Genomic DNA, 57,671 nt, shown 5'->3' on the forward strand with positions numbered 1-57,671 from the left:
ATAAATCATAATATTTATATTTAGTAAATATTTTATTTTTAATAAAACTAAAACTCATTTACTTAACCTCTAATTGATTTTTTAATATATCAAAATTATCTTCACCTAAAATATTCATTAGTGATTCATTATGATTTGATAAAATGCTTGAAACTTTTAACTTCATAAAATTTTTTTCAAGTTCTTTTTTTGTGAAATTAAAAGTTTTTTCTTGTCATCAATCTTTTTAATTTTCTCATTTATACTATTTATCTTTTCTTCGATTTTAGTTAATTTATTCATTTTTATTTTTCCCAAGTAAAATTCTGCTCGTAATTTATTCTCCAAAAAATTCGCATCTGGGTCAACGTCAATAAAAAATTCAATATCTGTAAATGAACGCCCAATTTTTTTTGGTTCATATGAAATATTGAGATCGCTCTTATTATTAATTTCATTGACAGATTTATCTATAACAAAACGTTTTAGATCGGACCACGTCAAAAATTTATCATTAATACAGAGTAGAAATCTCAATTCATTTAAACTGATAATTCTTCTCTTTACTGTTTTAAATTGAATTAATAACTCTGTAAATACCCCAAACTTAGTACAAGATTCAAGTAGAAAATCATACTGCTTGTTTTAGTGTTTTATACTCAATCGGCGTCATATTATTTAGTGCTTCATGTGGTCTTTCGGTGTTATACACTGTTAGCCATTCTTCAGTTATCTTTCTTACTTGTTCTAGATTATTAAATAGATATAAATCTAATACTTCTGTGCGATAGGTGCGATTAAATCGTTCAATGTACCCGTTTTGATATGGGCTACCGGGCGCTATATAATCAATGGCTATATCATGTGATTTAGCCCAGTTTATAAAGGTTTTTCCTGTAAATTCTGGCCCATTATCGACGCGTATTTTTAATGGATAGCCATGATATTCAGCCAGTTTATCTAAGTAACGGGTAACTGTCCCTGCCGGTAAGCTTACTGCAATATCAATACCTAACGCCTCACGATTAAAGTCATCGATGACATTGAATGTCCTAAAGCGACGTTGATTACAGCTACTATCACTCATAAAATCCATTGACCAACATTCACCTTGTTTATTAGGAACCAATAGCTTTTCTGGTGTTCGTTGGGGGATACGTTTTTTACGTTTAGCTCTAATATTAAGTTTTAACTCACAATACACCCGATAAACACGCTTATGATTCCATTTATAGCCGAGCTTTCTGATGCGATTAAAACATTTGGGAAAGCCCCAGCGTAAATGCCGGTCTGTGATAGCATTCAACACCGAAACAATCACCGAATCATCCAGTAACTTAGGTTGATAATAGTAAGCACAACGGCTTAAGCCAACAATGGCACAACTCATAGCAATAGTAATAGAATGATTTTGTTGTAGTTGCTGTGCCCACGTTTTACGTGCCCCAGTTGGCACTAAAGCTTTTTTATGATTTCTTCCTGAAGTTGGGATTTTAAACTCAGTTCAGCAAACATCTGCTTAAGCTTACGGTTTTCAGCCTCAAGCTCCTTTAAACGTTTAATATCAGAGGTTTCCATACCACCGTATTTATCACGCCATTTATAGAAAGTTGAATTTGCCATGCCATATTTACGGCAGAGTTCCTTGACAGGAATACCTGCTTCAGCTTCTTTTAAAATAGCGACGATTTGATGTTCAGTCATTTTTTTCATAATTAAATCCCCTTTACTTTTATCATAGAGAATTTTCTACTTTTGTGCTGTACTATTTTAGGGGATAGTTACAAGTTGATTTAAAAAACCTTGTCATTTTCTATGTTAGTTTTACACTCAGTATGAAGTATTTAAATCTAAAATAATCACCTGTTTTAAAATTAAAAAATCATATTGGCATATAAAATTAACATTTTAGCCGGCCTGTTATTTATCTTTGTAAATTTTCATTTATGCGTATTGCAATTACTGCTTAAGTCGTAAATATTATTGATTATTATATAAGGGAAAAAAGCTTCCCAACTTCTACTATTGTCGGGAAAACATTAATGTTTATGTCAAAGTGCACTTATATTTAAAATGGCAATGACAAATTAATTATTAAAAATAACCTTAAATAGTGTGATTGATGAAATTAAAAAATAGCTACCACTAATTGCTATCCCATAAGGTAAGGTAACGCCACCTTCTGGTTTTTTTAGATGCTTATATATAATTGCGATGATCGCCATAGGTAGCCCAAAGAGTGTGATTATCATCAAAAAAGACAAAACGCTGCCTGATGGAATAGAGATTAAAAGTACAGTAATTAATTTTATATCCCCTGCACCAACTAATCGACAATAAAACATAAAAAGCCCACAGACTAAAAATATACCCGATGCACTATAGTTTAGTTGACCATCTCCAAAAATAAAATTCAAAATAGTAAGGATGAATATTATGCCAACAATATAATTTGAAATTGTTCGGCGTGTTAAATCAGTATAACAAGAAACTAATAAGCATCCCCAGATTACTAAAATAATAATATCATTAATTAATTCTTGACTAATCATTATTTCCCTTGCCCCGGAATATAATCTTCACCATAAACTTTTTTCATTGCATCTACAACAAACTCCATTTTAAATGCAGGCTCCCAATCTCTTTTTTTACTGGTTTTCGGATCAAATTTACGTCCACCACCATACCCTACTCCAAAGACCTGTCCTTCATCATTCCAATAAAATAGATGCTGTCTACCGCCATCAAGTTTAACAAATTTACCTTCATTGTTTCTAAGTGTTGCCTCCTTGCCATACAAGATATTTCTATAAGCACCACCAATAATACCCCATGTTAGTAGCTTTTCACCTTCATCTTTTTTCTCTCTAGTGATGGCAACACAACCACGGAATCGGCAATAAAGCGAGCTAATATTTTGTGTGATCAAAGTAGGGGTTGCAATTGTTTTGCCTCTCCTCTCACCTTCTCTTTTCTCGTTTTCTTTCTCTATTTCTTCTGGCGTTAGCTCTTTACCATAATGTACTTCGTCTTCTTCCCCTCCTTCGATGTCCTCTTCCTCATCAAATTCTGAGTGATCATCATCGACTATTCCCTCTTCATCTCCTGTTGTTATTGTACCTGTAAGGCCTAAACGACTTTTTCTTCCCATACCGTAAACTCTACCCGTTGAAGTTAAAAAAGTAGTGAAATAATGCCCTCCAGTAATTTGCATAATATCTTTACCATTAATGCCATCTAGGTTGGTAATTTGTTTTGGCCTTAAGTTATAAACATGAAGTGTTTCATTAACGAAGCCAAATGAATCAAATGCTTCGTCTCCCCAACCAAAAACTTCTCCTTTTTCATTGATAGCATAAGCACTAAAAGTACCAGTCCCAATCTTCACCACTTTACTACCCTTAAAATATTGGCGAGGAATCTTGGCAATCTCAGCATTTGCGACTCGAATGTCTCTACCTGATTCACCTGAATAACTACGCCCCCAAGAATAAACATCTCCTTCTCTTGTCAACGCATAAGAAGAATATTTCCCGCAACTAATAGCAATAACATCTTTATTCTCCAAAATCAGAACAGGCTTATCTATGTAATACCCCATACCCTTACGATGACCAGCAGCTTCTCCATACGCATTTCTCCCCCAGCCCCAAACATTACCTCTGTCATCTAGTGCAATAATATGATATATGCCCGTAGCTAGCTGTGTAATAGAAAGACCTTTCTCAATAAATTCTTTTACTCTGGCGGGTTCAGCTTTAAAGGAAACATGCGATTTACCATTACCTTGTAATCCTCGACCTCTATATCCCCAAACCCAAACATCGCCATTTTCTAAGGTGACGCCGGTTTTAATTAAGTTAGTTCGAGTCGTTATATTAACATTTGTCGTAGTGCTGAATATCACAGCATCAGTACGTGTTTTTGCTACCAACGGAAAGCTTAAATAAGTTATAAACAATATCATAATTTTTATTGCTTTCATTTTGGATTACTCCTATTTTCCACTATTAAGCTATCATTTTCTGTTGAGAATAAAATTACCAGTCTCGACTTCAAGAATTTTAGATATAGCATCCAACAATGACTGATAATCTAGAGCGTCAAACAAAAACTGCTTATTACCATTCATACATTTAGTAAACCATTTACCATATACTTGTTTGTATTCAGTATCTGTTGTTAAATGTCTAGCATTAGGATCTAATTTTATATAATAAATACTAGCACTTTTAGCTGCTCTGGCAATATAATTGTTTTTTTGGTTTGCTACACTTGTTAACCCTTCTGTTATTTTCTGACAAACGTTATTCTCTAAAAATTCATCTCTAAGGACATCTGCTCCCGCATCATCTTTGCCATCTGTGATAATAATCATAATTTTATTGTTACTAGCACTACCTTTAGCTATCTCTGGTACTGCCCGTAACAAGGCCGTCATAGTATCCGTGCCTCCTCCTGGTTGCCAAGTCGCACTTTTAATCTGATTTAAAAGATTAATACTGTGATCGCTATCATCACTGAAAGGAATTAAATGAGGAGATAATTTGAAGTCTTTGATTTTTTCTGACGCTATTTTAAACCTTTTAGGATTTGACATCTTGACCATTTTTTCATTCATAATACCATTACTATATAAAGGTGACTGACACATTCCCTGAAATGGTGAAAAATCAGCAACAGTTGGCGAAATAAGACGATTAAATGTTATAGTATTAGCATCCATACCACTAAATAATGAATCAATAGTACCTTGCACATCAACTGTTTTAGTGTTGGCAAACGAATAATGTATATCAGGATAATTCCCCGAGAACATATAATCATATAGTTGAACTATTTTACCATATTGATTTTTAATAGTGTTTTTATTTTTACTAGCCAATGGATAATCAGGATTACTTTCACCACAAGCATATCGTGTAGACCCCATATGAATCTGTTCAGTATGATGGCGAATGCGACATAATCTGCCATTAAGTAATGCTTCATCATTATAAAGTCCTTTTGCTGGTCCAATTATTTGTGAGTAGTAACGATAGTTATAATAATCTAAATAATAAAAAACAGTGCTTTCAAAATATTTAAAATAGTCATAGTCTAAATACTCTTTAATTTGTTTATTTTGTTTCAACTTACTCCATTTTGAATACGCAACATTTTTATTCGCCCAAAAATTATAATCAATATTGTTGTAAGGTTGTTTCATCTTGTACATAACAGAACAAGCATAACCATCACCTCCAGCAAGATTACTCGTTTGGGTTGTAACAGGAACACCTATGTCGTAAGGAACTAAGGCAAAATGATAGTTTGGATCATTTTTATATTCATTAATAATACTTGCTATAGCGTCTTTCATATAGTCAAGACGCGTTTCAGATGCATTTCTAACTTGGTAATCATTACAAGACATGTCTCCGTATATACACGTAGATGAACCTGAAAAATCACTAATAAATACAATATCAAATGAATCAGAAACTTCATATTTTCTAGTATTACCATAGTTTCTAGTTTTATTTCCTATAAGCATTGGTTGATTTAATACATCATCCAACGCATCATTTTTACCTTTTTTATTACCAATGAGAGGATCAACCTTTTGTTTATAGGAAATATAATATTCTTTCCTATCTTCATTATATTCTATGTCAAGGTTAGCATCGTTAGCTAAATTACTACTAATTTTTTCATAGAGAAAGTAATTAATATAATTCAATGCCATTTTTTGATTTTGCTCAATTGCTGTATCGTCAATATTTTTATTATTTAAAGCAACTATGGCTAATGATGCTTCATTAGTTGCCTCAGAGATCCTTGCTCGATTACGCATTGCTTGGGTATAATTAATTGAGACAAGCATACAAACCAGTATAGTCGGAATCATAATCGCAAAAGCGACAACAACACTTCCAGCAGTGCACTTTAAAAAAGTTTTTTTATCATTGCTCTGTTTTAGTTTATTATTTTTCATATAATCCTCTCAGAAGCGTGTTGATTAGAGATAGTAAATAGGACAAGCTCTAGCGGCATCAGTAATACTGTTACAACGTGATAGCACTACAATATTACTACATAAATTGGGGAACGTATCATCTGCTTCTCTACTAGAATTGATCCATTTTAAATAAAAACTTTCCTCATTAACAACGCACATACTAACTCGATACAAAGGAATCCAACGACCTGCTAATCCAACTATTGGATCAGCTACTCTTGAAACATATGGAACTAGTTTTGAATAGTTATTTGAACTATTGTCGGTAATTCTAGGCAGACTATTAAAATAATTTGCAATACCCGCGTTATTACAACTACCAATAGGGCAAGATTGAGAACTTAAAGAATGTAATTGAGCATTACTTAGACTTTCTGGGTGATGAGTATTTTGTACGATAAATAAACCATCTACTCTTATAGAAACATCACGGCCACCTAACAATTTAGTTGCCAATAGACGCATTTCTTCCACTTGATTATCATCAAATAATTCATGAGTTTTAAAACAATACTTGGTACCGGGACTACACAATACAAGTTTGTTTTTTTTAATTGTGCCATTTATAATGGGGTAGAGAGATGATCTTTCGCGAAAAATTGATGCTACTGCATAATTTGCTCGTTCCAATCTATTTTGTAGCATGATCGTACTATATACATCATAGATAATAAATAATAAAACTGTAAACAAACAGAAACATGCTGCAAACTCAATGGAAATTATACCGTCTTTATTGTGAAAAAAATTACCAGAAGATTTCATTTGTTATTCCATTCCTTTAGTTACGAATTGTTTTGATAAAACTCACGGTACACAATTGTTTTCTTTTTCAAAGAGGAGTCAATTATACGACTAAATAGTTCGGAAAATATGGCATAGTAATGATACTCCAAATCAAATACTAATATGTGAGTATCATCGCTGAGGGTGTCATGACAATTATTATCAATTACCTCTCTTATTGTTTTACAATAAGTTACTGTTATTTCTAATTCTTGTGAATTCGTCAAATAGGGCCATGAAGGCATTTCACCTGTAGCGAAGTGATTTACTATTTCGTCATAATTGTCATTCTCGAAAATTGCAGCTCTATTTGTTATTTCTGTCGTCATTAAATCTAAAGCAGAACCAATAATCATAATCCGACTGAATTCAAGTACAAATACAAATAGCACAATTACAAAAGGAAAAACAATTGCAAATTCTATTGAAACATTTGCCCTCTTTTGACGAAAAAACAATTCCCAATATTTCAACATGATTTTTGCTCTTCTCTATTATTATATAAAGGATTAATCTTTCTTTTTCTTTAATATTGAAAAAGATGTTTTTGATTTACTTTTTTTGATTTTTTTATTACCAATAATAGCTGAAGCTATTTCTTTTATTTCACTGCTATTATGAGCTTTTTTAAATTTATCCATCCTTGGGATAAATTTACGAGTAAAATCAATACTTCGACCTAAAAATTCTTCAATATCATTATCTCGTAAAGCTGTTTTTTTATCATAAGGAAGATTATCATTTAGACACACTAAAAAGCGTTTATTTAGTAAATCTACATTTTGTGTGGTAGCGCGAGAAATTTCATCCAGCATTTTTTTAGCGACTTTAATTGAGAAAGGATCTCTATTTACTACAAGAAAAACAATATTTGAAAGTTTAATTATCTGTTCAAAATGCTTAAATGAAGATGATAACCCCATATTTTGATCAATAACAGCAATGTTGAATTGCCCAGAGTTCAAATCATCATATTCCCATGCCTTATCACTGGTTTCAATTTTTGCTTGTAAAGAAAGTTCAACATCAACTACTGAACCATCTTGGGGTATTGGCATTTCAAATAAAAAATCGGCATTCGGACTTGTCGTCGCGCCTTGAATATAAAGGATCGGATAATTAGTTAACGAACTGATATTTTTTAGTGTATGAATCGCTAATGATGATGTGCCTATTCCTCCTTTACAGCCTAAAAATGTAATAACACTACCGACTCTTTGGCTTGAACCTGGCGGAGTGACACTTCTTGAGTGTAAGATAGCTGGAATCTTCTCTAATTGGCTATTCTCTAATAAAAAATGGATACCCTTTTTTAACAAAAATTCAGAAAACTGAATTGAATCATGGCTACCAACAAGTATTGTTGATGCTTTAATTGGAATACAACGATTAACATTTTCTGATAATCGTTCGGCATCATTTTCATCTTTAATATCTAAAATAATTGCATCATACTTGTTCCAACGCGGTTCCTCTTTTAATTCGGACAAATCTAATGGAATAATCTCCATACCCAATACATTGTAAAGGAAAAGTACAGAACGAATATTCTCAACCAATTCACTTCTTTTACTTAAAATAGCAACCTGAAAACCCGATATACGCCCAACCACGAATTCTTGTGAAGGGTCTTTTGATATATCTTTATCTTTTTTATTACCAAATAATTGCATAAGAATTCCACTAACCTTTATTCAATAAAGCCCATGTCATTAATAAATTTTTCACTCTCATTAGATATTGGTGCTGTTTTGCGTCGTTGCTTATCCATATTATTCTTAATATTGAAAAAACTATTAATTACATCAGTTCTTTCTAAAATCGGTAACTCTACACTATCAAAACTATTATTAGATGTCACCAAATTAACAGTTGCAAATACAACCATTTCTGTCTTTTCGCGACCTGTTGTTGTGCTACGCGCTAACGCTCCTAAAATCGGTATCTCGCTAACAAAAGGAATACGAGATAATGTTTCTGAATCTTGTTCGTTAATTAATCCCGCAATAACAAAACTGTCTCCATCAGATAGGTCTATTGTTGAACTGGTTCTTCTAGTCGATAAAGTGGGAATATTATAGTTATTAAAAGCATACGCACCTGAAACTGAACTCACTTCATTATTAATAAATAATCTAATACGTTTATCGTTATTCACTTTGGTACTAATATTTAATTTAATTCCATACTCTTTATAAGTGACATTAGCATCACCGTCTTTATTTTTAGTTACGATGGGAATTTCACCACCAACTAAAAACGATGCACTTTCACCAGACAATACAGATAAATTAGGTTGCGCTAAAATCTTGGCTAAACGGTCATTTTTTATTGCACGAATCATTGTGGTAATATTATGGATATTAAATCCTTTTTTTAGACCTAATAGGGTAAATTCACCAATATTGTTCATATCACTTCCACCATTTACCATACTATCCAAAGTTAAACTTTGCCACTCAATACCCAACGAATCGGTAAATGTTTTGCTCACTTCAACAAAGGTCAATTTTACATTAACCTGATACTCTTCAATGACTCTGATATTATCAATAATATTGTTATAAACATAGTAATCCTGAAAAGTAAGATCCGCACTTTCTAATCCATCTGATGCAGTGGTCCGTATTCGCTCTGCACTTTGCCCAACAAGTGAACCCACAACCGCCATAATTTTACCTTTTGTCGTCGTATCTGGTGTAGTTCCATTTAATACATAAACAAACCGTCCACTTGGATCACCATTATCATAACGATCTATTGTCACGCTACTATTTGGAAAGTTTTGCGCTAATCTATGGGTAATTTGAGATAAAAGCGGATCAACATTAATGGTATCATTAATGATAATGTTATTGGCATCATCATAAACCAGCAAGCTAGTTCTACCATTTGATTTACCATATATAATTAATGATTTACCATCAACAACTTCATAATTTGCTACGCTATCTTGGCTAATGAAAACAGTACCAACATTTTCTGGCAAAACAATTGTTTTGGTTTGCCCAATCTGTAAATTATGGATATTAGCAAAAGTCAACGAGGAAAAGCCAATAGATAATAAGCAGACTAGCTGTTTAATTGTGTTTATAATTGGTTTAATTTTTATTAGCATTCTTAGTTACCTTTTAGCAAATTAATCTGTTTTTTCTTTGAAAAAATAGCTTTATCAGTTAATGGCCAATTTTTTTCTTTATCACTTAACAAACGTAATCCATCGTCAACACTTTTTTTATAATTGCTTGGGTACATTATAATTGTAGAATTTGTCATCAGTGTTCTTAATAACTTAATTTCTTGATTTGAAAGTTCTAATTGAATTTGACCTGTATCCTTTTTTTGAAATTTTGAATCAATTCCAACATCATCTATGTCAATATAGAGAACCTTTTTACCTACAATAATCGGTTTTATACGATTTTTAACGAAATCATCACTAGGCGAAACGAGCCTATCATCTTTAAGAACTTTATTATTAAAATTCGCTGTTTCAGCATCACTATAAAATATATAAAGATCAACAAGATCTCCACCCTTTAAATTTTTTACCAAATAAGAATCAATTTGTTCTAATCTGAATGGAAACATATAATTTCCTTCTTTTAGGGCTAACATTGCATAGTCAGATGAATTAGGTGAAGCAATCAAATGACGTTCTATAAAAGAATCTTTTGCAATATTGCTTTTAACAACATAGGAGTCTAGCTCTGTTGCATTGGTTATATATTCAGATTTCTGTTCGCTATCAATTTTGATTTCTATTGATTTAAAATAGTAATCATCTTTAGTCAAGATCGTCTTTTTACTAATATCATGTTTTGCAACAGCAATTGTTATGATCTCTGTTTTTGGTTCTTCCTGTTTTGGTTCTTCTTTAACTTCAACTTGCGGCTGAACTACTGGTTCAGCAACAGGTGGAGGAGATGATTTTGTAAACAGCAATGCTAGCCCCACAATTAACATCAATATGTATAGAATAATTATTTTTTTTTCTTTCATGCAAACTCCATATAATTTTATATTTATTGTTATTTTTTTTGCACTTATTTATTTTCTAAATAAAAATCAAAAGCAAAACAGTGGGCTTTACCGTTAGAATTAAGACCAGCATCAAAATCTTTTACTATTGATTTTTGTTTAGTTTTTATTTGCAGAATTAATGTTTTTTCGGCAGTTAAAGTACCTGTTACATTGGCAAAATCCCGATCACTACGGGATATTCGATTAATAATATAATTTATTCCTGCGGAAGGAAGCGTTATATCATAAAACGATAATTTGAACTCAGTTGGTGAAATTTTTTCAATCAAGTATTGCTTTTTACTTAATTGATTCTCTGTCTCGAAAGTGATTCGACTAAATTTTTCGTGTTCGCCTGATCGAACAGCTAAAATAGTTGACTGAGTCTTCGTCTGATTGACTTGATTATTTTGTTTAGAAGCTACTGAGCTAGTCTCCGCTCCTGAATTAGATACAGTAGCTTGCTGAGAGGCTATTTTAGGCTCAGCTTCCGTTTTTAATTTAGCCACGTTTGATAATTTTGCACTAATTTCTGACTTAGCAACAGTTTGTGAATTAGTCTTTTTTTCAGGTTTAACAACGGTCTCTGTTTTGGATATCTGCTTTAATGTTGTTTTTTCAGTCGTATACTGTTTTTGATTATCACTTTGCGCTGGTGTAATCTCGTTAAACTTAATAGCCTTAATCGGTTCAATTTGCTTTAGCTCTTGAATTAAAATTTCTGGATCATTAGATAACCTATGTCCTATACAAAATGATTTAGCTAATTGAAATTTATTTAATTTCACTAATGTATAAAGTAAGTTATGAAGAATAGTTTGGTCACGATATCCTTTTTTATATAAAATATTGAGATGCTTATAAGCTTCATTGTAGTCTTTATTCAAAATTGATAGCATTGCTAGATTATTCGTGACTTTGTTTTCATCATAAAAATTCTCTCTAGCCAGGTTAAACGCATAACGCGCAGCATCGTATTGTTTCTTTTTCAGCAGAACGATGCCTTTTATATTATATGCTTCACCATTTTTAGGATTAATTGCGATTGCTTTATCTAAGGACTCCAACGCAGTATCATTATTGCCCATTTTGGATTCAACATGACCATACAAAGAAAAAAGATTATCATTCTTACTTTTATTTAAGACGGGGGTTAGCGTTCTTTTTGCCGCTTCAAAATCGTTAGAAAGGTAGTAAACTTGAGCAAGTTTATACCTTGTATCTTCAGAATCAGAATGTTGTAAGCGCTGTTTATAAAGCTCAATTAAACCACCGTAATTTTTTGTTGTTTCATGAATATAAATTTTTTGTTGCTCATTTAAATCGTATCTTAATGTACTGTTTTGGCATCCAGCGGCAATAAACAACATTGAACATACTACAATAAATTTTGGTTTTATTAACCTTCTTGGTTTACAGTATATTGAAAAATAGTTCATTATCTCTACATCCCTATCTATTACTTAATGTTGATATAATACTCATGACAACAGGTCCTGTAATAACAACAAGAACAGGTGCTAAAAAAAACCCCATCATCGGTAATGTCATTTTGGCCGCAATAGCAGCGATTTTTTCTTCTATAGTTAATTTTTGCATCTCTCTGATTTCAGCTGATAACTCTAATAAAGTATCATAAATTGAGTTACCATAACTAATACTTCGTCTTAACGTAATACAAAACATTCTAACTTCTTTACAGGGTACTTCCCGCTGAATTAAATCAATAGAGAGTTCAATACCATTAACATCCATCATTAAACAAGCTCTTTCTAAAATAGCTGCCACATCTTTATTAATTGGTTTTACTTTGGTACTTAAATACCTAAAACCATTTTCAACTGTCATACCCGATTTAACCATAATAGCCATCATATCAATGATCAATGGTAAGTCTTGCGAAATTTTTCTGATTTTTTTAGCTGTTTGCCTTTTTACCAACTTATCAGGCACAATAATCACTGCAATAACGATGACAAGCAAAACAATTAATAGCACATTGGAATCAAGCACAATCAATGAAAGGATTTGGTTTATAAGATAAAAGAATGAAAATCCGATAATAACAGCATAAATCTTCCAACTATTTTGTTCTTGAAAGCGACGCAATAAACTTAAACCTAAGCTATTTTTGGCTGCAATTTTTTCAAAGGCTACATTTTTTTGGTTAACATGTTTCTTAGGTGCTTTCTTTTCTTGGTTCTCATTATTTAAAAGTAAACTGATTTTTTCTTTTCTTTGATACAATAAATATGAGCTGACCAACTCTCGACTACTGATATAAATTAAAATAATTGGGAATAATATATTTAGTAAAATAATCATAATTTAAATGACCTTGTTAATCATCCCCTTGATAATAATAAGACCAATAGCCACACTACCAATAATATAATACAAAATATAGTGGCCAACTGTTGTATCAACCAAATACTCATAATTTTTTTCTGAAACTAATTTAAGTACAAAAATAAAACAAAACGGCATACAACCTAATATGGTCATCGTCATTCGTAATTCTGCGGTCTTACCATCTCTAGTTTTAGTTAAAATTCGATTGCTAGTTAACATTTTTGCTAACCGACTGAGGACTTCTTTTAATTCCCCACCACTATCAAGGTTAACCATTACCGTTAAAATAAAAAAATAATATTCTGGAAAGGGAAGTCGTTGATAGGAGTTTAATAAGACCCCCTCAATGTTATCCCCAATTTCTATTCGGCTATCAATTTCTTTCATTATTTTACCAATAATTCCATCGATTGAGTTTCCACACGTTTTAAAGCTTGTTGTTATTGCACCACCCGATGATACGACACCTGAAATAACATTTAATGCTTCAGGAAATACTTCATAAAATTCTTTCGTCAATTTCTTTTTTTTAATAAAAATAGTTACAAAAACTGTGACAATAGCACTGACGGGAATTATGATATAGTTGTCATAATGAATATACTTTTGATTTAATATAATGCCTGCAGCCGTTCCTGACAGGATATAAATAAACAACCGTGTTTTCGATTGTCCCATTATAAGTAGATTGTGATAGTATCTAATCATTACTTTAAAATCGAAGCTAATCCGCTCCCAAAAAGATTGTTGTCGTTGAGATAGTTGACTTTCAATCAAACTCGATAATGAAGCTTTTTTAAGTTCAACATTATAAAAAACCTGTAATCGCTCACTACGGCGACGCAATGTCCACATATTTATAATTGCAATAAGAATAAGTGCAATTGAAAGAATGAAAATCATACTTTGATCCCCACTGCATTTAACATTAGCTTTTCTAATACGTCTGACATTTCATAATATTGTGCACTTTCATAAAGTGCAGATCGTTTAACCAGTCCATTACAGACAAATTCACCTTGAATCTTACCTTGCTCGTTTCTTTCGTCATGAATTTTAAATTTGAACACATCATGAGTAACAATATTTTCTGATTCTAAGCCCATAACTTCAGTAATACTCATCACTTTACGTTGTCCATCGGGAAGGCGAGATACTTGAATAATAAAATTAACAGAAGATGCAATATAGTGCCTAATTGCAATAATTGGTAATTCAGGTTGAGCCATAATGATCATACTTTCTAGACGAGATAAGGCATCTTTAGCTGTATTGGCATGTAGGGTCGACATTGAACCACTGTGACCAGTATTCATGGCTTGAAGCATCTCATACGCTTCTTCACCACGGCATTCCCCTAAAATAATTCGGTCTGGTCGCATCCGCAGTGCATTAACTAATAGATTTTGCATCGTTACTCTTCCGCGCCCATCTTCACCACCGGCTTTGGTTTCCAATCTCACCACATGGTCTTGTTGCAGTTTTAACTCGGCCGCATCCTCAAGTGTAACGGTACGTTCGTGCTCACCAATAAATCCAGATAATGCATTTAGCATTGTGGTTTTACCAGAACCTGTTCCACCTGAAACAATAATATTCATCCGACAACGCGCCGCAATGACTAAAAAATTAGCCATATCTTCGTTTAATGACTTATAGTTGATTAAATCATGAAATGTACGGCGACCAGTACCAAACTTACGAATCGACATCGAGGTGCCATCAATAGCAATAGGTGGAATAACAACATTAAGACGGCTACCATCAGGCATCCGTGAGTCAACTAACGGGTGCGACTCATCAATATTTTTGCCGACTTTATTAACTAAACGCCTTGCGATATCAAGCAACTGGCGATCACTAATAAAAAACTTATCCGTTTTACTAAGAATCCCCCCCCGTTCAACATAAATGCTATAAGGACCATTGACTAAAATATCGTTAACTGTCTCGTCTTTCATTAAAGAATCGATTGGACCATAACCCACAATCTCATCACAGATCATACCTGCTAATACATTCGTTTCGTCGGTTGTAATATAGGCATTACCCGAATTCACAATATCTCTAATTATAGTTTGAACTTCACGTAGTATTTTATTTGGATCACTTTTTAATTGTTCAATCAAATCAAGATCAAGGACTTGAAAAACTAAATCACGAACCTTTCCCCATTCATTAGAAAATTTAAATTGTTCATTAGTCATGTTGTTTCTTTCATTATGCTCTATTCAAAACAAAAGTTACTGGCTGAACCTAGTAACTTTAATCTTATAAAACTAGCGATAACAAGCTATCTACAATTAGTCTTTTCAGGAAACCAATAACTACTAAGACAAAAGTTATATCTTACTACCGACAATAACCTCTTCCAGAAGTGTAAAGGTTTCCTTAAACCCCATCATTACCTATTATGGAGTAGCACAATAATCATAATTAGGTAATGATCCAAAAAACTATTAACCTATTGTAGTAGTTAATTTACTTTGTAATTTACTAAATACATCCTTTAACATAGCATTTACAGGGGAGTTGGCCTCAGTACCAAAAATGACTAATACTACAGCCGAAACACCAGCAGCCACGATTGCGTACTCGATCGCAGTTACACCTTGTTCGCTTTTAATAAATTTACCTGCAAAATTTCTTACTTGAGCACGAATTGCTGATAAGTACATCATAATTTTCTCCTTAAATATTTCTTACATTTTTTATTTAATTAATTTACTTTCTTATCGAAAGCTTTAGCATTATATATCTATAAATTCAAAATTGCTAGGGAAAAATGTTGAACTTTTGTACCAATCATAAGTTTCCTTTACATTTTTACTCACATCATTCAACTTGCTAACGTGACAGTAACGATATAATTTTTAAAAACTTATCTTAATAAGGTTTCATTCTAACAAATGCATTTTCAACCAAATGACAATATTTATATAGATACCAAGCAATATCTTCATTACCTTTTCGAGAGTTTTTCTTGGGTTCATAAAATGACTTTGCTTGTTTATAATCACTTTTCATAATTTTTCAGTATCATAATCTTTGTTAGCAATCACATATTCACTGTGGAGTAAGTTTTCAATTAATTCTTTTGTCACCTGACGATCATGAATTTCACCACAACTTAAAATCAAATTAATAGATAAACTGTCACTATCTATAATCAAATGAATTTTTGTGGTATTGCCTGCAACATTTTTACCTAATTGCTTCTTTATTTTTACTGGATGCACTTGTTGCATGTTGATGAGTTTTAGTGGCGCTTCCATCAATAAATTTCTATTCTAAATCTGGTGTATCCTTGATAAGATTAAATAGTTGTATCAATACGCCTTTTTTAACCAGAGATTAAAACGTCAGTAAATAATGCTCCAGTCCCTAAATTTCACAGAAATATCTCGCCATGGACAGCAACTCGGTTTTCCTACATTTTATGTTATAACTAATGATTTTATAATGTTCATTCTTACTGATTAAGAAAATGAATAGCGTTAATCTGGCTTTTTCGCGTTATAAATATTCGGACAATTTACCCATAAAACGTTTTACTAAATTAATGAATGTTATTTTTCTTTATAATGTCATCCATCGCGCTATCTTTTGTCTGTAATAAAGCGTTAGTTTTGATATTTTATGAACATTTGTTATGGTTTTTAGATTAATGTAAATAATTCAAGACAACCCTAGATTAGGGAATTTAACAAATATTAATAATCTATGTTATCGCAATTAGTAACTTTCAATCTATTTCACTTAATGAGTTATACATAGTAGAGGCCTTGCTCACCAATGGGTAATCACGGCTAATTTCTCTTGTAATGATGTAAATACATCTTTAAACATATCATATATAGGGGAACCTTGTTGTCCTTTAAAAATCATTAATACTATAGCTGTAATTCCAGCCGACATAATCGCATATTCAATAGCTGATATGCCCTGCTTATTATGAATAAATTTAGCTAAAAATGTGCCAACAAGAATATTTACAGCAGGTACTCTCATCATTTTCTCCTTTAATATTGTTTGTAATTGTTATAAATGAATTGTTTTTATTTTCACTACTATTTGCAATTTTAATAATAAATAGAATAGAATTCAAGCTAATGACGTATTATGCATAAGCTATTATTTAAAACGTATTGTTCAACGGTATCTGTTTTATTATTGCTATACTGGCTTATAATAATTTTCTTTAATAGATGTAATTTGTAATAAAACTGATTTCTCATGCAAATATTTAAATAAAATAATTGGTTATTTAAATATAAAACATATCAAAAATATAATAAAGGTAAGGTAATATAATGAAGTTATTTGGAACTAAAAAAAAAAAATTGTCGTCGTCCCTTATTTTACTACTAGTTTATGTTATTCTTAGTACAATTTGGGCTTATATCTGTTTGACAAAATCTGGTTATATGCATCAAAAGGTCGTGTTTAAAGACCCCTTACTGTATACTAACTTAATAACCACATTATGTTTTATTGTACTTGTGCATATTGGTATTTGTAGCCGTCATTATTTTATTGTTGTAATTAGTACGCTATTTCTATTTTTGTTTTTATCCGAAATAAGTTATTTTATTGTTTATGGACAAATAATATCCGAAGGAATACTCAATTCTATTGTAGAGACTAATTCTTTCGAAGCTTTGTCAATGTCTAAGCAAGTTTTACTCATAACAGTCCCGGCATTTATTGTAACTTTTCTTATTTTATTTATCGTTAGAAAAGTGGTTACTGTGAGATTTAGTCCTTTAATCCCCTTAACATTTTATCTACTTGTTTTCATGCTTATTGGTGCAATGGCATTCACTACACCAATAGATAGTGAGATTAAACGAGGGTACTATAAAAATAGTGCAGATATAGTTCGTCGGATATATCCAGCTGCATTGGGTAACTTATCGTATCTATTAGCTAGTTATGCATCAACAAATATCTATTCAAATACTCATGAAATTGAGAAATTTAATGAGGCTGTACTTTTACCACCTAACCAGCCTAATAACGACTTGATCGTATTTATTATGGGCGAAGCTTCGTTAGTAACCCGCTATAGTACCTACGGTTATCATAAACAAACGTCTCCTTTTATCACCGATATTTTTAGTCAAAATGGAGCATGTATTATTCCAAAAATTCACTCAGCAGCGGCTTTTACAAAGGATTCATTGCCAATGACACTTTCGTTCAATCTACCAGAAAGTGATGATAATTTATTTAATAATAAATCCATTATTGAAATGGCTAAGTTTAATCATTATAAAACTTTTTGGCTTGCATCAGTTGCACAGGAAATTCAAGGTTCATTTAATACCAAATTTGGTTTTATTGCACGAAAAAGTGATGTAGTTTCTTTTACTAACGATAGTGATGATATGAGTTTAAGTCAGTTATTAGAAACAACCCTACAAAACAATAATTCACCGAAAAATTTTATTTTTGTCCATTTACGTGGTAGTCATCAACCTTATACAAATTATGATGAAGTTGACAAGCAGGCTTTACCTGACGCCGAAGAATATGATCTGACTATTCATCATACCGATCGTGCCGTTAAGGCCTTGTATGATGTTATCAATAAATATAGTGATAATTATACCGTGATTTATACCTCGGATCATGGTGAGATTGTTAATGTTGGCCATGGTATAGATAACAAGGTTGACCAGTTTCTAATTCCCTTTATGTTTATATCAACCAATCATCGTTATGACTGCCAATTTATCGAATCGTTTCGGGGGCCAACAGGCTATTTAAGTGGGCTGATGAATAAATATATTTTATCTAATCTGTTAGGGTATAACATTGATCAAACAATTCTTGAGAAAGAAAAAAGCAATGATAGGGTTCTAATGCCAAATGGTAATGTCATGCCTTTTTTAGAAATACTTAAAAATCAGTAATTTGTTACTAGTTATATGTGAGTTATGAATTAGGAATATCTACTATAGATTTTATACAATAAAATTAAAGGGGGGCTAGCTTGTTAACGTTGCCAAAACAGATAATGAGCCTAACAAAATCTCCCCCCTTTTTTTGCTATCACATACTAGTCTCATTTATTCTCGATAGCAGACTTTTTGCTTTCTTCTGGACATCTGGTTGAGAATGTAGCTAATTTTCCAGTAAGTAAGGCGTGCGCATTATTAACGGCGAGTCTATCAACTTAAACAATCCATCACTGATAGAACGAGTAAGAACAGATTATTGACAACATAAAACAAATTTAGGTACACCAAACTTGTGGGGATGAGCTCTGCGATTAGATATATAACGAACTCTAAGTCGACAGTTGAAATAACTCGACTTGAGAAATATGCTATAGAAAATACCAGGATATTTGCACTCTACGAGTAACCTAATCCTCTAAAAATGCATAAGGCGTTTTAGCTGAAATCGCTTTATACAGTTTAACTACATTGTAGAAATTAATATTTTTTCTATTTTTTGAATCTTCAAATATTTGCTGATTATGCCATATCACAATTAAGGTACATATCACGCTTTTTGTTTTACCATTCGTTTTTGGACTCGCTGGTTTCGTGAATTTTATTAGATTGTTTACATCCATTTCAATATTAGTACCTTTACCACTATGTATTCTTTTTTGGTTTTATATGCCAGTACAAGAAACATAATGCGTTTTATAGTAAAGGAGGGATTGAAGCCGCCTATAAAATCATGTTTTTTGCTAGTTTGTGTTGAAACAGAATTTATTATAAATGGTGTAAAAGAATTAATATTAAATTTTCCAAATAGTTAATATCAAAACACCATTTAAATATGTAAAAATATAATTCTAAAACGCAATAGTGATAAATTAAACATTACTGCTACTCAAAGTAAATTACAGTTTTGGTATATTTTTGATCATTTCCACTCGCATTAAATAATCATAAAGCGGGACTAATTGTTTAAATCCTTTCATTAATTTGTTGGGCAAATCGCTATTTAACACATCTTCAATATGCTCACTTGTTACCATAACAGCGAGATTTTTGCGGTTATACCATGTTGCTATTTTTGCATCTTGCTCTTTGATTAACGGCCGTTTATAACTTTCACCAACAAGCTCAAATGGTTTTTTAACGCAGTGCGTCATCGCTAAAAACTTCTTAGTATCATTACGAATTTCTTCTCGAAAAATATCCATCGTTTGTTTTGATGAACAATAATAACCAAGTCCATATTGATAACTACTTGGGCTAATTTCAAAAAAGTAAGCGGGTGCTTCTTTCCAATCTCGATTCGGTCGTTTAAAGGTCAACCATAAGCGGCTACGATAAAGTGATTTATCATTTGAAAAACGAGTATCACGATGAATACGCGAAATTGTTTTTCCAATAGCGGGCCTCGTTTCAAACCATTTATCAATTTTAAGCATCTCTGGTGCTAGTTGCTCAACCAAAAGTCTGAAGGGTTTAACTAAATCGTTATCATAAATAGCGCGATGTTGTTCAAACCAAGGTTTGCTGTTATTTATCCAAGCATCTTGCAAAAAATTAAGCCCAGCTTGTGTAAAACCAGTGAAGTTTGCCATGGCTTACTCCTTAAATAACGTTCTTACTTTTTCTAAATCTTCTCGCGTATCAACCCCTATTGCGGGAGGTTGTTTTGCCACTGCAACATGAATTTTTTGTCCGTACCAAAGTACTCTAAGTTGTTCTAGCATCTCAATTTGCTCAAGTAAAGATGGCGCCCAGTTGATATACTGACGAATAAAGCCAGAACGATAAGCATAAATACCAATATGACGAAGATAAAAATTACCAATACTAGATTGTTTTAATAGCTCAGATTTAGCAAAGCGATCTCGTTCCCAAGGAATCGTGGCACGAGAAAAATAAAGTGCATACCCATCTTTGTCAGTCACAACTTTAACCGCACCAGTATTAAATGCTTCTTCAACAGAATCAATTGGCACCGCTAATGTTGCCATTCCCGTTTTATATTGCACTAAATTTTCAGCCACTTGATCAATAATAACGGGTGGAATTAAAGGTTCATCTCCCTGTACATTGACAATGATTTCATCATTAGCAAACTGATAAGCATTAATGACCTCTGCTAACCTTTCAGTACCAGAATTATGCTTGTCACTAGTAAGAATGACTTCACCGCCATACTCCTTGACTACGTCAAAAACTTGCTGATGATCTGTTGCAATAATTACTCGAGTGGCTGACGATTTTTTTGCTTGCTCCATCACTCGAACAATCATAGGTTTACCATGAATATCCGCTAGCGGTTTAGCTGGCAAACGACTTGAAGCATACCTAGCAGGAATAATAACTGAAAAATTCATAATTAATACCTTAACTCTTAATCTTTAACAGGCTGTGATTGATTGAATGGCTTTGCTTCACTTTCTAGCAATACAGGTATGTTATCTTTGATTGCATAAACTAGATTATCTGCTTGGCAAATTAACTGCTGATTGTTGGCATCATATTGTAGTTGCCCATGGCACTTAGGACACGCAAGTGCGCTTAATAGGATTTCTTTCATGTTTTTATTCTCTTTGAGATTTTGTCTTGGTTAATAACAAACAGATCTGATCAACTGCCTCTACGGGTATTACTGCATCAATAGGTAGATACCACCAATTTTTCTGGGCAAATTGCCTACATTTAACGGCGTCTTTTTCGGTCATTAAAAGTGTTTGTTCACTACTTGCAACATTGTTTAACAATGGTAAAGTAAATTTTTGATGATCAGCAAAAGAAGCAGTTTTAACCACATCCACTTGCATTTTAATCAACATATCAAAAAAACGCTGAGGATGACTAATACCCGCAATAGCACAAATATTTTGCAACGAAGATAATGTTTTTTGTTCTTTAGTAAGCAAATTTACTGCATACATTGGTGCTAATTGCATTGTGAAAGTTTTTTCTGAATACTGCTGGGTTAAATGATTTACACTATCACCATTTATGATAATCAAATCAACTGATTTTAATCGACTTTCTCGTTCTCTCATTGGCCCTGCAGGCATCCACCATCCATTACCAAATAAGCGCTTTCCATCAACCACTACGACTTCAATGTCGCGCGCCAATGCATAATGTTGCAAACCATCATCGGTCAAAATAACATCTAACTCATACTGCTTTAATAATGCTTGAACAGCTTCAGGGCGGTGAGGCGATACAGCAACAGGTACATTAGTACGTTGAAAAATAAGTACCGGCTCGTCACCAGCTTGTTCGGTTGTGGTTGTATTATCTAAAATAAGCGGATAGCTATCAGCCTTGCCACCATACCCTCGCGAAACAACGCCAACTTGTAATCCTTTTTGTTTTAACGATTCAATTAAACCAACAACCAGTGGTGTTTTGCCATTACCACCAACGGATAAGTTGCCAATAACGATAATAGGTACAGAGGAGCGCCAAGATTTGAAAATACCTAATCGATACAAAGCGCGACGAATAAAAGCAATCAAACCATATAATAAAGAAAATGGCATGAACAACCAAAATAAGCGATTTTTACCATACCAGAGTTTTTCAATCATAACTTTAACATCACTTAATTACATTCAGTAAAATTGTTTTATCTTTTAATGGCGACATAACAATTATTAAGATGGTTGACTATAGCAAACGATAGCCTATTTTACTCATAAATTGGTAAACTACCAAACCAATCATGATACCATCTCGGTTTAATTTCGCCTCGCATGTTTTTTAACTTCCAGGTGTGTTTATTAAAAAATAGACTTATTTGACCAGTTCTAGCAGTAACATAATAATCTAAGTGTAAATCTTGATACCGTTTTATTACCTTATTAGAAGGTAGTTTCCAAGGGTTATAACGAGATGTAGACGCCAACGATTTTACAGGTTTAACATGGTTTAAAAATGCATAACTTGATGAAGTACTACTACCATGATGCGGAATTTGCAAGATGGTGGATGCTAACTGATCTCGATATTTTGTAATTAACTGATATTCCTGATTACGCTCTAAATCCCCAGTTAATAATACAGAAAAGTGCCCATCAGTTACTTGTATGACACAAGAGTCCTCATTTTGGGCATATTCAACCAACTTATTAGGCCACAACACATTAAACGTCAGATCATTCCAAATAATATGATTACCGGCTAAACATGGATAATCATTATTCAAATCATAAGAAGAACTCATTAACCATGCCTTAGGATAAAGACTTTTCAGTAATTCCAAACCACCAACATGATCATTGTGTTGATGACTAATAATAATGCCTTGTACATTCAAATTATGCCATTGCAAAAAAGGAATAATGACCCTTTCCATAGCTGAACTTTTTTCCCAGTTGGCTCCCGTATCATACAAAATGGCTGACTTACCATCATGAATAACAATTGCCAAGCCATGACCAATATCTAACATATCTAACCGCCAACAATAGTGTTGCTGTTTAAAAAATGGTGTGACTAATATCGCAAAAATGACTAACAAAGTAATACTAAAGTGGTGCCAAAGCCCGGTGCGCATTATAACAACACCTAACCAGCCTAAAAGACTTAACCAATAAAAGTCTGAAGGAATGTTAAGCCACAACCAATTAAGCCACTTTAAACTAAAAAATAACCATTGCAAAGATTTATCAGCAATCAACCAAAACCACAATGCGATGGAAAAACAGTTAATAACACTAAATATTAACGCCAGTAAAACAGAAGGAAATGTAAATAAAGAAATAACAGGAATCGCAATCAGATTAGTTAAAATTGAAACCGAACTAACACCTTGAAAAACTAAAAATTGAATGGGAAGCAACAACAAGGTTAACCCAAACTGTAAATGCAATAACCTAAGTACATACCAACGCTTTTTGTTCTTTAGTGCTTTAGGAAGCGGCAACCAATCAAACAAAAAAATTAAGCTAATTACCGCATAGCAAGATAACCAAAAACTTTCAGATAAAATCATCAACGGATCAAACAGTAATAATAATGCAATAATTCGATTAACTTTTTGCCATGCACTTATATGATGTTTTGTATAACGTAAATAAATCCAAATTGATAAAGCCAGTATAGCTCTCAATGTAGGAGGATTGAAACCCGTTAACCATGCATAAAAGAGAACGCATAACCACCCTATAACAATCGGCACAAAAAAATAGATAAAGCGCTTTGGAATAAAAAATAGTAACACTTTAACCATAAAACAGCTCAGGCCGAAAACCACTAAAATATGCATACCCGATATAGCCATTAAATGGGCGACACCTGTTTGCTTCATCACTATACGATGTGAGTCATCTAATTGAGATCGATCACCAAAAGCGAGGGCAAGCAAGATGCCTCGATAATCAAATAAATCTATGTAAGGCAGTGCCAAATCAACAATAGATTGCCTTAAATCAGATTTACTATCTAATAGTTTGGCATCAACTAATTTAGCTGATAGTAAACTTCGGTTTGCTATTGAAAAGCGCTGGCTATCAAATCCTCCTTCATTTAAATAGCTATGCACAACTTTGGTTTTTAGTGTTAATTGCCAAATTTGTCCTGATTTAGGGATGTCTGGCTTATCCCAATAAACCGAAATCGGAATATTATTAGATAGCATAACTTCTGAAACAGAAAAAACAGAAAATGACAAATAATAAGGATCAACCACTGTTGCTGTTTGTCGTGTATTTATATTTACTATTTTGGCTTTAACAACAAGGGATTTATCAATATAAGGCGAAATACTCGATAAATATTGTTTAGAACATGCCGTAGACCATAAAAAACCCAAACCAAATACAACAAAAATAGACAAAAAACAGTATAATTTAGATGGAACAACCAGCATCAAAATTATCAAGATCACGGCAATACCATACCACTGCCAATCAGACAATAAATATGGCAAAAACAATAATGGCAAGCAGCCTAGCGAAAACATGATAGCCAATAAATCAAGAGAATAAAATTGTCGCATTAGTGCCCGCCATATTTATTTTCAACCAATAGCCAGCCTATCACTTAATATGCTTAATAAGATAAATGAGTTTGATTTTTTCGATCAGTCTTCCAATTTGATCATTAATTTAGATAAGATTAATTAAAATTTGTTTGTCATGTTCCTAATTAAAAAAATACAACATAGTTATCGCGTTAATGGATTTTTCATGGGCGGATTGGATTGAATAAATGAGAGCACATTGCTCAATGAATTAGCTTGCTTAAATAAAAAAGCCAGTGATTCGACTCAAAGGCTTTTAATTAAGTATAGAATTTAAAGATTATGCGTTTGCAGCTTTGTTTACTCTTTCTCGCAACTCTTTACCTGGTTTAAAGTGAGGGATATATTTATGTTTTACTTCAACACTTCCACCAGTTCTTGGGTTTCTTGCTTTACGTGGAGCACGATAGTTTAAACTAAAACTACCAAAGCCTCGGATTTCTACACGATCGTTACTTTCCATGGCTAAAGCGATCTGCTCAATAATATCTCTAACAGAATCATCAACTAACTGCACAGGAAGATGTGTGCGCCAGTTAACAATTCGTTCTACTAGATCTGATCTGTTCATGGTCACTCCTAATTTATTTATGTGTCATGTAACTTATTCAGTTTATACCATAAAAGAAAAAGAGGGCAAGCCCTCTTTACTCTTTACATAAATATTTTTTACTCAGTTTTTGAAGCGGCTTTAAATGCTTCAGCCATTGCATTAGTAAATGCTGCCTCTTCTTGAGTTGCAGTACTATTTACCGCAGCAAGTGCTTCTTTTTCGTCAGCTTCATCTTTTGCACGTACTGATAAAGAAATTGCTCGAGTTTTGCGATCGATATTGACAATTTTAGCTTCAACTTCATCACCAACTTTTAATGCCGTTGTTGCATCTTCAATACGTTCACGAGCGATATCTTGTGCTTTTAAGTAGCCTTCAATACCTTCAGCGATTTCAACAGTTGCACCTTTAGCATCAACTGCTGTTACACTTCCTTTAACAATTGTGCCTTTTTTGTAATTAGACGCAAAGCTACTAAATGGATCGTCTTCTAGTTGTTTAATACCTAGAGAGATACGTTCGCGTTCAGCATCTACTTGTAACACAACTGCTTCGATATCATCACCTTTCTTATAAGCTTTAACAGCTTCTTCGCCAGGCATATTCCAAGAGATGTCTGAAAGATGAACTAAACCATCAATACCACCTTCTAAACCAATGAAGATACCAAAATCAGTGATTGATTTGATCTTACCGCTAACTTTATCACCTTTATTGTGTGATTCAGCAAATTGTAACCATGGATTTGGTTTGCATTGTTTAAGACCAAGTGAAATACGACGACGCTCTTCGTCAATTTCAAGTACAACCACTTCAACTTCATCACCAAGACTAACAACTTTAGAAGGATGAATATTTTTGTTTGTCCAATCCATTTCAGAAACGTGAACTAAACCTTCAACACCCGTTTCAATTTCGACAAAACAACCGTAATCAGTTAAGTTAGTTACTTTACCTGTTACTTTAGTACCTTCTGGGTAACGCTTAGCAATTGAAACCCATGGATCTTCGCCTAATTGTTTTAAGCCAAGAGAAACACGTGAACGTTCTTTATCAAATTTAAGTACTTTAACAAGTAATTCTTGACCCACTTCAACCACTTCACTTGGGTGTTTAACACGTTTCCAAGCCATATCAGTGATATGAAGTAAACCATCAACGCCACCAAGATCAACAAACGCACCGTAATCAGTAAGATTTTTGATAATACCTTTAACTTCAGAACCTTCTTGTAGATTTTCAAGAAGTTGTTCTCTTTCTGCGCTATTTTCTGATTCAATAACCGCACGACGTGATACAACAACGTTGTTACGTTTTTGATCTAATTTAATTACTTTTAATTCGATTTCTCTATTTTCAATATGAGACGTATCGCGTAATGGACGCACATCTACAAGCGAACCAGGAAGGAACGCACGAACGCCATTAAGATCAACCGTAAAGCCACCTTTAACTTTACCATTGATAACACCTAAAACTGTTGCAGCATCTTCAACTGCTTTTTCTAGAATTAGCCACGCTTCATGACGTTTAGCTTTTTCACGAGATAAGATTGTTTCACCAAAGCCATCTTCAATTGAGTCAAGCACAACATCAACAATGTCGCCGACTTGAACTTCTAATTCGCCTTGGGCATTTTTAAACTGCTCTACTGGAATTGCTGATTCAGATTTTAAACCAGCATCAACTAAAACAACGTCTTTGTCGATAGCAACAACAGTACCACGGATAAGATTACCAGAACGAGTGTCTAGTTGATTTAAAGACTCTTCAAAGAGTTGAGCAAAAGATTCAGTCATATTTATATACTTAAATTAATATTAACGTCCACATTACATCATGTCTTGTGGGGTTGTTTAAAATACTCCAAATATCCCTATATTGGAGCTTGATAAACGTTGAAAGTAACCTTACAACGCAAGTTTTTCGTTTATATACTTAATAGATTGATTAAAAACATCTTGAATAGACAGTGATGTGGTATCAATTATTAGAGCATCAATTGCAGGTTTGAGTGGCGCAACAGTTCGATTGCGATCGCGCAAATCACGCTCAGTTATCTCCTGCAAAATTTGGGCGAATTTAACATGATTTTGCTTATCTTGCAACTGTTTCATCCGTCTTTCTGCACGAGAGTGTGCACTTGCGTCAAGAAAAATCTTAACAGGCGCATCGCTAAATACCACGCTGCCCATATCACGGCCATCGGCAATCAGTCCCGGCGCTTGCCTAAAGTCACGTTGGCGTTGTAATAAAGCAGCTCTAACGGTATTAATAGCCGCCACTTTTGATGCTGCGCCACCTATTTGTTCTGTGCGGATGTCTTTAGTAACATCAACATGATTTAATAGCACCTTAACTTCACAACTATCAGTATTAAACGTTAACGGTAAATTAAGCGCTAATTGCACAAGCTGACTTTCATCTTCGAGTGCAATAGCTTGTTTAATCGCACTAAGTGCTAACACCCTATAAATAGCGCCAGAATCTAAAAGATGCCATTTAAAATGATTGGCTAACGCTTGGCATAATGTGCCCTTACCAACACCACTTGGTCCATCAACAGCAATAATGGGAACAGGTTTATTCATTTTATTTTTCGCTTAATCGTTTAAATTGTTCGAAATAATCAGGAAAAGTTTTCATGGTACATTTAGGATCTAATATTGTTACAGCTGTATCAGAAAGCGCCACGAGTGAAAAGCACATAGCAATACGGTGATCGTTATAAGTTTCAATTTCGGCATGGGTTAATTTAACAGGTGGCAAAATAGTAATATAATCTTTGCCTTCATCGATTGTTGCCCCTACTTTACGCAATTCAGTTGCCATTGCATATAAACGGTCAGTTTCTTTAACTCGCCAATTATAAATATTACGGATTGTAGTTGGTCCTTTAGCAAATAAAGCCGTTGTTGCTATCGTCATTGCTGCATCAGGAATATGATTCATATCCATATCAATACCGTGTAATTCACCATGTGAACATTCAATATAATCATCAGCCCAAGTCACTGTAGCACCCATTTTTTCAAGCACATGGGCAAATTGTGTATCACCTTGTAAGCTTTTTTTACCAATGCCCGTTACCCTAACTGTACCACCTTTAATTGCAGCGGCAGCTAAAAAATAAGAAGCCGATGAGGCGTCGCCTTCAACTAAATAATGCCCCGGCGATTGATAACACTGATTTGCTTTAACCGTAAATTTTTGATAGTTGTGATTTGTGACCGATACACCAAAAATAGCCATCATTTTGATAGTGATATCAATATAAGGTTTAGATACCAAATCACCAATGATAGTAATTTCAGTATCATTTTGTGCCAGTGGCGAAGCCATTAACAACGCGGTTAAGAATTGGCTAGATACTGAACCATCAACTTGGATATTACCGCCAATAAAACCACCTTGAATATGTAGTGGTGGATAACCTTCATTTTCAAGATAATCAATATTAGCTCCACCTTGACGCAATGCATCAACTAAATGGCCAATTGGACGTTCTTTCATACGAGGTTCGCCAGTTAACACAATATTATTACAGCCAAGACATAATGCAGCAGCTAAAGGACGCATTGCCGTACCAGCATTGCCTAAAAAAAGCTCTAATGTATGGTCAAATTGCAACATCCCCCCTACACCTTGAACATCACAAATGGTGCGATCGTGCGATAACTGATACTTAACACCTAATGCTGCAAGTGCATCAAGCATATAACGCACATCATCACTATCCAGTAAATTAGTTAAACGAGTATTACCTTTACTTAATGCTGATAGTAATAACGCACGATTAGAAACACTTTTTGAACCTGGCAAATTAATCGTACCACTAAATTTTTTTATTGGTTGTAATGTTAAGGATAACATAATGACTCTCTTTAATATTCTTTAAAATTTTTCTAACGTCGCTTTTAATAAATCAATTGCTTGCTTATCTTTAGCGCTATTTTGCCATAACTTATCAAATAAATGATGATACCGTTTAATGGCATCATAAGATGACGTGATTGATGCAATACCAGTAGTCACATTAGGTAACTCACCTAATCGAAATGGGCTCATCGCTAATGAAATAGGATTTCCATCTTGATAAAAAATCTGAAAAGCAATTGATGGAATTGCTTCTTGCGTAATAGCAATGGTTGGCATAAAGGATTGTTGTTCTATTAGCTCAATTAAATGATAAACTTCTTTACGTGCTAATAACATCCTTTCTGACTTCTTGCCTGGCGAAATTGTCAAATTTCCCACTAAACCAATATGCAAAAACCGCTCTACATTACGTAAGCTAATTAAATTAATCACCTTTGGGACTGATTGATGAAACTGCTTTTTACGTTCTTTTAAAATCGACAAGATGACTGAGTATTTTTGATGTTCAATCAACTCGCTTGATTCATTGAGCATCAGAGCTAAATGAGAAAGATAATCAGGTGAAGTTAATAAAAATGAAAAAGGATCGAAGTGAGAATAGATATGCGTTGATTGCTCTTCTAACTGACGCATGCGCTCAAAAAAACCTTCACCACTCGAATAATATTCGGTATCAATGCCAAGCAAACTTGCAAAAGACGTATCGAGTAAAGATGCCAATCGCTCTAAAGTTTCGATTTTAACGATTTCACCTTTTTCTAACCGATAGACTGCTGCTCTTGAAATTTTAAGACTTTCTGCGACATCTTCAGCCTTCAAAGAGGCAGCAATCCGATACGCACGTAGACGCTGACCTATAGCACAATAATCAATCGATCCAGTAATCATAATACACTCAAACTATTGGGATTTTGGCAGTGTATCACAAGGTGATAACAATGCCAATTTTTGTCAAAATGGTTCGGGTTAATATACATTTGAGTCTATTATTTTAACAAAATTTGTTGTAAAGCCGATGCGTTTTCAAACTCGGTATACTCGGTTATTGCTTGTGGTTGTTTTGATAAATCAGCGATATTACCTAATGCTTGAGAAGCAAAAACAAAACCTTTTGACTCCATTACAGCTCGAGTATAAAAATCAATCAAATCTTGCTTGGTTATTTTTTTTACCTGCGCTATTTTTTTAGCTCTAGAGTCAAAAGCAAATCGAGATAACCGATAATCTGCCATATAACGCCCTAACTCTTCATCCAATGTTTGTGGCGGCATATTTAATTCATCAAGCACACCCTTTTTATATTGCTCAATATCGTCTTTCGATAATGCTTGCAATTTGTTTAGCATGATTGGGAAAAACTCTTGATAACGTTTTAGCAAATAAGCTGGATCATATTGGTTGCTTTGAATTAAAAACCCAATTCCTGATGACTCACCTACGGTCACTGGTTGAGAAAATACAGCATAACCAAGCTGTTCATTAGTGCGCAGTTGGTCATAGAACCATGGTGAAATAATTTTTGACAGTAGATAACTTAATGTTCGTCCGGTGATTTGGTCATAATTAGCAGGGATATAGCTCATCATCAGAGCATTATCAGTTGTTTTAGCTTGCTGAGTGAGCCTAGCTGTTAATGCATTTTTGATTTTGATATCTTCTATCGGAGTAAACTCTGCACTACGAACCAACGTTTTTTGAATGGCATGATAAAGATCTAATGATTGATCATTTGATAAATTACCAACGCTTAGCATATAAGGTACTGAACTTGTTAACAACTGATCCCGATAAGCTAAAATATCATCAATACTGATATTGTCTATAATTTTACGTTTTTCACCTCGTTCAAAATAACGTGGCATTACCGATAAGGCTTTTACTGGGTTTATGGCTAATAAATAGCTTTTAGCATGCTCAGCAGCGTCAAGTTGTTGCAAATACCATGATTTAGCCAAAGCCAAACTTTGTTCATCAATATTAACTTGTCTGTAACTATCAAGAATTGTCAAAACCATTTCGGATAAATGCTGATTAAAGCCACTCGCTGTGATCATCAATCCATTATCACTACTTGTTGACAATGACATACCGGCAACGCCAGCTTGAAACTGTAACTTAGCTAAATCACGACCAACAATGTAGTCAAGCAAATCAAATGTTACCACTGATTTAGCATCACTAAAAGCTTGATTGTTGCGTAACGAAACAACAATAGCAGCTTTAGGTTCATTATTAAAATACTGACTAACAAAATGGATATGATTACCACGGTTACTAAACTCAGCGGGTTGAGCTTGATCACGATTTTGCTTCATAATTGAAAAATCATCGGGAATATAAGGATTTAATTCAGGCAGATTAAACGCATAATTCTTGCCTAACGTTGCCCAATTCGATTTTTGATCGCGGGTGATATTATCCACTTTATACGGTGCATCAACAAAATAAGCGGTCTTATTGGTAGTTTGATTTGGTGCGATCACCCAAATTCTAGCATTATCTGCCGTCAAACTTTTTAAACGTGCCGTAATGGCTGATTTATCAAAATAAGTAGCAACATAATCTGAATTTAATACGTTTTGTACGGGATATAATAACATCTGATCTGATAGCCATTCTACATATGACATATCACGCTCAACATCTTGATATTTGAACCCTAACGCTAACATTTTTTGCATTTCTTGATAATAAGTGTCAGAAATTCCCTCTTTTTGCATCAGCTGTAAATAATTAAAAATAGCCCCAATAATTTTATCTTTTAGTGCAAGCCCCTCATCAGTTAAAGTCGCATTGATACTAAAAATGCCACTATTACCATAGCGAATCGGATCGCTTCCCGCTTGAATACCTTCAATCAATCCTTGTTTTTGTAGCTGATCAGCCAACGTATTTTGACTACGATTACTAATTAAATAAGCAATATATTCATCACTCTTGTTTGTAAATTTAGACAGGTTATTTTCGATTGGAAATTGCAACAACAATAACTTTTTGGGTTGAGCTGGTATCATGGCAATTTGCTTACCTAAACTATCAGCAGTGATTGCTGGTTTATCAACCTTAGGCGCATTGATATTTTTATTAGGAATTTTTCCGAAAGTGCTTTCAGCTAATTTTGCCAATTTATTGATTGACTGATTACTATAAATCACGCCTACCATAATATTGGAGGAATAATAATTACGATGAAATCCAACTAATGCATCTTGCAACTTACTACCGTCTTTATCGCTTAACGTTTCTAAATTACCGCCTGAAAATTGCGAAGCTGGATGATTTTGATTAATTGTTTCGGAATCAACTTGTCCAATTCGAAAACCATCATTAGATCTGGCCATAGTCATTTCAGCATTAACAGCATTGCGTTCTTTATCGGCAAAATTAGGATCTAAATTAGGTTCAGCAATCGCATCGGCTAAATAATCGAGTGCTTTATCAAATGCGCTATTTTCAATCTCAAAATAAAACGCGGTTCGATGTGCCGCAGTGCTAGCATTATAACTACCTGCATGACGGCTTAAAAACTGAGAAAAGCTAGCAGGCTCTGGGTAATTTTTTGATCCCATTAGCACCATATGTTCAGCATAATGTGCCAATCCTTGCTGATTTTGCGGATCTTGTAATGATCCAACAGGCAACGCCAATGAACCGAGTGACTTAACTGCATTAGGATCAGACACAAGCAGCACTCGCATTTTATTTGAGAGCTCAATCACTTCATATTGACGCTTGTCACGATCGCTTTGTTGTACTTTTTCTAACAAAACTGGTCTTGCAAGTTTATTTTCAATAGCAAAAGATATTGGTGAAGTAGTCATAGTTAATAGTCCAATAAAACTACCAATTATTAAATTCACTACTCTTTTATTTTTCAAATCCATCATATTCACTCGCTTGACTTTGTTGTAAAAAAATAAGTTTTAAAAAGAATAGAAAGAGAATTTATCAAAACACCTAGGCATGATGATAAATTCCGCTATTATGTGATAAATACAATTAATGTTCCCGAGTTTTTCGAAATTCAACATCAGGATATCGTTCTTCGGTCAAATTCAAATTAACCATACTTGGTGCAATATAAGAAAGATTATCTCCTCCATCTAAAGCCAAGTTCTGCTCGCATTTGCGCTTAAACTCTTCTAATTTTTTTACATCACTACACTCAACCCAACGAGCAGTTGTCACATTGACAGGCTCATAAATGGCTTCAACGTTATATTCCGATTTTAAACGTGCAACAACCACATCAAACTGTAGCACACCAACAGCGCCCACAATTAAATCATTATTTGCTAATGGGCGGAATACTTGTACCGCTCCTTCTTCTGATAGTTGAACAAGTCCTTTTAATAATTGTTTTTGTTTGAGAGGATCTCTTAAACGAATGCGACGGAATAGTTCTGGTGCAAAGTTAGGAATACCAGTAAATTTCAGATCTTCGCCTTGCGTAAAGGTATCACCGATTTGAATCGTACCATGATTATGTAAACCAATAATATCACCGGCATAGGCTTCTTCAACATGTTCACGATCACCGGCCATAAATGTTAAGGCATCAGAAATATTAATCTCTTTGGCAATACGCACATGACGTAACTTCATACCTTTTTCATATTTACCCGATACAATGCGCATAAATGCCACGCGGTCACGATGTTTAGGATCCATATTAGCTTGAATTTTAAAGACAAAACCACTGAATTTTTCTTCTGATGATTCAACTTCACGTTTATCGGTTTGACGAGGTTGAGGAGTTGGTGCCCAAGCAGTTAAGCCATCAAGCATATGATCAACCCCAAAATTACCCAATGCCGTACCAAAAAAGACTGGCGTTAAATCACCCGACAAGAAAGCATCTAGATCAAATTCATTGGAAGCCCCTTGCACTAATTCAAGCTCTTCGCGCAGTTGCTGTGCTAAATCATCACCGACCGCTAAATCTAAATCAGGGTTAGTCAACCCTTTAATAATTCGCACTTCTTGTATAGTATGGCCTTGACCCGATTGATAAAGATATGTTTCATCTTTCGCTAAATGATAAACACCTTTAAATAACTTGCCACAACCAATCGGCCATGTAATCGGCGCGCACATTATATTTAACTCGTTTTCGACTTCATCAAGCAATTCCATCGGGTCGCGAATATCACGATCTAACTTATTCATAAAGGTTAAAATTGGCGTATTACGCAAACGCGTGACTTCCATTAATTTACGTGTGCGATCCTCTACCCCTTTTGCCGCATCAATCACCATTAAACAACTATCAACCGCAGTTAGCGTGCGGTAAGTATCTTCAGAAAAGTCTTCGTGTCCGGGAGTGTCTAATAAATTAACCAAACAATCATTATAAGGAAACTGCATAACAGAGGTGGTAATTGAAATACCACGTTGTTTTTCCATTTCCATCCAGTCTGATTTAGCATGCTGGGCATTAGCGCCACGGCCTTTGACTGTACCTGCTGTTTGGATTGCGTGTCCAAATAAAAGTACCTTTTCGGTAATGGTGGTTTTACCGGCATCGGGGTGAGAAATAATCGCAAAAGTGCGACGTGCATTAACTTCGTCTAAATAAGCTTGTTCTGTCATAAAACTGTTTTAATCCACACAAAAATAATCATCCATTTTAGCAGGTATCTGTCTATTTTGCCATTGATGTTATGCACAAGCCCATTTGCCTTATTTGTTGATCTATGCATAATATTTGCCTAATAAGTGATGCATAATTTACTGCTTCTTGACAAAAAGTTTCAGGAAACTATGCGTTTTAGTATAAAACCGGAACTTGCTATGAACATTCGTGATTTAAAATTGTACCTACATTTATGCGAAACCTGTCACTTTGGTATCACCGCACATGCCATGCATGTTAGCCCTTCAACCTTATCAAGACAGATCCAACGACTTGAAGAACATTTTGGTCATCCGCTATTTATTCGCGATAACAGGCAAGTACAAATCACTCAAGTTGGCGAAAAAGTCAAACGCTTTGCTCAGCAAGTAATAAACATGCACCAACAGCTAAAATATGATTTAGATCAATCCAACCAACAGCTTGTCGGCGAACTTACGCTTTTTTGTTCGGTCACGGCCGCATATAGCCACTTGCCCGAAATACTCGATCGCTTTAGGAGCCACTATCCACTTGTTGAAATCAAGCTTTCAACCGGTGATGCCGCCGACGCAGTTGAAAAGATACAAGCCAATGCAGCCGATTTAGCCATTGCTGGCAAACCTAAACAACTCCCAACTGGCATTGAGTTTTTAAAATTTGGTGAAATTGAAATGGTCTTGCTGATCCCCAAACTTAACAGCACATTTAGCGACAAATTACATCAAAAACAACCTGATTGGCATAATATTCCGTTTATATTGCCAGAACACGGGCCAAGTCGCCACCGTATCGATTTATGGTTTAAGCAAAAAAAAATCACCAATCCCAAAATTTATGCAACAGTTGCGGGGCACGAAGCCATTGTATCGATGGTTGCTTTAGGATGTGGCGTCGCTTTATTGCCAAAAGTTGTAATGGACAACAGTCCAGAGCGAGTAAGAGAACGCATAACCGAATGGTCTACCAACTTAATGGAACCATTTGATGTAGGTATTTGCGTACAAAAGAGACGGTTATCTGAAAAAATCATCGCTGCCTTTTGGGCAATTTGCAATTTAAATCTACCTAATAACGAATAACAAAAATATAGTGTATAATCGCGCATTAAAAACTAAAATCATCATAATGGACGTATTAAATTACTAAGAAACGACTTATTTTTTTGCAAGATATAATAATTAAATCTGATAAATATGATTGTAATGGAATTCCAAATGAAACAGATAAAAATGTTAGCCTCATTGATACTTTTTGCTGGTGTTACCCTACCATCAGTAGCACAGGCCAACACGACAGAATCAACCGAACCAGTTAAAAAGATAAAAGCGACCACATCTGGGACAAACACAGATACCAGCATAAAAGTCGACAACAAAACAGTTACAGCTACAACCAATACCAAGATTGACACTAACAGTGATACCTCAGTCCAAATTGACAACACAATCCACAAACCTAAGTGGTTAGTTCGCAGTACATTGGCTTATTATGATGGCGATAGCAACGATCTTGTTACCGCTGGACTGGGCTTTACGCCGTTATCAACCACCATTATTACTCCTGAAGTCGAAGTTCCGAGCAAACCACACTTTCAAGAACGACGACAAGCCAAATTAAATCGCTATATTGACACCAAAATTGGCGAGGGAACATTATTCGGTTTTAGAAAGCAAGAATTAACGCCTTTGTTTGACGGCAAAATTGCCGGTACCGAAATATTAGCGGTACAAAGACAAGACGGCGTAGGCATGTTGCTACAAATTCCGATTGATTTTGACAAAAACAAACCTTGCATTGTTGCCGTTCCTGCCAGTGATTCAGACGGAGTACTCAATGCCAAAGATGTACAAATTCGTGGATTATGGGGACTTAGGCACAACTGCGCAGTGGTCTATAACGACAAAGGATTAGGCAATGGCATTTATGATATCAAACGCAAGCTTGGTTTTACCGTATGGGGCGACGTGGATAACGGTAATATCTTATTTCATCCTTCGATAAAGAATAAAGAAAAATATATTCAAAAATATCCCCATCGCTATGCCATAAAACAACTACACTCAAAAATCAATGCCGAAGCACGCTGGGGCGAACATGTACTAAAATCTCTTGAGTTTGCCTTTTATGAACTTAATAGCATGTTTTCGCCCAATAAACAGGTTATATTTAATAAAGACAATACCCTTGTGTTAGTCTATGGAGCGAGTGATGGCGGCGGTGCCGCATTAAAAGCAGGCGAATTGGATGACCAAAATATGATAGACGGCATTGTGGCAGTTAATCCACAAATTCAGCCAAATATTGATAAATCCCGAGTTACCCTCAAAATAGGTAACAGCAACAAACAAAAGCTAGAAACCAAATCCATTGCCAATTACAGTGCTTATGGCGCATTATATATACCGTGTGCAATTCCCGCAATAAAACCTTATAAAGACAATGCTTACGTGCCTTATGCCAGTTATTTTCTTTATTCACAACAACGCTGTAATGCCCTAAAAAAGGCAAAATTACTCACGACAGGCACGCCCGAAGAAGCCCTAGAAAAACTACACAAATATGGCTGGACGCCAGAGATGGACATTCAACTACCGTATTTTTACTATACTGAATCCATTGGTTTACCTTACCAATATATTAGTGCTTATGGCAAATACGATGTCACCGAAAACATGTGTGATTTTTCGGTCGCCAGTACCCAGCAAAATCCAATATATTACAGTGGGAAAGTCGCGCCATTAGAAGAAATTTCGTTTGAACAAATATGGGGAATGGCAAACGGACATTTGCCGCTTTGGAATGGTCGAGATGCAACGGTTTTGGATCTGGTTGAAAACGAAGATCTCAACACACCAAGACGTGAATTTTATTCTAGTTCGCAAACCAAAAATACGGTTGATTATGGTACTAAAGGCGCAATTTGTGTTTATAAAAAATCGCAAGATCCGCGCGTTAAGCAAGGTATAAAACAAGTTATGGCATCGGGCAACTTAAATGGTATAAAAACTTTTATTGTACATGGACGCAATAATGTTAAACAGTTACCCAACTATACATCGCGTGCTTATGTTGCTTTAAATAGTTTAGTTGAAGGAAAACAATCGCAATTACGATACATTGAAGTTGAAAATGCCAGTTACTTAGACGGCAGACCACCATTTGACAACACTTTACTACCCATTGATTATTATGGTGAAGATGCCATTGAATGGTTATGGGCCAATTTAACCACCAACGCCACACTACCGGTAAGCCAAATAGTGCGCACCAAAGCGCGCGGTGGCAAAAGTGGTTATGCTCCACAAGTAACCAGTAAAAATTTAAAATCGATAACGCAAACGCCAAACCGCAATGATGTCATCCAAACAAACGATGGCAAACTGATATTGCCAAATTGACAGTAAATATCCCAAAACCACTATCGGTTTAAGTGGCAGGACAACAGCTTAAACCGGTAGCAGCAAAATCCATCTTAGCTCATGCTTTCTTTTACCGTTAAACAAATTTTGGGATATAACACAAAAAACAGCGAGGCCAATTGTGCATAATGTTGTTTAATATCAACAATAGTTTCTCTTAACAAATACAACTTTGGCCGTCTATTGGCCATGCGACTTAGCACATCACCGACAAAATCGATAGAAGCATAATTTTCGAGCCATGCGCCTTGCCACATCGCGTTCATAAAATGTTGATAATCGGCCGGATAAGCATCAATATAAGGCAGGATATGCGCTTTTGTTACTTGATTAAATAGAGCCACACTGGGCAGCACTCCATAATTAGCCCAATGTTTTGACAAAAAGTGATCCCACACAATATCTAACGTAATGGGAGCAACGCGCTGATGCGATTTTCGAAATAGCAATTTGGCCTGTTTAACTTCAAATAGGCTATCAGTTAAACTATCAATTTTGCGATGCAACATAATGCCATCAGCAATAGTGGGATCATAAGTTAAATAAGGATCACCTTTAACAAAATCCGCCACAGTATTACCAATTAACGAACTACGCGCCAACGTAGCCAAATGTAAATGAGCCAAAATATTCATAAAATAGCAACACTCATTATTCACGATGCTTAAATTCGCCTTCGGAAAAACCTTCTCGCCAATAGCTAGTAATATGAAAAGCATCTGGCTGCAAATGTGTATACTTATCCTTAACGGCATGACGAATAGCTTGTGCCAACGAACGTTCCATTCCCCCCCAAAATAATAACTTATCTTGCCCTGATAAATCGGCACTGATCACCGCATCAATTAACTGATGAGGTTTATCCGAATTTTGCACCAACCAGTTAACCTCAACACTTTTATTAACTGGCAATGACACCATATCACTTTTATGATTAACCTGCATAAAAGCAAAAACCTTTTGTTTTTTAGGAAGATGCTCAAGTGTATAACAAATGGCAGGCACCGCTGAAATATCGCCCATCAACACCAAACAATCATCAGTAAATTTCAACTTACCGGCAGCGCCAATCAAACCAATTTGATCGCCAACCTTAGCTTTTTGCGACCAAACCGAAGCTAAACCAGTGTCATGAATGGCAAAATCAACAAAAAATTGATTGGCAACGTGATCAAACTCGCGCACGCTATAGCTACGAACAAGCTGACGCAACTTATCGTCAACAAGGATTTTATTATTTGCATCAAGCTGCGGAAACTCAATTAAGCCAGTTAAAGGATCTGGGAACAACAATTTTAAATACGGACAAATCCATAATGGATCAATATTAACTGTTTTATTGCAACCAAACTCAATGCGAATAAAGCTCGGTGAGATTTTTTCAACATTCAATACTGTTAATAACGCATTAACAATGACTTTTTTGTTTATTTTGATTTTTTGTTTTTTTTCATCCATCATGTCCACCCTTATTTTTATTGTTAATTAAAATTATCATACAACAAAAAATGTTAGAGTTATGCTATTTTTACAATTGAAAAAATAGATACACTTGTTCGACCTAATAGTGGAAGAACAAGCTCAGGCAAAAAACTAATTGTCAAATAAATTTAAAACGTTAACTTACCAAAAGCACCACACCAATCTTGATTAAACTTAGTAATTGCTGCATCCACAGCTGGATCAGAAATAAACTGTTCTGCCACATCTACTGGCAACGTAATAGACTTGCAACCCGCAAGCATACAATCTAACGCTTGCCTTGGTGTTCTAAAACTGGCGGCTAATACCATCGACTGTGGACAATGCAAATCTAACAATTTTTGCAACTCAAGCACGGTATCTTTGCTATTTCCACCCTGAGCATCGATGCGGTTGACATAAGGTGCAATATATTTAGCTCCTGCTAATGCTGCCAAAAAGCCTTGTCCTGCACCATAAACAGCCGTGCCTAACGTAGGAATACCTTGTTGGGCTAGTGCTTTTATTGCAATCAAGCCTTGCGCATTAACAGGGATTTTAGTCACAATTGACGGCACCGTCTTTCTAAGCTGATGAGCTTCTTTTATCATTTCGTCGGCATTACTTGAAAGCACTTGGGCAAACAGCAATTTATCTGAACCTAGCACCTCTTGTAATTCATCTAATAACGAAAAAATTGGCTTACCTGATTTTGCCACAATGCTCGGATTAGTGGTCACGCCACAAATAGGCAACACTTTAGCTAAACGTTTGATGGCAGCAATATCGGCGGTATCTAAATATAATTCCATGATTAACTCCTAATTCAGAATGAACAATCACTTGTTAACATATAACAACATTTGCATAACAAACATCGTAAAAAAAAATAACTCTACCGCCTAGAAGACGAACTTGCCATTTACTGGACTTTTGTACGCTATATAAAAAAATGAGACTTAGATCACACAATTAAAACTTTAAAATAACTTATTAAATAAAAACGATTTATAAAAATTTTCATCTTTTTTTAACTGTATATAATCTAAATAAAACTACACCACTTAATTTATCCTTATGACAAAATCCATCAACAACGCATTAACCAAGTTTGTAATTCGTCAGCAAACAATCAATCATATCTATTTTGTAAATAACAGCAATTGCGCCCTTTTGCATACCCACCCCGTCGACTTTCCGCAAATTGAAATCATATTAGAAGGAACGCAACAAATGCAATGGACGGATAACAATGGAAAAATTATTGAAAAAATATTATCGACTAATGATCTTTTATATATTTCCGCTCAAAGCTGGAACAAACCCATTTGGACAAGCCCAGTTACTTTATTAAACATCTTGTTTGGTAAACAACAAATTAGTATAAGCTTATTGCATTGGGATGGTACACAACTAATTTCACTTGGGCAAATTAACACGCCAAGACGTGGTCCTCGGGTTGGTACATTTATTATTCAAGCACTGAATGAACTCATTTGGCAAAAACAATCATGTAAACAAAATCAAACTGCTTACTACCTGATTCACAGTTTACTTAGCAATACGTTAGATTTGCTCAATACCGAAATCAAAACTTCATCCAAAACAACCAGCCTATATGAAGCTATTCGCCAATATATCGATATACACTTTCGTGAAGATATAACGCGTGACTTTTTGGCAAATATGTTTTACATTTCACCCAATTACTTATCACACCTATTTCAAAGCGAGGGAAAAATAGGGTTAAATGAATATCTAAATCATATTCGCTTAGAATATGCCAAATTGCTATTAAAGGATTATGATCTAAATATAAAAGAAATTGCTCTAGCATCGGGGTTTAAAGATAGTAATTATTTTTGTCGGATTTTTAAAAAAAAGACAGAGCGAACACCCACTGAATATCGACGTCAGTACCACAGTAAATTATTACAAAAATAATATGATTATTATCGGGATTAAACCGAAGAATGTTGATAACAATAAAATTGAATAAAGTCACGATTATTATTGATCGTTTTGAATTTATCTTTTATTAAAAAGATTGGCAAAAGTGCTATACCTTGCCCTTTTTCAACAAGATTTAATAATTGACTTAACGAGTCCACCGTAATCATTTTTTCAGGTGGATAACCGCAAGCTAACGTTTTAGTTCGCAGTGGACAATGCTCATCATTATTAATCAATATTGGTAGATGATCATTCTCTAAAACTGATTGACTTTGCAAAAAAGCAACAGGTAACTGCTGATTCACTATTAAACAATAATCTTGATGATTTAATTGATTAAAAGTAATAATTTCATCATAGCAATGCTGATTAATTTCATTAAATATGTCATCCGTTCGTTTAATAACTATTTCTGTTGATTCAATGTGATATTTTGCATTTTCTATAACAATTAATTGAAATAATAGTTCCGAGATTAATAAGGTTTTACGTTTAGATTTAAAGGAGTGCTTAAGTTGCGAAAATTGCTCCAAAGTTTGCAAAGTAAAATGATAAAACTGTTGCCCTTTTGGGGTTGGTTTAACACCATCAAAACCTCGAATAAATAACGGTGCTTGCAACTCATGCTCTATCTTTTTTAAGTGAGCCGTTAAATTTGATTGCGTATAGCCCAAAATCTTAGCTGCTTTATTAAGGCTGTTAAGTTCATAAATCGTTTAAAAAATTTGTAATCCCTTAAAATTCATATTGCACGGCGACCTATCACTTTTTTTGATACCCCCAATCATAAATTAGAATTATTCAAACCTCAATTAAGTTTTTAAACTAAGCAAAACCTTCAAAGGAGATAAAACATGCAAGCTATGCAATATAAAATTAATTTACCCACCGACTATGATATGAATATCATCAAAAATCGAATTAAAGATAATGGATATAAAACTGATCATTTTACTGATCTTTTATTCAAGGCTTACCTAATTTCTGAAAAAGATAATAGCAATATAGGCAATAGTTATTGTCCACTTTATATTTGGAAACAGACAGAAGGTATGAATATGTTCATTTTTGACGGTTACTTTGACAATATCATTGGGTCATTCGGTTGGCAAAATATCAATATTGGTATGACAACTAAAATTAAATTAAGTGATAATTTTGCTCAAAGCAGATACATGTTAGAAGAAAATTTCATTATTCCTGCTCAAGCACAGTTAAAAAATTTTGATTTTAGAATTCCTAAATATCAATATTATACTGGTCAAGTAGTAATTTATAATCCTGACAGATGGGCTTATGCTATATTTACCTTTTTCAAAGATAAACCAACTAAAACCAATCAAAATTTATATCAAGTTTTACATCTTTCATTAGATAACTAATTTTCAAAATAGACGTTGAGTAACGATAAAAAAGGGAGGGTGATCCCCCCTCCTTACTTGGACATAATATCAATGATCATAAAATCCTACATTTTAAAAGTGTCCGTAATCAATCGATATCAAAAAAATCAATCTAACTTAGGATGCTGATCCACTAAATTCTGTCGCTGAGCCTGCAAAGTTTCGATCTTCTGTTCAATATCTTCGACTTTATGCTCTATGGTGTCAAAGTGATCCGATAAGATTTCTTTGGCTTCTGAACGATCTGATGCCGCTGGTGTTGCGCCACGCAATGGTTGGTTTGCGGTTTCTCTCATCTTTATGCCAGTAAGTAAACCAATTAATGCCACGACCATTAGATAATAGGCTGGCATATATAGATTATGACTTTCTTCAACCAGCCAAGCAATAACAGTCGGTGTCGCACCGGCAACTAATACCGAGATATTAAATGATATCGCCAATGCACTATAACGAATACTAGTTGGAAAGATAGCCGGTAAAATAGAGGCCATAACGCCAGTAAAACAGTTAAGTAATACAGCTAAAATCAGTAATCCTAAAAAAATAAGACCAATAATGTCACTATTGATCATAATGAAGGAAGGATAAGAAAGAATTAATAAACCTAAGCTACCGCCAATAATAAATGGTCGGCGACCAATTTTATCGCTAATAAAACCGATCAATGGTTGCACAAATAGCATGCCTATCATAATGGCAATAATAATTAGCACCCCATGTTCCGTATGATAATTTAGGTTGTGAGATAAATAGCTAGGCATATAAGTAAGCAACATATAATAAGTCACATTAGTGACAATCACGAGTCCCACACAGACCAGTAGGCTCTGCCAATATTTGGCTATAATCTCTTTAAATGACATTTTAGGTTGATTGGTAATATGATCACGATCATTTTGATCCATTATATCGGTATGCTGTTGAAATGCCGGTGTTTCATCTAATGCATGACGTAAATAAAGCCCAATTAATCCAAGCGGCAAAGCAAATAAGAAAGGAACTCGCCAGCCCCAATCATGAAATGTATTATTACCAAGAATGCTTGATAATAATACCACTAAGCCAGCTCCAACTAGAAATCCAGCAATAGAACCAAAATCTAACCAACTCCCCATAAAGCCGCGTTTGCGATCTGGCGAGTATTCGGCAACAAATATGGCGGCGCCAGAATATTCGCCGCCAATTGAAAAACCTTGCGCAAATTTAGCTAGCAATAATAATATAGGGGCAGCAATGCCAATTGATGCATAAGATGGAATTAAGCCGATACAAAAAGTGCTTAATGACATTATGATAATGGTGATTGATAATACTTTTTGTCGTCCAAATTTATCGCCAAGAATACCAAAAACCAATCCCCCTAACGGCCGAACTAAAAACGGTACCGAAAATGTGGCAAGCGCTGCCACCATTTGAACACTTGCCGAGGCATCTGGGAAAAAGACTTGCCCTAATACATAAGCTAAAAAGCCATACACACCAAAATCAAACCACTCCATTGCATTACCTAACGCTGCTGCGGTAATGGCTTTTTTTAACTTGCTATCATCAATTATTAGAATATCGTTGATGTTTAATGGTTTGTTTTTGGACTTTCTTGTTTTTTTCATAATATACCGCCTGTTTACCTAAAAATAATAAAAAGGAATGATGCAGCAAGGTAAACGATTACCTTTTAATACATAAAAACCAATACTTTTTTGGACTACACATCAAAATGTGTTTATCAGCTAATTAAAATTGAAGCAAAAGACAGCAAAGATAAAAAAAGAGGATAATAAAAAAGCAAAAACTAATGTTTTATTGTCTGTTTTGTTTTTTTACCAAATCACAACAAAACAATTCCTTTTCGTGAATATTGAATACCAATTATAACAAAATAACCCTATTTTGTAAAATGCAGCAAATGGGTGAGCTAATCATGTAGCCGTGTAAACATAATTAGCGGTTTATTTTTTCGAACAAAAATAGATCCCAACCACAATGAATACTATCGAAACAAGATGAAAATAAGCAACTTGTGTATGTAAAAACACAATACTGAAAATACCGGCTGATAAAGGGATAATGTGGGTATAAATTTGCCCTCTTGTTGCGCCAATTTCAACTATGCCTTTATTCCAAAATAAATAAGATAGCCAAGATGCAAAAATAGCAATATAGAGTAAACCCAGCAAAAAGTGAGGGGTAGTATAATGTGCTAGGTTAGAAACTGGGTAACAATAAAAATACACTAAAGCAATGGGCAATAGCATTGCTGAACCTAATACAGCACTGATAGTTACAAAGGCATTACCGGATATCGATTTATCTTTTAACCGCAAAAATGCGCTATAACAAACCCAGCTTAGTGCAGATGCCATTGCCCACAGGTCGCCTTTATTGATATTACTAAGTTCACTTAAATTGGTTAGGTTTCCTTGTAAAATTAAATAAATCACACCGATGGTACTAAATAAAACACCTAAAATATTATTTTTTGAAATCGTATCATTAAATAATAATTTATTCATAACCAATACCATACAAGGCGTTGCCGAAAGATAAATTGAAGCATTAAGCGATGAGGTATATTGCAATCCAATATAAAGTGTCAACGGGAACAAAATTTGTCCAAAAATAGCGAGCAAACATATTGACCAAATCGATTTTTTAATTTTAGACAGATCATGACAGAGTTGTTGATGGTATAAACACAATAATAACAGTGCAGTGATAACCCATCGACCTTCAGATATTATCATAGGATCGGCTTGTGTAACTAAAACGCGCCCAACAACATAATTTCCGCCCCAAAAGCAAGCCGCTAATGTAAGTAACAAATATGGCATAATAATACCCTAACATTAAAATGAAGATATAATAATTGTTGAGCGTATTATATACCTAAAAATAGTCAGAAAATAACGCATTTGAAAAACAAACACGCCACCTAATTTAGATTTACTGATTTCGGCTAATTTATGTAAATTTGGATAAGAATATCAACTTAATCTAGAATCCTTATTTGTTATCCTTTAAAATAATTAAACCCAAACTGATAAGGTGATCCCTATGCGCTGGAGAGACCAAAGAGAGAGTATAACATCGAAGATCGCCGCTCACAATCAAGCAGTGGAATGGGGATCGGAATCCCCATTAAAGGTAAAGGCAAAATTGCTTTATTTATTGTCGTGTTAGTAGCGGGCTATTATGGCGTTGATTTGACCGGCTTGTTAAATTCAAATCTAATTGATACTAGCAGTACTGAGCAAAGTACCAATCAATATTCAATTGATGATGAAGATGCTGCTAAATTTACATCAATCATTTTAGCCAGTACTGAGGATTATTGGCATCAAGAATTTCAACGTTTAGGCAAAACCTATGTTCCCCCCAAATTAGTACTTTATAAAGGCACAACAAGAACATCGTGCGGCACTGGGCAAACCTTTATGGGGCCGTTTTATTGCAGTATTGATAAAACCGTTTATCTTGATATGTCGTTTTATCAAGAGATGAAACAGCGACTTGGCGGTGGTGGTGATTTTGCTCAGGGCTATGTGATTGCGCATGAAATTGGTCATCATGTACAAAATTTGCTGGGTACATTTAGCCAAGTTGAGCATTTAAAGCAGGATCAATCAGCAATAACAAATAATCAATTATCCGTTAAGTTAGAACTACAAGCTGATTGTTTTGCTGGTATGTGGGGCAATGCAATGCAGCAACAAAACCGACTAGATACAGGTGATATTGAACAAGCCTTAAACACGGCAAAAGCTATTGGCGATGATCGCTTGCAACAACAAAGCGAAGGATATGTGGTGCCCGATAGTTTTACACACGGCACATCTAAGCAACGTTATACTTGGTTTAAACGTGGGTTTGATAGCGGAGCAATTAATGAATGCAATACATTTGCCCAATAAGGAAAGAATATGCTAAATAAGCTAGTTAACCGCGTTTTATTAGTGAATGATGACGGATTTGATGCACCGGGCATTAAGCTATTGCAAAAAATCGCAAAGCAAATAGCCCACGAGGTTTGGCTTGTTGCGCCAGCGATAGATCAAAGTGGTGTATCGTGTTCGGTAAGCCTAAAATCGCCATTTAGAGTTACTCAGCGTGGTAAACACGAATTTGCCGTTTATGGCACACCTGCCGATTGTTCGTTATTTGCGATTAAATATTTGATGGCGGATCATTTACCTGATCTTGTGCTATCGGGAATTAATAATGGTTCGAATGTAGGCTTTGAAACAATCTTATCTGGCACGGTTGGTGCGGCAATGATGGCAATGACGTTGGGCATTCCTGCGATTGCTTTAAGTCAAGTAACCAGTGAAAATAATCAGCCAACTAATTGGGATTGTGCTAAGCACCATGCACAATCAGTGGTCGCTAAATTACTTTCGTTATCGGCTCCGCAAAATATCTGCTTTAATGTCAATTTTCCTGCCTGTGCAGTACATCAAGTTAAAGGTTTGAAAATAACCAAACAAGGCGATAGCGATGTAAGTCGTTTTGTGGTGATGCCAACCCAAGATCCCGAAGGCAATGACTATTTTTGGTTTAGAGCTAAACGCAATTTGCGAGTAATTGATGATAATAAAGAACTTGATGCCGTTAATGCCGACTTTATTACCATTACACCATTGAGTTATGAAAGAACAGATTATGCCTTTTACGAAAAACTATTAAACACGTTTAATCTTTAATTGTTTTTTGGCGATTTGTCTTCCTAACTATTAGGAAGACAAATTCGCTATTAATTATTTTTAATCCACTTAATTGTTTGCATCTTTTACCAATGCACAAAATAATAATGATATCGCAACCATAACTAACGCAATCCAATAGATAACTTCATGTCCATAGGCTTCGGAGACAAATCCCTGCAACATTCCAGCGATAATTATGCTAAAGACAACACCATTATTAAATAAAGTTGAAGCCACGCCCATTTGAGTTGGCAATAAGTCCTGAAAATAGATAATGCCAATATTGGCCACAATCCCAATAAATAGCGCGTTAAATAGCTGTAATGCTAACAACGCGGTTTTATCGGTGCAAAAAATCATGCCAATATAAAAAATTGAGCCGCAGATAATCGCAATAAAAAACAGATTTCGTTTGCCTAAATAAGGCACTAAATATCCTGCAATGATCATAACGGGGATTTCAATACCCGCAGCAAGCCCCATTAGCACCCCTGGCAATGAGTCAGATAGATGCAATACAACATCCACATAAATCGGCATATCGATGATATACATCATGTTTGCTGTCCACATAAATACGGTGGATAACAATAAGCAAAGCACATTTCTGTTTTTCCAAATTGGTTGATTTGCCGCTTGTAGCTCTGTTGCGCTATTGAATTGTGAAGTGGGATTTTTTGCAACTGAAGGTAAAAAAATGGCAACAAACAGCATCGCGACCATAAACATGCTCATGGCGGTTAAATACATAACCGTAAAGCCAAATTTGACGGCTAAACCAAATGAAATTGGCGGGCCAAACACCCAAGCTAACGAAAGTTGAGCACGAATAAGTGAATTAAAGGCCACAACATTACGTCCCGTTTTGACCGCATATTCGCGCGCTAGGGCAAAAATTTGTGGCATAGCAGCAGACGATAACGCAGCAAACAGCACCCCAAGGGTGATTAACACCAAATAGTGACGTGAAAATGCAAAGATGACACTGTTAGCAATACCCATTAAACAGCAGAAAATGACAATATAACGCCTGTCACCTTTTTGGTCGGAATATTTAGCCAATAAAAAACTACCCACAATGCTCGCTAAAGCATTAATCGAGAAAAAAAGCCCTACTAAACGTGAATCAACATTGACTTCAAAGGTTAAAAATCTACTTAATGTGGGAGATTGTAAAGCACCCGCAATACCCACAATAAAAGTGGTAACTAAAAAAGCAAAAAAAATAGTGCCTTGTTTTTGGCGAAACGAAAATACATTAGCCATATCAATAAATAATAGAGGAGAGTTTATGCTAATTATATACTTAAAATCGACATACACGTAACAAAATTTCGAACTAAAATAAGCTTTCTTCGATTTTTTTGGCCATTTATTATGGTTTAAATCGACGCTAATGTGACTTTAAATTTTACATCTGTAATGATTTGAATTTATTATGATTGATGTTGTAATGATTAATCTGTTTTCCAAAAAATAAGGCAATGTGATAGCTAATTGACAATTAAGCAATAGTGAGGCACGCAATTTTACCAATAAATAACACTATTTTCTTACCAATCTATTTGATATAAATAAATTAAAGTTTTGATAGATATTGAATAATATTCTTTTTAGTCACTTTTTCTAAAATCACTGCATTTTTATCTTGAAAATAGCCGTTATCAGTTATTTCATGATTAGCATCTTGAACAAATCGCACAGGATCATAAAAATTGAAGGTGTAGTGACGGTTATTTATGGTGACGCTGAAATTTAAAATAATACCTTTTGCTTCACTTTCAAATTGCAATAAATCGTCATACCAATCAGGTAGTTGAATCATCATTTATCCTATTTTTTGCTATATAAAATCTTATGCTGAAAATCTAAAAATTTTTGATGCATAATATTATTGATTGTATATCAATAGATTAAATATTTATTAACTAGTTGTCTTTGTTATTTTATTCAAATACTTTGAACTTTGACAATCGATAATCGCCTTTATCGTACACGCACCCAAGTAAAACATTCCCTTGGGTTTTTATGGTTATTTCACGCTGATAACAATACTGCTGTTCAAATTGCCACGCTATATTTGCAATATCTAGATATTTTAAGATAAGCTCAAAACTACTATTAGCATTGATAGTAAAATCATTAAAAAATGTTAGGGAGCTGCGCTCGACATCAACGCCTAATGAGTATATTTTGGCTTCTATTATCATGATTTCTATTGCATGATAAAAATAGCTAAAGCCTTCGTCTTTATTAGATTCATCAAAGTAATGTTTTTTACCTAATACTTTGGGGGGTAAAATTGCATATAATGCTTGTTCGGATAACCCTACTTTTAAGCCTAAATAACTACCTGTTTCTAGAAAGTTTTTTATATTCATTAATTTATCCATGACATGGGGAATAGATATAACACAAAAAAACACGCGGTATTATTACCTTAACGCTTTGTTATCACAATGAGTATTGATTGCTTTTTAGTACTATTTATGCTGAGAACTATTTAACATCATATAAATAAAATCCCTCTTCAGTGAGATAAAAAACCCGTTTGTAATCTTGCGAAAATATGGAAGATATCAAAAACGGCCTGAGATCATCATGATTAATGGCGTGCTGAATAAAATCAATCAATTGTGCTTTAAATGCCCTGACTAGTTGCCCTGCAAATATGGCTTTTTTACCCTTATAAACAATTAAGTGATGTGCAATATAATAGCTATCTTTTTCAAGGAGATAAACAAGGTCTGAAAATGACTGAGTAAATAAAGTTAAATTGCCCTTACGCATAACGTCTAACATGTTGAAAAATATATCTTGCTTATCAGTTCCTAATACAAATTCTTTGTTGGCTAAATTTTTAAATACGTAATTATTTTTCATTGTTCTATTTACGATGACTTAATATCTGTAATTAACTGCTTTAATCGTCTAATTTCATTAATTAATCTTGGTATATCCTGTCGTGCATGAGCAATAAATTCTTGATCGGCAATAGTAGCGCCAATAAGCTCGATGTCTTCGCCTCGATTATTGTTACCGCCTGTCATGATAAAATTACCACCACTAGTATGATTTCTACCCTCAACATAAGACACCCAAGGTCCTTTAGTTGCGTTATTACATCGCATTTGTATCAATTTTAATTCGTCATCAGAGATATTCGTTGTTCGTTGCATTGACACCTCTTTAGCTAAGCATGGTAAAATAATGGGAAAAATTGATTATCTTGATTGTTAAATGCAGTATATAACCATAAATTGATCATTAAATAAATTTAAAACCAGTAAATCATCTCGATAAACAAACATAATGATTTATAGTTTAGGCAAAATCATCCTATATTTTAATTAAATTTTATTATTAACGAACTTATATCCATTAATCATTTTATTTTTCTGCATAATCCAGTTCAAAAAGTTAATCGGCTATTCTTCTATTATCATTTTAAACCAATCTTAATGCAGTTGTTTGCTCTGCTACAAAATTGGGAACTAAATAGCTTTGTTTTAGATTGTTTTAAAATAAGTAACTAGAGTAAATAGTCTTATCATTTGTTATTTAATCGTCGTTTTAACTTTCTTATTTCAGACGTTAATGCAAAGCAATCTTCTATAGGCTCATCAGATAACGACCAATAATCAATGAGATCCATATAATCATCATGATTATGAAATAAAAGCGCTAATACTTGGCTAATTTTTGGCGATGACGCGCTAATTCCAGATGATAATAAATCATTGGTCACATCAAGTAATAAAGTCATGAGTATGTGCTTTTGTAACTTTGAATATGTTGAATTAACATAAGCATAGAGGTATTTATCGAGCCATGTTTGCGTTCGATACTGATCAGGCAGTTCATACGCCCAATCTTGAGTGAATTTATCACCGAGTGGTAAATGTAGATCGTTACATAGCTGTTTTAGTTCACACATATTTTATTCTTTCATTATTGATGAAGCTATAATTGATAATATCCCCTGTTGCTTGTTGCGTTACAGCTCTAAAAAATTATCATTTTCTGCATAATAATTTAATGATTGAATAAAGTCATCTATCGTGGCTGACGGCTTTTGATCTAAGACAACATCAACAACATCAGCAAATTGTTGACCTGAATAGAGATAATGTAAATGCTTTTGCCGTACAAGAGAAGGGTAAATTTCTTGTCCATCATCATCGACTTCAGGATAGTCATCAATATAATAGCTTTCTTGATTTTCCAACGCTTTGTCTTCAACGCCATATACACAAAAATCATCATCTCGTTCAAGACTATTTTTCATATAGTTGATTATATCGTTTATTGAATAAAGATTTTCTTTAATAAGCATGTTCCTAATACTCCTATATCATTTTGGATCATTATAATATTGCGAATATAATCTCTACTTTTATAAAAAGGCCGTTTCAGCATAACCTATTTTTATCATTGAGAGATTTTTTAATTTAACTCCGATACCATGTTCACTATCGCCAGACCAGGCAAACATAAAGCCATATTCATCCTTTTCTGGTAATAAGTAAATTTTAATGAGTGAAATTTGCGATAATACTTTACCGCCATCTTGCTTATAAACTTGAGTAATATAAGCCGTGATTTCATTATTGATGATGTGATGTAGTTCGACTTGGTGAGATTTAATAAAATCGATATTATTTTGCATTTTATTATCAGACTCAAAGGATTCAAGATAAATAATCGGGATACATTGTTGGCTAAAACTATCCAACATAATATCTATTGCTATGCCTTCGTCTTCAATAATATAGCTGTTTATATTTTGGCGATTGTTCTTTTCCATTTATTAATCTCGGTTAAATTTGTGGCGAGTATGTCCCGATTAGCGCTAAACCTGTTGAAGTTAGCATTATACTCTACCTGATTGAAGCATTTTCCCTTTTTGACCACCCCATTCGTCATCAATAATGTAGTGAGCAGTAATCGGCACAAGTGCAGGTACAAAGGTAAATTTATAAAAAACTTCATCACCTTCACAAATTTCATAATATAGTGAATATAATAGTGCATCTAATTGTAGGTTAACAGTAAATTTTTCTGTCGCCGAGGCAACTTCAATCACATTGTCAGGATGTGTATAAAAAGGAACAACGATGCAACGTTGGGTTTGGTTATCCATTATAAAACTATCTGCTGAGGTTAAAACGACATTCGCACCGAAAGCATCATCAGGTAATGGATCAAAAATAACATAATTGTGATGAATAACCGCACCTTGTTCGATATTTTGTTTGCCCCATTGCGATAATTCTTCACTGTATGGTCTTGATCTAACCAAAATTTGACTATGAGATATTAATAAATCTACAACCTGCTGTTTGTTTTTTTCCATCAACAATACCCTCTTTTACACACTATAAAATCATCAAATTAAATATAGGAAACCGCCGGATTGTTTACACCACATGATTAAACTAATCCGCTAACACTTACACGGCGTTTTACTAAAAATCGCTTAAGTTTTGTTTTCTATTTTTTACATCACTAACTATTTGCTGATTATGCCACATCTCCATGAAAGTAAGCATATTTTTCTGCTTTTTCATTCATTTATTAGCTAGCATCTTTTGTGAATGTTTGATTGATTCGTTAGTATCATAGGTTTTAACCAATAGATACGGCGAAATCTCAATTAACCGCCAAACGGCATAGAATCCTGAATATTTTTTACAAAAATATGACTGAAAAAGTGAACAGTTGGGTAAATACCCTACCTGTTTTAGTAGATAGCATATTATTTAATGCTTCATGAGGTCTTTCGGTGTTATCTATATGACTCAAAAAGAATATAACAAAACTTATTTAACTAAAATAAGATTAAATGGGTTATTTAATTCAATTACTATTTTGAAATTGGCACTTGATTCCACCCTAAGAAAGTGATTGGGTAATTCAATTGCATTAATGAATGGGTTTGATGTTTCGAAATAGATCACCCATTTTAAATCATCCTTAGGTGTTAAATAGGCGATAAAACCTTCCGATCCATAGCTTCCTTCACCTAAAAAGCATTTATTACCATTTGTTAGGGTGATTTTTTGGATGATATCTATGTTAGTGATATTATCAGGATCTTTATCCAAAAAAAGATTAAGATTGAATGGTTTCCCTTTTTTAATTAATAATTGGGGATAAAACTGGGCTGAAAGGGATATTGATTCACCAGTAGAAAAGTAAATCCCGTCTTTTATAGGTAACGTTTGTTTATTCCATAACGCCAATATTTTTGTCATCTAAGCCTCCTTTTATACGTTAACCCCAAAAGCGTAGTTAATTTATTACATAATCAAATCTAGATTTGATGCAAGTATTATAAATCTCTATTAGCTAATTTATACGGAATATTCATCAAAGTAGCCTTTTGTTTTTTATCGAACATTACTTTATATTTGCTTAATGTCGAGTGATTAACTGAACTATAATGCTCTAATTCAGTGCTTAGTGTGCCATCATCCTCCCAATAACATAATGGACAAACATCGTATTGTCTTTGATGAGTTAAGGTTAAATAATGGCAACAAGGGCATGCATGCAAAATATCTTCGTCCCCTATAATGGTAATAGGTTTACCATATAAAGCACTAACATATTGTTTTAAATATTGATTAGAATAGCCTTTCAATTTAATATCAATAAAATAGCCTAATAAAAACGGTTGAATAGCATCATCATACATATTTGTATATGTTAAAGGTTGACCATCTTTATCAAGATAATTTGCAAAGAGAATATTCTCAATATCCTGTTTTGAAGATTGTGCAATCATTTCGATAGCTAACAGTGTTAAAGCGAGTTTTCGGCTGAGCGTCTTCATTGAGTAAAGTGAACAATGATAAATTATCTAATTTATCAAAAATACAGTTTGATCACTACTTCGCTTTTTATTTTATGCTTATGATAAATGAAAAACTGGAACAATAAAAAAGATAGAATGTGAAATATGGAAAGATTAAATATTGATCTTATTGATATTATTAACAATGGTGGCTTTTTAAAGTGCCTGCCTGCTTTAGCGCAACATGCTTTTTTTCGACATTGCCAAATAGAAACAATGAAATCAGCCATTTTGTACACGGCTAAAATCGGACTTTTTGATATAGAAATAGGTCTTGATAAAAAAGAACATAGTGGCTATGAACTCATTAATTTATCTGAAGATAACCATGAATTTAGTGGTATCGCTATCCATGATACTTATGGAATAATGAAAACAAATTTTAATGCTTTATTACCAGCTAATATTATCCAACTATTGCCAGAGCATACAGTAAACCATATAGATAATATAGAACAAATTGAAATACACTTCTATAGTGGAAGCACTATAATTTATCAGCGAGCTGACTTACCGCCTGCGGTGATATCCAATACATTAAAGGGCGTCATTTTCTGAATGACAATAATGCATCATTTGTTTATCGTCATTAATTAATATATGATTATTATTGATTATATAAGGAAAAATAGAGATAACATTTCAAAAGAAGATCTCAAAATTTAATCAATTAAAATTGAGTCACATGAAAAAAGAAATGTTGCCCTTGATCTGTTGCGATACCCAAAAGGTAATAAAAAATGAACTCTATCGATATTATAAAAAGCTATTTGGCAGGCACACTTTCTCCGCAGGATTTTCAAAAAGAACTTTATTATAATAAGGATATTGAAGATCTCCTATCTGAAGAGCATCAAATTCCCCCCTATACCAGCAGATATAAAAATGCATTTTTATATCTTATTGAAATTGATATTTTATTGCCATCAGGTGAACTCAATAGTAAAGATTTACTTTCAAAGTTTCTCGCTAAAAGAAATATTAACTTCTCGTTAAATAATGAACATAAAAAAAAGTATGATCTATGTATGAAAGTTGAGCCAAGCTGGTTAAATTTAACTGAACCATACTTTAATTTAATCATGAATAAACATCGGGATAAAGTTGGAGTTGAATTAGAAAGAGCGTTAAAATTAGAAATTAAGAAAGATTTTAAATTCTTAAAAAATAGACCTAAGTGGCTTCAATCCCCAAACTGGCCAACCGTAGATAACAAACCGTTAATTTTTATAGGTCAATTAGATATAACCGAAATCAGCCACGATATTACCTATTTATATATTTTTTTCAATGAAAAGGAAAATACATATATGACTTTTGAGCAATCAACATAAACAATAACTAACTGGCAACACTGCGATATGATTTAATAATAATTCTATCGGGTTGCCATATCTAGCAAAATCTCAAGCGATATATCATGAATAAATTAAAAATTAGGCAACAAAAATTTGAAGTGAAACATTACTGGTCCCCAGATATACATGATCCTTGGCGATGGAAACCAGAAGACAATGCAGTATTTTACTTATTAGAAATGAATATTGGTATTACAGGAAAGGATGAAACAGATATTTATTCAATTATTATTGCCACTCCAGAAGGGATAATGAATTTAAATAACAACAGAATGCAACAACCTAAATTATATAAAATGTTGTTACTATATCAATACGATTGGGATAAGGTTAGAAGTTTAATAGATGAACAACTTGCTTTGATAAATCCCTCTGCTCAGATACAAGCTTTAGATAAATTAGCCAGTAGTTTTTATTGGGAATATGATGGTATGAAATAACCCTAAAAAAATATGCTAATTATGAATATGTAGTGATGAGTAATTAGCACAATTTATTAAGTGATCCTTTATAGCGGTTTGAGTAAAAATAGTTCGGTTGAGACTGAGCCTAATGGAACGTGAAAACTAAAACCAGCGTTCATGTGGATTGCAAAAGTGAAGTACATAAGTATTCCATAAAATGGGAGTTTTAATATTCATGCATTTTCAAAGAGAAAAGATCTTATATGCACTTCAAAAAGCATATGGTGATTTAAGCAACCCAGATTTCCATTTCGTGATGGAATCCTACAATTCCCTAAAATATAAATGTCTACTAAATGATATCCATGCTTTATTTAAAGTAGAAGATAATACTGATTTAAACTATGACGTATGTATATCGCTAAAATTTAATTATCATAATAAATCAATGTACTTATATTTATCTTTAGTGTCGGCCTATGCTTTTTTATTTTATGATAGTAAAGTTATTGATTGTAATGATGATATTTATCAAATATTGCCTGAACTGATTGATATATTACATGATTATCATTTTGTGTTATTAAACAAAAATGAGCTTTTATATACCTTTGATATAAATTCCTCGGCTTTTGGTTTCGAGGGTAAAAAAGCATCAGTTTTAGCGCTGTTGTTTTCATTCGGTTTATCGGTCAATTAAAAATAATAATTAAACTACATGACGACAGCTTGGGAATAGTCGAAATAGGAGAAAAATAAAATGCCAGAAGTAAACAATCAGGCAATTGAAACAATCTATGGAGAAATATATGGAAGAGACGCTTTAATATTAAAAGACATCATATTTGATATGTTTCCACTGGAATTAAAGGTAGTAGCTTCTTTGTGGTTACCACATTGCCAACCCAGCAGAGGATTAGAAGGCGAGGCTTTAATCTGTTTTAAATT

The 57,671-nt window shown here is 34.0% G+C and carries 58 protein-coding genes and 1 pseudogene (1 of these 59 running past the window's edge); 12 read left to right on the top strand and 47 right to left on the bottom strand.

The annotated features are described in order from the left end of the window. Positions 1-162: 162 nt before the first annotated feature. The 18 genes from A9G24_RS10020 to A9G24_RS10105 form a co-directional block, all read right to left on the bottom strand. Positions 163-516: a replication initiation protein gene (locus tag A9G24_RS10020; RefSeq protein ID WP_335340090.1), complete on the bottom strand. Its 354-nt coding sequence runs from the start codon at positions 514-516 to the stop codon at positions 163-165. Between the two features lie 94 nt (positions 517-610). Beyond that, positions 611-1,692 (bottom strand): IS3 family transposase gene (locus A9G24_RS10025; protein ID WP_442902766.1). Its coding sequence is split into 2 segments (ribosomal slippage): positions 611-1,446 and positions 1,446-1,692, totalling 1,083 coding nucleotides; the frame shifts between segments, so codons are not numbered across the junction. 374 nt (positions 1,693-2,066) lie between these two features. Beyond that, positions 2,067-2,531 (bottom strand): A24 family peptidase, encoded by a 465-nt coding sequence (locus A9G24_RS10035; protein WP_065638886.1) that lies wholly within the window; start codon positions 2,529-2,531, stop codon positions 2,067-2,069. Beyond that, a complete protein-coding gene (locus A9G24_RS10040; protein WP_065638887.1) occupies positions 2,531-3,964 on the bottom strand; it encodes an RCC1 domain-containing protein in 1,434 nt (477 codons plus the stop codon). Before A9G24_RS10040 ends, A9G24_RS10035 begins: the two co-directional genes overlap by 1 nt. A gap of 33 nt (positions 3,965-3,997) precedes the next feature. Continuing rightward, positions 3,998-5,956, bottom strand: a complete 1,959-nt coding sequence (locus A9G24_RS10045; RefSeq protein ID WP_065638888.1) for a TadE/TadG family type IV pilus assembly protein — start codon at positions 5,954-5,956, stop codon at positions 3,998-4,000. A gap of 24 nt (positions 5,957-5,980) precedes the next feature. Then, positions 5,981-6,745, bottom strand: coding sequence for a tight adherence pilus pseudopilin TadF (gene tadF, locus A9G24_RS10050; protein WP_065638889.1), 765 nt, complete (start codon positions 6,743-6,745; stop codon positions 5,981-5,983). Between the two features lie 20 nt (positions 6,746-6,765). Then, the gene (locus tag A9G24_RS10055) at positions 6,766-7,242 is read right to left on the bottom strand and encodes a TadE/TadG family type IV pilus assembly protein (RefSeq protein ID WP_065638890.1); all 477 of its coding nucleotides are present in this window, start codon (positions 7,240-7,242) and stop codon (positions 6,766-6,768) included. Between the two features lie 33 nt (positions 7,243-7,275). Beyond that, positions 7,276-8,439: a hypothetical protein gene (locus A9G24_RS10060; RefSeq protein ID WP_065638891.1), complete on the bottom strand. Its 1,164-nt coding sequence runs from the start codon at positions 8,437-8,439 to the stop codon at positions 7,276-7,278. Between the two features lie 17 nt (positions 8,440-8,456). Further along, positions 8,457-9,884 carry a type II and III secretion system protein family protein gene (locus A9G24_RS10065; RefSeq protein WP_065638892.1) on the bottom strand — a complete coding sequence of 476 codons (1,428 nt, stop codon included), beginning with the start codon at positions 9,882-9,884 and terminating at the stop codon, positions 8,457-8,459. Between the two features lie 2 nt (positions 9,885-9,886). Then, on the bottom strand, positions 9,887-10,768 hold the full coding sequence (locus A9G24_RS10070) for a hypothetical protein (RefSeq protein ID WP_065638893.1): 882 nt from the start codon (positions 10,766-10,768) through the stop codon (positions 9,887-9,889). Positions 10,769-10,812: 44 nt separating this feature from the next. Then, positions 10,813-12,228 (bottom strand): tetratricopeptide repeat protein, encoded by a 1,416-nt coding sequence (locus A9G24_RS10075; RefSeq protein WP_141673140.1) that lies wholly within the window; start codon positions 12,226-12,228, stop codon positions 10,813-10,815. 13 nt (positions 12,229-12,241) lie between these two features. Then, positions 12,242-13,114 carry a type II secretion system F family protein gene (locus A9G24_RS10080; protein WP_065638895.1) on the bottom strand — a complete coding sequence of 291 codons (873 nt, stop codon included), beginning with the start codon at positions 13,112-13,114 and terminating at the stop codon, positions 12,242-12,244. Positions 13,115-13,117: 3 nt separating this feature from the next. Then, positions 13,118-14,044, bottom strand: coding sequence for a type II secretion system F family protein (locus A9G24_RS10085; RefSeq protein WP_065638896.1), 927 nt, complete (start codon positions 14,042-14,044; stop codon positions 13,118-13,120). Further along, positions 14,041-15,348, bottom strand: a complete 1,308-nt coding sequence (locus tag A9G24_RS10090) for a CpaF family protein (protein WP_065638897.1) — start codon at positions 15,346-15,348, stop codon at positions 14,041-14,043. Before A9G24_RS10090 ends, A9G24_RS10085 begins: the two co-directional genes overlap by 4 nt. 252 nt (positions 15,349-15,600) lie before the next feature. After that, positions 15,601-15,822, bottom strand: a complete 222-nt coding sequence (locus A9G24_RS10095) for a Flp family type IVb pilin (RefSeq protein WP_065638898.1) — start codon at positions 15,820-15,822, stop codon at positions 15,601-15,603. A gap of 205 nt (positions 15,823-16,027) precedes the next feature. Further along, positions 16,028-16,168: a hypothetical protein gene (locus A9G24_RS12930; protein WP_176701197.1), complete on the bottom strand. Its 141-nt coding sequence runs from the start codon at positions 16,166-16,168 to the stop codon at positions 16,028-16,030. Beyond that, entirely contained in the window at positions 16,165-16,416 is a 252-nt protein-coding gene (locus A9G24_RS10100) for a transposase (protein WP_065638899.1), read from the bottom strand. The genes A9G24_RS12930 and A9G24_RS10100 overlap by 4 nt, the downstream gene beginning before the upstream one ends. Before the next feature lie 514 nt (positions 16,417-16,930). Next, positions 16,931-17,155, bottom strand: a complete 225-nt coding sequence (locus A9G24_RS10105; RefSeq protein WP_141673141.1) for a Flp family type IVb pilin — start codon at positions 17,153-17,155, stop codon at positions 16,931-16,933. Between the two features lie 737 nt (positions 17,156-17,892). Here A9G24_RS10105 and A9G24_RS10110 point away from each other — a divergent pair. Further along, complete coding sequence (locus A9G24_RS10110) at positions 17,893-19,059, top strand: sulfatase-like hydrolase/transferase (RefSeq protein WP_176701198.1); 1,167 nt, start codon at positions 17,893-17,895, stop codon at positions 19,057-19,059. A 944-nt stretch (positions 19,060-20,003) separates the two neighbouring features. Here the strand turns inward: A9G24_RS10110 and A9G24_RS10120 are convergent. The 12 genes from A9G24_RS10120 to prfC all read right to left on the bottom strand — a co-directional run bounded on the left by A9G24_RS10120 (position 20,004) and on the right by prfC (position 35,135). Next, the gene (locus A9G24_RS10120) at positions 20,004-20,696 is read right to left on the bottom strand and encodes a DUF2461 domain-containing protein (RefSeq protein WP_065638902.1); all 693 of its coding nucleotides are present in this window, start codon (positions 20,694-20,696) and stop codon (positions 20,004-20,006) included. A 3-nt stretch (positions 20,697-20,699) separates the two neighbouring features. Continuing rightward, complete coding sequence (gene kdsB / locus A9G24_RS10125) at positions 20,700-21,461, bottom strand: 3-deoxy-manno-octulosonate cytidylyltransferase (protein ID WP_065638903.1); 762 nt, start codon at positions 21,459-21,461, stop codon at positions 20,700-20,702. 17 nt (positions 21,462-21,478) lie between these two features. Then, complete coding sequence (locus tag A9G24_RS10130) at positions 21,479-21,664, bottom strand: Trm112 family protein (RefSeq protein WP_065638904.1); 186 nt, start codon at positions 21,662-21,664, stop codon at positions 21,479-21,481. Positions 21,665-21,668: 4 nt separating this feature from the next. Next, positions 21,669-22,676, bottom strand: coding sequence for a tetraacyldisaccharide 4'-kinase (gene lpxK, locus A9G24_RS10135; RefSeq protein WP_065638905.1), 1,008 nt, complete (start codon positions 22,674-22,676; stop codon positions 21,669-21,671). Between the two features lie 101 nt (positions 22,677-22,777). Further along, a complete protein-coding gene (locus tag A9G24_RS10140; RefSeq protein WP_065638906.1) occupies positions 22,778-25,087 on the bottom strand; it encodes a DNA internalization-related competence protein ComEC/Rec2 in 2,310 nt (769 codons plus the stop codon). A 304-nt stretch (positions 25,088-25,391) separates the two neighbouring features. Continuing rightward, positions 25,392-25,682, bottom strand: a complete 291-nt coding sequence (gene ihfB / locus A9G24_RS10145; protein WP_065638907.1) for an integration host factor subunit beta — start codon at positions 25,680-25,682, stop codon at positions 25,392-25,394. A gap of 98 nt (positions 25,683-25,780) precedes the next feature. Further along, complete coding sequence (gene rpsA, locus A9G24_RS10150; RefSeq protein ID WP_065638908.1) at positions 25,781-27,463, bottom strand: 30S ribosomal protein S1; 1,683 nt, start codon at positions 27,461-27,463, stop codon at positions 25,781-25,783. 111 nt (positions 27,464-27,574) lie between these two features. Continuing rightward, on the bottom strand, positions 27,575-28,255 hold the full coding sequence (gene cmk, locus A9G24_RS10155; protein ID WP_065638909.1) for a (d)CMP kinase: 681 nt from the start codon (positions 28,253-28,255) through the stop codon (positions 27,575-27,577). A 1-nt stretch (position 28,256) separates the two neighbouring features. Further along, positions 28,257-29,537 (bottom strand): 3-phosphoshikimate 1-carboxyvinyltransferase, encoded by a 1,281-nt coding sequence (aroA, locus tag A9G24_RS10160; protein ID WP_065638910.1) that lies wholly within the window; start codon positions 29,535-29,537, stop codon positions 28,257-28,259. A 21-nt stretch (positions 29,538-29,558) separates the two neighbouring features. Then, positions 29,559-30,431, bottom strand: a complete 873-nt coding sequence (locus A9G24_RS10165) for a helix-turn-helix domain-containing protein (protein ID WP_065638911.1) — start codon at positions 30,429-30,431, stop codon at positions 29,559-29,561. A 98-nt stretch (positions 30,432-30,529) separates the two neighbouring features. Then, the gene (gene ptrA, locus A9G24_RS10170; RefSeq protein WP_081303164.1) at positions 30,530-33,430 is read right to left on the bottom strand and encodes a pitrilysin; all 2,901 of its coding nucleotides are present in this window, start codon (positions 33,428-33,430) and stop codon (positions 30,530-30,532) included. Positions 33,431-33,542: 112 nt separating this feature from the next. Beyond that, entirely contained in the window at positions 33,543-35,135 is a 1,593-nt protein-coding gene (gene prfC / locus A9G24_RS10175; protein WP_065638912.1) for a peptide chain release factor 3, read from the bottom strand. Between the two features lie 201 nt (positions 35,136-35,336). Here prfC and ilvY point away from each other — a divergent pair, with 201 nt between their 5' ends. Then, a complete protein-coding gene (gene ilvY / locus A9G24_RS10180) occupies positions 35,337-36,239 on the top strand; it encodes an HTH-type transcriptional activator IlvY (RefSeq protein ID WP_065638941.1) in 903 nt (300 codons plus the stop codon). Between the two features lie 135 nt (positions 36,240-36,374). Beyond that, entirely contained in the window at positions 36,375-38,558 is a 2,184-nt protein-coding gene (locus tag A9G24_RS10185; RefSeq protein ID WP_065638913.1) for a 3-hydroxybutyrate oligomer hydrolase family protein, read from the top strand. Positions 38,559-38,632: 74 nt separating this feature from the next. Here the strand turns inward: A9G24_RS10185 and A9G24_RS10190 are convergent, their stop codons facing one another. The 3 genes from A9G24_RS10190 to fsa all read right to left on the bottom strand — a co-directional run bounded on the left by A9G24_RS10190 (position 38,633) and on the right by fsa (position 40,852). Next, entirely contained in the window at positions 38,633-39,214 is a 582-nt protein-coding gene (locus A9G24_RS10190; RefSeq protein WP_065638942.1) for an acyl carrier protein phosphodiesterase, read from the bottom strand. Between the two features lie 16 nt (positions 39,215-39,230). Continuing rightward, the gene (locus A9G24_RS10195; protein WP_081303166.1) at positions 39,231-40,040 is read right to left on the bottom strand and encodes a siderophore-interacting protein; all 810 of its coding nucleotides are present in this window, start codon (positions 40,038-40,040) and stop codon (positions 39,231-39,233) included. A 149-nt stretch (positions 40,041-40,189) separates the two neighbouring features. Further along, complete coding sequence (fsa, locus tag A9G24_RS10200) at positions 40,190-40,852, bottom strand: fructose-6-phosphate aldolase (protein WP_065638915.1); 663 nt, start codon at positions 40,850-40,852, stop codon at positions 40,190-40,192. 265 nt (positions 40,853-41,117) lie between these two features. On the opposite strand from fsa, the gene A9G24_RS10205 reads away from it, so the two are divergent. After that, positions 41,118-41,984 carry a helix-turn-helix domain-containing protein gene (locus tag A9G24_RS10205; protein ID WP_065638916.1) on the top strand — a complete coding sequence of 289 codons (867 nt, stop codon included), beginning with the start codon at positions 41,118-41,120 and terminating at the stop codon, positions 41,982-41,984. Positions 41,985-42,001: 17 nt separating this feature from the next. Here the strand turns inward: A9G24_RS10205 and A9G24_RS10210 are convergent, their stop codons facing one another. Next, on the bottom strand, positions 42,002-42,706 hold the full coding sequence (locus tag A9G24_RS10210) for a LysR family transcriptional regulator (RefSeq protein ID WP_081303167.1): 705 nt from the start codon (positions 42,704-42,706) through the stop codon (positions 42,002-42,004). A gap of 141 nt (positions 42,707-42,847) precedes the next feature. On the opposite strand from A9G24_RS10210, the gene A9G24_RS10215 reads away from it, so the two are divergent. Then, positions 42,848-43,375, top strand: coding sequence for a DUF4865 family protein (locus A9G24_RS10215; RefSeq protein WP_065607498.1), 528 nt, complete (start codon positions 42,848-42,850; stop codon positions 43,373-43,375). A gap of 128 nt (positions 43,376-43,503) precedes the next feature. Here A9G24_RS10215 and proP read toward each other — a convergent pair whose 3' ends face one another. Then, positions 43,504-45,009 (bottom strand): glycine betaine/L-proline transporter ProP, encoded by a 1,506-nt coding sequence (proP, locus tag A9G24_RS10220; RefSeq protein WP_065638918.1) that lies wholly within the window; start codon positions 45,007-45,009, stop codon positions 43,504-43,506. A gap of 339 nt (positions 45,010-45,348) precedes the next feature. After that, positions 45,349-46,230 carry a DMT family transporter gene (locus A9G24_RS10225; RefSeq protein ID WP_065638919.1) on the bottom strand — a complete coding sequence of 294 codons (882 nt, stop codon included), beginning with the start codon at positions 46,228-46,230 and terminating at the stop codon, positions 45,349-45,351. A 223-nt stretch (positions 46,231-46,453) separates the two neighbouring features. Between A9G24_RS10225 and ypfJ the strand changes: the two are divergent. Next, positions 46,454-47,310 (top strand): annotated as a pseudogene (gene ypfJ / locus A9G24_RS10230) (KPN_02809 family neutral zinc metallopeptidase). Between the two features lie 9 nt (positions 47,311-47,319). Next, entirely contained in the window at positions 47,320-48,099 is a 780-nt protein-coding gene (surE, locus tag A9G24_RS10235; RefSeq protein ID WP_065638921.1) for a 5'/3'-nucleotidase SurE, read from the top strand. Positions 48,100-48,168: 69 nt separating this feature from the next. Here the strand turns inward: surE and A9G24_RS10240 are convergent, their stop codons facing one another. From A9G24_RS10240 to A9G24_RS10290, 11 genes are all read right to left on the bottom strand, one after another. Beyond that, complete coding sequence (locus A9G24_RS10240; protein ID WP_065638922.1) at positions 48,169-49,368, bottom strand: MFS transporter; 1,200 nt, start codon at positions 49,366-49,368, stop codon at positions 48,169-48,171. 313 nt (positions 49,369-49,681) lie between these two features. Beyond that, positions 49,682-49,930, bottom strand: coding sequence for a hypothetical protein (locus A9G24_RS10245; RefSeq protein ID WP_141673144.1), 249 nt, complete (start codon positions 49,928-49,930; stop codon positions 49,682-49,684). Between the two features lie 118 nt (positions 49,931-50,048). Continuing rightward, a complete protein-coding gene (locus tag A9G24_RS10250; RefSeq protein ID WP_065638924.1) occupies positions 50,049-50,483 on the bottom strand; it encodes a hypothetical protein in 435 nt (144 codons plus the stop codon). 118 nt (positions 50,484-50,601) lie between these two features. Then, positions 50,602-50,985 carry a hypothetical protein gene (locus A9G24_RS10255; protein WP_065638925.1) on the bottom strand — a complete coding sequence of 128 codons (384 nt, stop codon included), beginning with the start codon at positions 50,983-50,985 and terminating at the stop codon, positions 50,602-50,604. Positions 50,986-50,993: 8 nt separating this feature from the next. Next, a complete protein-coding gene (locus tag A9G24_RS10260) occupies positions 50,994-51,281 on the bottom strand; it encodes a hypothetical protein (protein WP_065638926.1) in 288 nt (95 codons plus the stop codon). 371 nt (positions 51,282-51,652) lie between these two features. Continuing rightward, entirely contained in the window at positions 51,653-52,039 is a 387-nt protein-coding gene (locus A9G24_RS10265) for a hypothetical protein (RefSeq protein ID WP_065638927.1), read from the bottom strand. Positions 52,040-52,099: 60 nt separating this feature from the next. Further along, the gene (locus tag A9G24_RS10270) at positions 52,100-52,438 is read right to left on the bottom strand and encodes a DUF7716 domain-containing protein (RefSeq protein ID WP_065638928.1); all 339 of its coding nucleotides are present in this window, start codon (positions 52,436-52,438) and stop codon (positions 52,100-52,102) included. Positions 52,439-52,498: 60 nt separating this feature from the next. Beyond that, entirely contained in the window at positions 52,499-52,909 is a 411-nt protein-coding gene (locus tag A9G24_RS10275; protein WP_065638929.1) for a hypothetical protein, read from the bottom strand. 66 nt (positions 52,910-52,975) lie between these two features. Continuing rightward, positions 52,976-53,458, bottom strand: a complete 483-nt coding sequence (comJ, locus tag A9G24_RS10280) for a competence protein ComJ (RefSeq protein ID WP_065638930.1) — start codon at positions 53,456-53,458, stop codon at positions 52,976-52,978. Positions 53,459-53,924: 466 nt separating this feature from the next. Next, positions 53,925-54,359: a hypothetical protein gene (locus A9G24_RS10285; protein ID WP_065638931.1), complete on the bottom strand. Its 435-nt coding sequence runs from the start codon at positions 54,357-54,359 to the stop codon at positions 53,925-53,927. 77 nt (positions 54,360-54,436) lie between these two features. After that, the gene (locus tag A9G24_RS10290; protein ID WP_065638932.1) at positions 54,437-54,892 is read right to left on the bottom strand and encodes a CPCC family cysteine-rich protein; all 456 of its coding nucleotides are present in this window, start codon (positions 54,890-54,892) and stop codon (positions 54,437-54,439) included. A gap of 174 nt (positions 54,893-55,066) precedes the next feature. Here A9G24_RS10290 and A9G24_RS10295 point away from each other — a divergent pair, with 174 nt between their 5' ends. From A9G24_RS10295 to A9G24_RS10315, 5 genes are all read left to right on the top strand, one after another. Then, complete coding sequence (locus A9G24_RS10295) at positions 55,067-55,519, top strand: hypothetical protein (protein WP_065638933.1); 453 nt, start codon at positions 55,067-55,069, stop codon at positions 55,517-55,519. 182 nt (positions 55,520-55,701) lie between these two features. Further along, complete coding sequence (locus A9G24_RS10300) at positions 55,702-56,295, top strand: hypothetical protein (protein ID WP_065638934.1); 594 nt, start codon at positions 55,702-55,704, stop codon at positions 56,293-56,295. Positions 56,296-56,381: 86 nt separating this feature from the next. After that, on the top strand, positions 56,382-56,759 hold the full coding sequence (locus A9G24_RS10305) for an Imm8 family immunity protein (RefSeq protein WP_065638935.1): 378 nt from the start codon (positions 56,382-56,384) through the stop codon (positions 56,757-56,759). 199 nt (positions 56,760-56,958) lie between these two features. Beyond that, entirely contained in the window at positions 56,959-57,423 is a 465-nt protein-coding gene (locus A9G24_RS10310) for a hypothetical protein (protein WP_065638936.1), read from the top strand. Positions 57,424-57,483: 60 nt separating this feature from the next. Continuing rightward, positions 57,484-57,671, top strand: the 5' portion of a protein-coding gene (locus tag A9G24_RS10315) for a hypothetical protein (RefSeq protein ID WP_065638937.1). Its footprint extends 172 nt past the window's final position; only the first 188 of its 360 coding nucleotides appear in the window; its start codon is at positions 57,484-57,486; its stop codon lies off the right edge, out of view.

Source organism: Gilliamella sp. App6-5 (genome assembly GCF_001690525.1).
In the GTDB taxonomy this organism is placed as follows: domain Bacteria; phylum Pseudomonadota; class Gammaproteobacteria; order Enterobacterales; family Orbaceae; genus Gilliamella; species Gilliamella apicola_H.

Excerpts from the sequence above, each read along its gene's own strand:
- A9G24_RS10035 (WP_065638886.1), bottom strand. The coding sequence starts at position 2,531 with ATGATTAGTCAAGAATTAATTAATGATATTATTATTTTAGTAATCTGG.
- A9G24_RS10040 (WP_065638887.1), bottom strand. The coding sequence starts at position 3,964 with ATGAAAGCAATAAAAATTATGATATTGTTTATAACTTATTTAAGCTTT.
- A9G24_RS10045 (WP_065638888.1), bottom strand. The coding sequence starts at position 5,956 with ATGAAAAATAATAAACTAAAACAGAGCAATGATAAAAAAACTTTTTTA.
- tadF (WP_065638889.1), bottom strand. The coding sequence starts at position 6,745 with ATGAAATCTTCTGGTAATTTTTTTCACAATAAAGACGGTATAATTTCC.
- A9G24_RS10055 (WP_065638890.1), bottom strand. The coding sequence starts at position 7,242 with ATGTTGAAATATTGGGAATTGTTTTTTCGTCAAAAGAGGGCAAATGTT.
- A9G24_RS10060 (WP_065638891.1), bottom strand. The coding sequence starts at position 8,439 with ATGCAATTATTTGGTAATAAAAAAGATAAAGATATATCAAAAGACCCT.
- A9G24_RS10065 (WP_065638892.1), bottom strand. The coding sequence starts at position 9,884 with ATGCTAATAAAAATTAAACCAATTATAAACACAATTAAACAGCTAGTC.
- A9G24_RS10070 (WP_065638893.1), bottom strand. The coding sequence starts at position 10,768 with ATGAAAGAAAAAAAAATAATTATTCTATACATATTGATGTTAATTGTG.
- A9G24_RS10075 (WP_141673140.1), bottom strand. The coding sequence starts at position 12,228 with ATGAACTATTTTTCAATATACTGTAAACCAAGAAGGTTAATAAAACCA.
- A9G24_RS10080 (WP_065638895.1), bottom strand. The coding sequence starts at position 13,114 with ATGATTATTTTACTAAATATATTATTCCCAATTATTTTAATTTATATC.
- A9G24_RS10085 (WP_065638896.1), bottom strand. The coding sequence starts at position 14,044 with ATGATTTTCATTCTTTCAATTGCACTTATTCTTATTGCAATTATAAAT.
- A9G24_RS10090 (WP_065638897.1), bottom strand. The coding sequence starts at position 15,348 with ATGACTAATGAACAATTTAAATTTTCTAATGAATGGGGAAAGGTTCGT.
- A9G24_RS10095 (WP_065638898.1), bottom strand. The coding sequence starts at position 15,822 with ATGATGTACTTATCAGCAATTCGTGCTCAAGTAAGAAATTTTGCAGGT.
- A9G24_RS12930 (WP_176701197.1), bottom strand. The coding sequence starts at position 16,168 with ATGAAAAGTGATTATAAACAAGCAAAGTCATTTTATGAACCCAAGAAA.
- A9G24_RS10100 (WP_065638899.1), bottom strand. The coding sequence starts at position 16,416 with ATGGAAGCGCCACTAAAACTCATCAACATGCAACAAGTGCATCCAGTA.
- A9G24_RS10105 (WP_141673141.1), bottom strand. The coding sequence starts at position 17,155 with ATGATGAGAGTACCTGCTGTAAATATTCTTGTTGGCACATTTTTAGCT.
- A9G24_RS10120 (WP_065638902.1), bottom strand. The coding sequence starts at position 20,696 with ATGGCAAACTTCACTGGTTTTACACAAGCTGGGCTTAATTTTTTGCAA.
- kdsB (WP_065638903.1), bottom strand. The coding sequence starts at position 21,461 with ATGAATTTTTCAGTTATTATTCCTGCTAGGTATGCTTCAAGTCGTTTG.
- A9G24_RS10130 (WP_065638904.1), bottom strand. The coding sequence starts at position 21,664 with ATGAAAGAAATCCTATTAAGCGCACTTGCGTGTCCTAAGTGCCATGGG.
- lpxK (WP_065638905.1), bottom strand. The coding sequence starts at position 22,676 with ATGATTGAAAAACTCTGGTATGGTAAAAATCGCTTATTTTGGTTGTTC.
- A9G24_RS10140 (WP_065638906.1), bottom strand. The coding sequence starts at position 25,087 with ATGCGACAATTTTATTCTCTTGATTTATTGGCTATCATGTTTTCGCTA.
- ihfB (WP_065638907.1), bottom strand. The coding sequence starts at position 25,682 with ATGAACAGATCAGATCTAGTAGAACGAATTGTTAACTGGCGCACACAT.
- rpsA (WP_065638908.1), bottom strand. The coding sequence starts at position 27,463 with ATGACTGAATCTTTTGCTCAACTCTTTGAAGAGTCTTTAAATCAACTA.
- cmk (WP_065638909.1), bottom strand. The coding sequence starts at position 28,255 with ATGAATAAACCTGTTCCCATTATTGCTGTTGATGGACCAAGTGGTGTT.
- aroA (WP_065638910.1), bottom strand. The coding sequence starts at position 29,537 with ATGTTATCCTTAACATTACAACCAATAAAAAAATTTAGTGGTACGATT.
- A9G24_RS10165 (WP_065638911.1), bottom strand. The coding sequence starts at position 30,431 with ATGATTACTGGATCGATTGATTATTGTGCTATAGGTCAGCGTCTACGT.
- ptrA (WP_081303164.1), bottom strand. The coding sequence starts at position 33,430 with ATGATGGATTTGAAAAATAAAAGAGTAGTGAATTTAATAATTGGTAGT.
- prfC (WP_065638912.1), bottom strand. The coding sequence starts at position 35,135 with ATGACAGAACAAGCTTATTTAGACGAAGTTAATGCACGTCGCACTTTT.
- ilvY (WP_065638941.1), top strand. The coding sequence starts at position 35,337 with ATGAACATTCGTGATTTAAAATTGTACCTACATTTATGCGAAACCTGT.
- A9G24_RS10185 (WP_065638913.1), top strand. The coding sequence starts at position 36,375 with ATGAAACAGATAAAAATGTTAGCCTCATTGATACTTTTTGCTGGTGTT.
- A9G24_RS10190 (WP_065638942.1), bottom strand. The coding sequence starts at position 39,214 with ATGAATATTTTGGCTCATTTACATTTGGCTACGTTGGCGCGTAGTTCG.
- A9G24_RS10195 (WP_081303166.1), bottom strand. The coding sequence starts at position 40,040 with ATGATGGATGAAAAAAAACAAAAAATCAAAATAAACAAAAAAGTCATT.
- fsa (WP_065638915.1), bottom strand. The coding sequence starts at position 40,852 with ATGGAATTATATTTAGATACCGCCGATATTGCTGCCATCAAACGTTTA.
- A9G24_RS10205 (WP_065638916.1), top strand. The coding sequence starts at position 41,118 with ATGACAAAATCCATCAACAACGCATTAACCAAGTTTGTAATTCGTCAG.
- A9G24_RS10215 (WP_065607498.1), top strand. The coding sequence starts at position 42,848 with ATGCAAGCTATGCAATATAAAATTAATTTACCCACCGACTATGATATG.
- proP (WP_065638918.1), bottom strand. The coding sequence starts at position 45,009 with ATGAAAAAAACAAGAAAGTCCAAAAACAAACCATTAAACATCAACGAT.
- A9G24_RS10225 (WP_065638919.1), bottom strand. The coding sequence starts at position 46,230 with ATGCCATATTTGTTACTTACATTAGCGGCTTGCTTTTGGGGCGGAAAT.
- surE (WP_065638921.1), top strand. The coding sequence starts at position 47,320 with ATGCTAAATAAGCTAGTTAACCGCGTTTTATTAGTGAATGATGACGGA.
- A9G24_RS10240 (WP_065638922.1), bottom strand. The coding sequence starts at position 49,368 with ATGGCTAATGTATTTTCGTTTCGCCAAAAACAAGGCACTATTTTTTTT.
- A9G24_RS10245 (WP_141673144.1), bottom strand. The coding sequence starts at position 49,930 with ATGATGATTCAACTACCTGATTGGTATGACGATTTATTGCAATTTGAA.
- A9G24_RS10250 (WP_065638924.1), bottom strand. The coding sequence starts at position 50,483 with ATGAATATAAAAAACTTTCTAGAAACAGGTAGTTATTTAGGCTTAAAA.
- A9G24_RS10255 (WP_065638925.1), bottom strand. The coding sequence starts at position 50,985 with ATGAAAAATAATTACGTATTTAAAAATTTAGCCAACAAAGAATTTGTA.
- A9G24_RS10260 (WP_065638926.1), bottom strand. The coding sequence starts at position 51,281 with ATGCAACGAACAACGAATATCTCTGATGACGAATTAAAATTGATACAA.
- A9G24_RS10265 (WP_065638927.1), bottom strand. The coding sequence starts at position 52,039 with ATGTGTGAACTAAAACAGCTATGTAACGATCTACATTTACCACTCGGT.
- A9G24_RS10270 (WP_065638928.1), bottom strand. The coding sequence starts at position 52,438 with ATGCTTATTAAAGAAAATCTTTATTCAATAAACGATATAATCAACTAT.
- A9G24_RS10275 (WP_065638929.1), bottom strand. The coding sequence starts at position 52,909 with ATGGAAAAGAACAATCGCCAAAATATAAACAGCTATATTATTGAAGAC.
- comJ (WP_065638930.1), bottom strand. The coding sequence starts at position 53,458 with ATGGAAAAAAACAAACAGCAGGTTGTAGATTTATTAATATCTCATAGT.
- A9G24_RS10285 (WP_065638931.1), bottom strand. The coding sequence starts at position 54,359 with ATGACAAAAATATTGGCGTTATGGAATAAACAAACGTTACCTATAAAA.
- A9G24_RS10290 (WP_065638932.1), bottom strand. The coding sequence starts at position 54,892 with ATGATTGCACAATCTTCAAAACAGGATATTGAGAATATTCTCTTTGCA.
- A9G24_RS10295 (WP_065638933.1), top strand. The coding sequence starts at position 55,067 with ATGGAAAGATTAAATATTGATCTTATTGATATTATTAACAATGGTGGC.
- A9G24_RS10300 (WP_065638934.1), top strand. The coding sequence starts at position 55,702 with ATGAACTCTATCGATATTATAAAAAGCTATTTGGCAGGCACACTTTCT.
- A9G24_RS10305 (WP_065638935.1), top strand. The coding sequence starts at position 56,382 with ATGAATAAATTAAAAATTAGGCAACAAAAATTTGAAGTGAAACATTAC.
- A9G24_RS10310 (WP_065638936.1), top strand. The coding sequence starts at position 56,959 with ATGCATTTTCAAAGAGAAAAGATCTTATATGCACTTCAAAAAGCATAT.